59 protein-coding genes (2 of these 59 only partly in view) are annotated in these 56154 nt (G+C 69.3%); 23 read left to right on the top strand and 36 right to left on the bottom strand.

From position 1 onward, the window contains the following. The 3 genes in view from HRC28_RS08030 to HRC28_RS08020 are tightly spaced (at most 57 nt apart) and all read right to left on the bottom strand, a layout consistent with a single transcriptional unit that may run on beyond the window. Positions 1-1954, bottom strand: partial view of an ATP-dependent DNA helicase gene (locus tag HRC28_RS08030; protein ID WP_182379596.1) — the 5' portion only. The gene continues 68 nt to the left of window position 1, outside the view; 1954 of the gene's 2022 nt are visible here — the first part of the coding sequence; it begins with the start codon at positions 1952-1954; the stop codon falls past the left edge of the window. A 57-nt stretch (positions 1955-2011) separates the two neighbouring features. Beyond that, positions 2012-2836: an LLM class flavin-dependent oxidoreductase gene (locus tag HRC28_RS08025; protein ID WP_182379595.1), complete on the bottom strand. Its 825-nt coding sequence runs from the start codon at positions 2834-2836 to the stop codon at positions 2012-2014. Continuing rightward, complete coding sequence (locus tag HRC28_RS08020) at positions 2833-3648, bottom strand: alpha/beta hydrolase (RefSeq protein ID WP_182379594.1); 816 nt, start codon at positions 3646-3648, stop codon at positions 2833-2835. The genes HRC28_RS08025 and HRC28_RS08020 overlap by 4 nt, the downstream gene beginning before the upstream one ends. An 80-nt stretch (positions 3649-3728) precedes the next feature. On the opposite strand from HRC28_RS08020, the gene HRC28_RS08015 reads away from it, so the two are divergent. After that, complete coding sequence (locus HRC28_RS08015) at positions 3729-4619, top strand: LysR family transcriptional regulator (RefSeq protein ID WP_202033269.1); 891 nt, start codon at positions 3729-3731, stop codon at positions 4617-4619. Between the two features lies 1 nt (position 4620). Here HRC28_RS08015 and HRC28_RS08010 read toward each other — a convergent pair whose 3' ends face one another. Together HRC28_RS08010 and hflX are read right to left on the bottom strand one after the other, a co-directional pair. Then, the gene (locus HRC28_RS08010) at positions 4621-5310 is read right to left on the bottom strand and encodes an SGNH/GDSL hydrolase family protein (RefSeq protein ID WP_182379592.1); all 690 of its coding nucleotides are present in this window, start codon (positions 5308-5310) and stop codon (positions 4621-4623) included. 99 nt (positions 5311-5409) lie between these two features. Beyond that, on the bottom strand, positions 5410-6762 hold the full coding sequence (gene hflX, locus HRC28_RS08005; protein WP_237111839.1) for a GTPase HflX: 1353 nt from the start codon (positions 6760-6762) through the stop codon (positions 5410-5412). Between the two features lie 267 nt (positions 6763-7029). Here hflX and HRC28_RS08000 point away from each other — a divergent pair, with 267 nt between their 5' ends. Beyond that, positions 7030-7422: a hypothetical protein gene (locus HRC28_RS08000; protein ID WP_182379590.1), complete on the top strand. Its 393-nt coding sequence runs from the start codon at positions 7030-7032 to the stop codon at positions 7420-7422. 11 nt (positions 7423-7433) lie between these two features. Then, a complete protein-coding gene (locus tag HRC28_RS07995; RefSeq protein WP_182379589.1) occupies positions 7434-8087 on the top strand; it encodes a vWA domain-containing protein in 654 nt (217 codons plus the stop codon). On the opposite strand, the gene HRC28_RS07990 is transcribed toward HRC28_RS07995, so the two are convergent. Further along, the gene (locus HRC28_RS07990; protein ID WP_202033268.1) at positions 8051-9688 is read right to left on the bottom strand and encodes an alkaline phosphatase D family protein; all 1638 of its coding nucleotides are present in this window, start codon (positions 9686-9688) and stop codon (positions 8051-8053) included. The genes HRC28_RS07995 and HRC28_RS07990 overlap by 37 nt on opposite strands. Before the next feature lie 187 nt (positions 9689-9875). Between HRC28_RS07990 and HRC28_RS07985 the strand changes: the two genes are divergently transcribed. After that, on the top strand, positions 9876-10397 hold the full coding sequence (locus tag HRC28_RS07985; protein ID WP_182379588.1) for a hypothetical protein: 522 nt from the start codon (positions 9876-9878) through the stop codon (positions 10395-10397). Between the two features lie 33 nt (positions 10398-10430). On the opposite strand, the gene HRC28_RS07980 is transcribed toward HRC28_RS07985, so the two are convergent. The 7 genes from HRC28_RS07980 to miaA all read right to left on the bottom strand — a co-directional run bounded on the left by HRC28_RS07980 (position 10431) and on the right by miaA (position 17130). Continuing rightward, complete coding sequence (locus HRC28_RS07980) at positions 10431-11207, bottom strand: SDR family NAD(P)-dependent oxidoreductase (RefSeq protein WP_182379587.1); 777 nt, start codon at positions 11205-11207, stop codon at positions 10431-10433. Between the two features lie 67 nt (positions 11208-11274). Further along, positions 11275-12129: a diaminopimelate epimerase gene (gene dapF / locus HRC28_RS07975; protein WP_182379586.1), complete on the bottom strand. Its 855-nt coding sequence runs from the start codon at positions 12127-12129 to the stop codon at positions 11275-11277. After that, positions 12122-12757, bottom strand: coding sequence for a pyridoxamine 5'-phosphate oxidase family protein (locus HRC28_RS07970; protein WP_182379585.1), 636 nt, complete (start codon positions 12755-12757; stop codon positions 12122-12124). The genes dapF and HRC28_RS07970 overlap by 8 nt, the downstream gene beginning before the upstream one ends. Before the next feature lie 23 nt (positions 12758-12780). Further along, entirely contained in the window at positions 12781-14595 is a 1815-nt protein-coding gene (gene ggt / locus HRC28_RS07965) for a gamma-glutamyltransferase (RefSeq protein WP_182379584.1), read from the bottom strand. Positions 14596-14669: 74 nt separating this feature from the next. Then, complete coding sequence (locus HRC28_RS07960; protein ID WP_182379583.1) at positions 14670-15224, bottom strand: dihydrofolate reductase family protein; 555 nt, start codon at positions 15222-15224, stop codon at positions 14670-14672. Continuing rightward, the gene (locus HRC28_RS07955; protein ID WP_182379582.1) at positions 15221-16165 is read right to left on the bottom strand and encodes a helix-turn-helix domain-containing protein; all 945 of its coding nucleotides are present in this window, start codon (positions 16163-16165) and stop codon (positions 15221-15223) included. The genes HRC28_RS07960 and HRC28_RS07955 overlap by 4 nt, the downstream gene beginning before the upstream one ends. A gap of 20 nt (positions 16166-16185) precedes the next feature. After that, positions 16186-17130, bottom strand: coding sequence for a tRNA (adenosine(37)-N6)-dimethylallyltransferase MiaA (miaA, locus tag HRC28_RS07950; protein WP_182379581.1), 945 nt, complete (start codon positions 17128-17130; stop codon positions 16186-16188). An 84-nt stretch (positions 17131-17214) separates the two neighbouring features. Between miaA and HRC28_RS07945 the strand changes: the two genes are divergently transcribed. The 3 genes from HRC28_RS07945 (at position 17215) to HRC28_RS07935 (ending at position 18219) form a co-directional block, all read left to right on the top strand. Further along, positions 17215-17427 (top strand): antitoxin, encoded by a 213-nt coding sequence (locus HRC28_RS07945; protein ID WP_182379580.1) that lies wholly within the window; start codon positions 17215-17217, stop codon positions 17425-17427. Between the two features lie 61 nt (positions 17428-17488). Then, complete coding sequence (locus HRC28_RS07940; RefSeq protein ID WP_182379579.1) at positions 17489-17692, top strand: antitoxin; 204 nt, start codon at positions 17489-17491, stop codon at positions 17690-17692. Positions 17693-17730: 38 nt separating this feature from the next. Further along, positions 17731-18219, top strand: coding sequence for an NUDIX domain-containing protein (locus HRC28_RS07935; protein WP_237111747.1), 489 nt, complete (start codon positions 17731-17733; stop codon positions 18217-18219). Positions 18220-18224: 5 nt separating this feature from the next. Here HRC28_RS07935 and HRC28_RS07930 read toward each other — a convergent pair whose 3' ends face one another. Both HRC28_RS07930 and miaB read right to left on the bottom strand, forming a co-directional pair. Further along, the gene (locus tag HRC28_RS07930) at positions 18225-18956 is read right to left on the bottom strand and encodes a peptidase E (protein WP_182379578.1); all 732 of its coding nucleotides are present in this window, start codon (positions 18954-18956) and stop codon (positions 18225-18227) included. Between the two features lie 12 nt (positions 18957-18968). Next, complete coding sequence (miaB, locus tag HRC28_RS07925) at positions 18969-20477, bottom strand: tRNA (N6-isopentenyl adenosine(37)-C2)-methylthiotransferase MiaB (RefSeq protein WP_182379577.1); 1509 nt, start codon at positions 20475-20477, stop codon at positions 18969-18971. 69 nt (positions 20478-20546) lie between these two features. Here miaB and HRC28_RS07920 point away from each other — a divergent pair, with 69 nt between their 5' ends. From HRC28_RS07920 to HRC28_RS07900, 5 genes are all read left to right on the top strand, one after another. Further along, positions 20547-20942, top strand: coding sequence for a hypothetical protein (locus tag HRC28_RS07920; protein ID WP_182379576.1), 396 nt, complete (start codon positions 20547-20549; stop codon positions 20940-20942). A gap of 147 nt (positions 20943-21089) precedes the next feature. Beyond that, positions 21090-21818 carry an amino acid ABC transporter ATP-binding protein gene (locus tag HRC28_RS07915; protein ID WP_182380520.1) on the top strand — a complete coding sequence of 243 codons (729 nt, stop codon included), beginning with the start codon at positions 21090-21092 and terminating at the stop codon, positions 21816-21818. A 38-nt stretch (positions 21819-21856) separates the two neighbouring features. Next, entirely contained in the window at positions 21857-22750 is an 894-nt protein-coding gene (locus HRC28_RS07910) for a glutamate ABC transporter substrate-binding protein (protein WP_182379575.1), read from the top strand. A gap of 89 nt (positions 22751-22839) precedes the next feature. Continuing rightward, positions 22840-23523 carry an amino acid ABC transporter permease gene (locus HRC28_RS07905; protein WP_182379574.1) on the top strand — a complete coding sequence of 228 codons (684 nt, stop codon included), beginning with the start codon at positions 22840-22842 and terminating at the stop codon, positions 23521-23523. Further along, positions 23520-24383 (top strand): amino acid ABC transporter permease, encoded by an 864-nt coding sequence (locus HRC28_RS07900; RefSeq protein WP_182379573.1) that lies wholly within the window; start codon positions 23520-23522, stop codon positions 24381-24383. Before HRC28_RS07905 ends, HRC28_RS07900 begins: the two co-directional genes overlap by 4 nt. Position 24384: 1 nt before the next feature. On the opposite strand, the gene HRC28_RS07895 is transcribed toward HRC28_RS07900, so the two are convergent. Together HRC28_RS07895 and HRC28_RS07890 are read right to left on the bottom strand one after the other, a co-directional pair. Further along, positions 24385-24867: a hotdog fold domain-containing protein gene (locus HRC28_RS07895; RefSeq protein ID WP_182379572.1), complete on the bottom strand. Its 483-nt coding sequence runs from the start codon at positions 24865-24867 to the stop codon at positions 24385-24387. Between the two features lie 49 nt (positions 24868-24916). Continuing rightward, positions 24917-26557 (bottom strand): sigma-70 family RNA polymerase sigma factor, encoded by a 1641-nt coding sequence (locus HRC28_RS07890; protein ID WP_182379571.1) that lies wholly within the window; start codon positions 26555-26557, stop codon positions 24917-24919. A 226-nt stretch (positions 26558-26783) separates the two neighbouring features. Between HRC28_RS07890 and HRC28_RS07885 the strand changes: the two genes are divergently transcribed. Continuing rightward, positions 26784-27647: a hypothetical protein gene (locus HRC28_RS07885; RefSeq protein WP_182379570.1), complete on the top strand. Its 864-nt coding sequence runs from the start codon at positions 26784-26786 to the stop codon at positions 27645-27647. A gap of 135 nt (positions 27648-27782) precedes the next feature. Here HRC28_RS07885 and HRC28_RS07880 read toward each other — a convergent pair whose 3' ends face one another. Genes HRC28_RS07880 through HRC28_RS07870 form a run of 3 tightly spaced genes read right to left on the bottom strand, consistent with a single transcriptional unit; the run spans position 27783 to position 29794 of the window. Then, positions 27783-28022: a hypothetical protein gene (locus HRC28_RS07880; RefSeq protein ID WP_182379569.1), complete on the bottom strand. Its 240-nt coding sequence runs from the start codon at positions 28020-28022 to the stop codon at positions 27783-27785. Between the two features lie 42 nt (positions 28023-28064). Further along, positions 28065-28889, bottom strand: a complete 825-nt coding sequence (locus HRC28_RS07875) for a methyltransferase domain-containing protein (protein WP_182379568.1) — start codon at positions 28887-28889, stop codon at positions 28065-28067. After that, entirely contained in the window at positions 28886-29794 is a 909-nt protein-coding gene (locus HRC28_RS07870) for an alpha/beta hydrolase (protein ID WP_202033266.1), read from the bottom strand. Before HRC28_RS07870 ends, HRC28_RS07875 begins: the two co-directional genes overlap by 4 nt. Before the next feature lie 66 nt (positions 29795-29860). On the opposite strand from HRC28_RS07870, the gene HRC28_RS07865 reads away from it, so the two are divergent. Further along, positions 29861-30349: a MarR family transcriptional regulator gene (locus tag HRC28_RS07865; RefSeq protein ID WP_182379566.1), complete on the top strand. Its 489-nt coding sequence runs from the start codon at positions 29861-29863 to the stop codon at positions 30347-30349. Positions 30350-30358: 9 nt separating this feature from the next. Here HRC28_RS07865 and HRC28_RS07860 read toward each other — a convergent pair whose 3' ends face one another. The 4 genes from HRC28_RS07860 to HRC28_RS25595 are packed head-to-tail and all read right to left on the bottom strand — an operon-like array spanning position 30359 to position 35135. Further along, entirely contained in the window at positions 30359-32167 is a 1809-nt protein-coding gene (locus tag HRC28_RS07860; RefSeq protein ID WP_182379565.1) for an ABC-F family ATP-binding cassette domain-containing protein, read from the bottom strand. Next, positions 32160-33077 (bottom strand): 4-(cytidine 5'-diphospho)-2-C-methyl-D-erythritol kinase, encoded by a 918-nt coding sequence (locus HRC28_RS07855; RefSeq protein ID WP_237111746.1) that lies wholly within the window; start codon positions 33075-33077, stop codon positions 32160-32162. Before HRC28_RS07855 ends, HRC28_RS07860 begins: the two co-directional genes overlap by 8 nt. Then, a complete protein-coding gene (gene rsmA / locus HRC28_RS07850) occupies positions 33074-33955 on the bottom strand; it encodes a 16S rRNA (adenine(1518)-N(6)/adenine(1519)-N(6))-dimethyltransferase RsmA (RefSeq protein ID WP_182379564.1) in 882 nt (293 codons plus the stop codon). Before rsmA ends, HRC28_RS07855 begins: the two co-directional genes overlap by 4 nt. A 16-nt stretch (positions 33956-33971) precedes the next feature. Next, a complete protein-coding gene (locus tag HRC28_RS25595) occupies positions 33972-35135 on the bottom strand; it encodes a resuscitation-promoting factor (protein ID WP_272902670.1) in 1164 nt (387 codons plus the stop codon). Between the two features lie 284 nt (positions 35136-35419). On the opposite strand from HRC28_RS25595, the gene HRC28_RS07840 reads away from it, so the two are divergent. Further along, on the top strand, positions 35420-36382 hold the full coding sequence (locus HRC28_RS07840) for an MOSC domain-containing protein (protein ID WP_182379563.1): 963 nt from the start codon (positions 35420-35422) through the stop codon (positions 36380-36382). Positions 36383-36394: 12 nt separating this feature from the next. On the opposite strand, the gene HRC28_RS07835 is transcribed toward HRC28_RS07840, so the two are convergent. Together HRC28_RS07835 and rsmI are read right to left on the bottom strand one after the other, a co-directional pair. Next, a complete protein-coding gene (locus HRC28_RS07835; protein ID WP_182379562.1) occupies positions 36395-37243 on the bottom strand; it encodes a TatD family hydrolase in 849 nt (282 codons plus the stop codon). Next, the gene (rsmI, locus tag HRC28_RS07830; protein ID WP_182379561.1) at positions 37236-38072 is read right to left on the bottom strand and encodes a 16S rRNA (cytidine(1402)-2'-O)-methyltransferase; all 837 of its coding nucleotides are present in this window, start codon (positions 38070-38072) and stop codon (positions 37236-37238) included. Before rsmI ends, HRC28_RS07835 begins: the two co-directional genes overlap by 8 nt. Positions 38073-38160: 88 nt before the next feature. On the opposite strand from rsmI, the gene HRC28_RS07825 reads away from it, so the two are divergent. The 3 genes from HRC28_RS07825 (at position 38161) to HRC28_RS07815 (ending at position 41263) form a co-directional block, all read left to right on the top strand. Continuing rightward, positions 38161-39939 carry a phospholipid carrier-dependent glycosyltransferase gene (locus HRC28_RS07825; RefSeq protein ID WP_237111745.1) on the top strand — a complete coding sequence of 593 codons (1779 nt, stop codon included), beginning with the start codon at positions 38161-38163 and terminating at the stop codon, positions 39937-39939. Between the two features lie 106 nt (positions 39940-40045). After that, a complete protein-coding gene (locus HRC28_RS07820) occupies positions 40046-40405 on the top strand; it encodes a hypothetical protein (RefSeq protein WP_182379559.1) in 360 nt (119 codons plus the stop codon). Positions 40406-40528: 123 nt separating this feature from the next. Further along, positions 40529-41263, top strand: coding sequence for a response regulator transcription factor (locus tag HRC28_RS07815; RefSeq protein ID WP_237111744.1), 735 nt, complete (start codon positions 40529-40531; stop codon positions 41261-41263). A gap of 87 nt (positions 41264-41350) precedes the next feature. Here the strand turns inward: HRC28_RS07815 and HRC28_RS07810 are convergent, their stop codons facing one another. From HRC28_RS07810 to flgN, 8 genes are all read right to left on the bottom strand, one after another. Then, complete coding sequence (locus HRC28_RS07810) at positions 41351-43303, bottom strand: methyl-accepting chemotaxis protein (protein WP_237111743.1); 1953 nt, start codon at positions 43301-43303, stop codon at positions 41351-41353. Next, the gene (locus HRC28_RS07805) at positions 43300-43794 is read right to left on the bottom strand and encodes a chemotaxis protein CheW (RefSeq protein ID WP_182379558.1); all 495 of its coding nucleotides are present in this window, start codon (positions 43792-43794) and stop codon (positions 43300-43302) included. The genes HRC28_RS07810 and HRC28_RS07805 overlap by 4 nt, the downstream gene beginning before the upstream one ends. Continuing rightward, positions 43791-46013, bottom strand: a complete 2223-nt coding sequence (locus HRC28_RS07800; protein WP_182379557.1) for a chemotaxis protein CheA — start codon at positions 46011-46013, stop codon at positions 43791-43793. Before HRC28_RS07800 ends, HRC28_RS07805 begins: the two co-directional genes overlap by 4 nt. Before the next feature lie 97 nt (positions 46014-46110). Beyond that, entirely contained in the window at positions 46111-46356 is a 246-nt protein-coding gene (csrA, locus tag HRC28_RS07795) for a carbon storage regulator CsrA (RefSeq protein WP_182379556.1), read from the bottom strand. An 18-nt stretch (positions 46357-46374) separates the two neighbouring features. Then, positions 46375-46788 carry a flagellar assembly protein FliW gene (locus tag HRC28_RS07790; protein WP_182379555.1) on the bottom strand — a complete coding sequence of 138 codons (414 nt, stop codon included), beginning with the start codon at positions 46786-46788 and terminating at the stop codon, positions 46375-46377. An 8-nt stretch (positions 46789-46796) separates the two neighbouring features. Further along, positions 46797-47687 (bottom strand): flagellar hook-associated protein FlgL, encoded by an 891-nt coding sequence (flgL, locus tag HRC28_RS07785; RefSeq protein WP_182379554.1) that lies wholly within the window; start codon positions 47685-47687, stop codon positions 46797-46799. Continuing rightward, complete coding sequence (gene flgK / locus HRC28_RS07780; RefSeq protein WP_182379553.1) at positions 47687-49090, bottom strand: flagellar hook-associated protein FlgK; 1404 nt, start codon at positions 49088-49090, stop codon at positions 47687-47689. Before flgK ends, flgL begins: the two co-directional genes overlap by 1 nt. A gap of 1 nt (position 49091) precedes the next feature. Next, the gene (gene flgN / locus HRC28_RS07775) at positions 49092-49589 is read right to left on the bottom strand and encodes a flagellar export chaperone FlgN (protein WP_237111742.1); all 498 of its coding nucleotides are present in this window, start codon (positions 49587-49589) and stop codon (positions 49092-49094) included. A 219-nt stretch (positions 49590-49808) separates the two neighbouring features. Between flgN and HRC28_RS07770 the strand changes: the two genes are divergently transcribed. The 5 genes from HRC28_RS07770 (at position 49809) to HRC28_RS07750 (ending at position 53773) form a co-directional block, all read left to right on the top strand. Further along, positions 49809-50654: a sigma-70 family RNA polymerase sigma factor gene (locus tag HRC28_RS07770; RefSeq protein ID WP_237111741.1), complete on the top strand. Its 846-nt coding sequence runs from the start codon at positions 49809-49811 to the stop codon at positions 50652-50654. Between the two features lie 158 nt (positions 50655-50812). Further along, positions 50813-51613, top strand: a complete 801-nt coding sequence (locus HRC28_RS07765) for a flagellin (RefSeq protein ID WP_182379552.1) — start codon at positions 50813-50815, stop codon at positions 51611-51613. 111 nt (positions 51614-51724) lie between these two features. Continuing rightward, positions 51725-53059 (top strand): flagellar filament capping protein FliD, encoded by a 1335-nt coding sequence (gene fliD / locus HRC28_RS07760; RefSeq protein WP_182379551.1) that lies wholly within the window; start codon positions 51725-51727, stop codon positions 53057-53059. 10 nt (positions 53060-53069) lie between these two features. Beyond that, positions 53070-53450: a flagellar export chaperone FliS gene (fliS, locus tag HRC28_RS07755; RefSeq protein ID WP_182379550.1), complete on the top strand. Its 381-nt coding sequence runs from the start codon at positions 53070-53072 to the stop codon at positions 53448-53450. Continuing rightward, positions 53447-53773, top strand: coding sequence for a hypothetical protein (locus HRC28_RS07750; protein ID WP_182379549.1), 327 nt, complete (start codon positions 53447-53449; stop codon positions 53771-53773). Before fliS ends, HRC28_RS07750 begins: the two co-directional genes overlap by 4 nt. Before the next feature lie 63 nt (positions 53774-53836). Here HRC28_RS07750 and HRC28_RS07745 read toward each other — a convergent pair whose 3' ends face one another. Both HRC28_RS07745 and HRC28_RS07740 read right to left on the bottom strand, forming a co-directional pair. Then, the gene (locus tag HRC28_RS07745; protein WP_182379548.1) at positions 53837-55654 is read right to left on the bottom strand and encodes a hypothetical protein; all 1818 of its coding nucleotides are present in this window, start codon (positions 55652-55654) and stop codon (positions 53837-53839) included. A gap of 170 nt (positions 55655-55824) precedes the next feature. Then, positions 55825-56154, bottom strand: the end of a protein-coding gene (locus HRC28_RS07740; RefSeq protein ID WP_237111740.1) for a chemotaxis response regulator protein-glutamate methylesterase. Its footprint extends 753 nt past the window's final position; only the last 330 of its 1083 coding nucleotides appear in the window; its start codon lies beyond the right edge, outside the window; the stop codon is at positions 55825-55827.

The raw sequence follows: 56154 nt of genomic DNA, 5'->3' as shown, positions 1-56154 counted from the left end.
GCGGCAGGCTCGACTTCAGGAACGAGCCGTAGCGCGCCGTCGCGAGCCGTGGGTCGAGTACGGCGACCACGCCACGGTCGGACGTCGTACGGATCAAGCGACCCGAACCCTGCGCGAGCAGCAACGCCGCATGGGTGGCAGAGACCTGCATGAAACCGTTGCCGCCGGCCTTGTCGGCCGCCTTCGAACGGGCACTCATCAACGGGTCGTCGGGGCGCGGGAACGGGATCCGGTCGATGATGACCAGCTGGCAGGTGTCCCCCGGGACGTCGAGGCCCTGCCACAGTCCGAGGGTGCCGAACAGGCAGGTGTGCGGGTCCTCGACGAACTGGCGGGCCAGCTCCGGCAACTGGGCCTCGCCCTGGGCCAGCGTGGTCAGGTGCGGCAGCGCGGTGCGGACGTGCTCGGCCGCAGCCTCGGCCGCACGGCGGCTGGAGAACAGGCCCAGGGTGCGGCCCTCGGCGGCATCGACCAGTTCGGTGATCTCGTCGAGCTGCGCTTGACCGAGGCCGTCGCGTCCCGGCGGGGGCAGGTGCTTGGCGACGTAGAGGATGCCCTGGCGGGGGTAGTCGAACGGGCTGCCGACGTCGAGGCCGCGCCACGGTTGGGCGTCGGACGTCTCGATACGGTCGCTCGTTCCTCGCGACCTACTCGACGAACTTGCGAGCCTGCCGGCTGAGCGTTCGGAAGGCTTGAGGCCGACCGATGTGGCGATCGAGTCGAAGTCGCCGCCGAGCATCAGGGTGGCCGACGTCAGCACCACGGTGTTGTCGGTCAGGAGCTTGTCGCGCATCGGACCCCACACCTGCAGGGGCGCGACACACAGCGTCGGCGGGATCCGGTCGGTGCCCTCGGTGCGCCAGAGCACGTCGGCCTCCGAGCAGGCAGCCATCCGCTCGGCGGTCGCGAAGACCTCCTGCACCATGCCCTTGGCCTGTGTGAAGGCCGGGTCCGGCTCCTTGCCTGCCTCGGCCTTGGGGAAGGCGGACGCGCAGGCCCGGGCAGCGTCGCGGACCAGCACCAGGGCATCGGACAGTTCCTCGGGCAAGGTCTCGAACCGCCCCGCCGGCGCCTCGGAGACCGCGGAACGCAGGGCGTCAGCCGCGTCGGCCAGGTCATCGGCCTCGTTGCCCTCGACGTGGCGGATGCTGCGGCGGGCAGCCCGCTCGACCTCGGCCGCCCAGAGTTCGTCGGTCGCAGCCTGGGTCACCCGGGCGGCGAGTTCGTGCGCCTCGTCGATGACGACGGCGTCGTACTCGGGAATCATCGGGATGCCCTCGATCGCGTCGATCGCGAGCAGCGAGTGGTTGGTGATGATCAGGTGCGAACGCTGCGCCTTCTCCTTCGCACGCTCGGCGAAGCACTCCTCGCCGTACGCGCACTTGCTGGCACTGAGGCACTCGCGCGCGGAGACGCTGACCTGGCGCCACTCCTTCTCGGTGTGCCGCGGGGCCTCGTCACGCTCGCCGGTCGCCTTGTCCTTGGACGCCTTCTCGGCCCACTTGCGTAGTTCGAGGACCTTCGCGCCCATCGTCCCCTCGGGGATCTGGATCAGCTCGCCCTGCTCGTCGGGCGCCCCCTCGCGGATCCGGTGGAGACAGGCATAGTTCGAGCGGCCCTTGAGGACGGCGTACGTCGCGTCGAGACCCGGCGTCGTGCCGACCGCCTTGACCAGTCGGGGCAGGTCCCGCTCGACGAGCTGGTGCTGGAGGGCGAGGGTCGCCGTGGCGATCACCACGCGCCGGTCGTGGAGCAGCGCGGGAACGAGGTAGCCCAACGACTTCCCGGTGCCGGTGCCCGCCTGGATGAGCAGGTGCTCCTTGTCCGCGAACGCACCCGCCACGGCGTCGGCCATCGCGACCTGGCCGTCACGCTCCTGGCCGCCGAGTGCGGCCACCGCGGTCGCGAGCAACTCCCGGACGGGGTTGGTCTGCGATACGGCGTCAGTGGTCACCGGAGAACCCTAGATGGTCCGACCGACGACGGCGGACGCCCCTCCACAGGCGTCTCGCTACTCGACGAACTTGGCGGGCGAGTACGTGCCGCCACGGATGACGGACCGGACCTCGTCGACCGTGATGGAGTGCGGATCGAAGTCGGCGAGCCACCAGGTCGCCCCCGCGGCGCGGAACGCCGCCAGGTCCGCGTCCGCCGGCAACGTCACCGCGACGTCGTACGACGACGGGGGCTCACCCACGCGCAGGTCGGCGATCTTCGCGACAGCCTCGGCCAGCTGGTCCGGGTGCTCGAGGTTGACCGGCACGAAGCCGTCGTGGCGCGCCGCTCGATGCAGCGGGCGGATCCTGCCGGGGAATCCGGCGATCCAGACCGGCACCGTCGGCTGCACCGGACGCGGCAGGAACGCGACGTCGTCCACGGTGAAGTGTTCGCCGTGGTGCTGCACCGCATCACCCGTCCACGCCTGGCGGAGGATCGCCAGTGACTCGTCGAGCATCCCCGCGCGGGCCCGGTCGTCCTCCTCGTCGCCGAACCGCGAGAACTCACCACCGAACCGGTCGCTGCCGAGGCCGGCTCCGAGGGTCAACCGCCCGTTGCTCAGCCGATCCAGGGTGGCGGTGTGGCGAGCGACCACCTGGGGGCGGCGCCGCGGCAACGCGGTCACCATCGGGCCGAGGCGGATCGTCGACGTGGCTGCTGCCATCGCGGCCAGGGTGATCCACGGGTCCGCGGCCGCCTGCACGGGCTCACGCCAACGGACGTGGTCCCACACGAAGAACCCGTCCCAACCGGCTTCCTCGGCCTCGGCGGCGAGGCGCGCCACGACCAGCGGGTCGGCGAGCTCGTCGAACAGCGGGATCCAGATCGCCGACTTCATCGCGTGAACTCCACCAGTGCCCCGACGAACTGGTCCCACACCGGGCGCGGCACGTCGTGCCCGGCGCCGGGGAGCACCACCAGTTCGGCATCGGGGATCGCGTCGCGCAACGCTTCGCCGTGGGACACCGGGAAGACGGGGTCGAGCTCCCCGTGGACGACAAGGGTCGGCACGCGCAGGTCGGCAAACCCTCCGTTGCGCGGGCCGTCGAAGTCCATCGCGTAGTGGTTGCCGAGGGTGGCGGCGATGTCGCGGGTCCTCGCGATGTCCGTGACCGCGAGCTCCCGGACGGCTGCCTCGTCGAAGTGGGGCGAGGCGCCGGCGTACGCACGCAGGGCCGCGACGAGGTACTCCACGACGGCCGCGCCATCGGTCGGGTCGGGGTCCGGCGGTACGTCGAGCTCCCCCATCGGCAGGTCGCCGGGCGTGGTGGTCACCAGGGTGACCGAACGGGTTCGCTCCGGGTGGTCGAGGCCGAGGAAGAGCGCGATGCCCCCGGACATCGATCGGCCCACGACATGGGCGCTCTCGACGCCGAGGACGTCGAGGAGGCCGACCGCGTCGGTGGCGAGGTCACTCATCGCGTAGCCCGGCCGACCGACCGGGAAGCTGCTCGAGCGGCCGGTGTCCCGCTGGTCGTAGCGGATCACGAAGCGCCCGGCCGCGGCCAGACGCTCGCACAGTTCGGTCTCCCACCACACGAGGGACGCGCAGGCCCCGTGGATCAACAGCAGGGCTGGGTCGGTGGGCGAGCCGAAGGTCTGGGCGCAGAGGGTCACGCCGTTCACGTCGTAGCTGGTCTCTGGTGTCATGCGGTCGACGCTAGGCCCGCGCAGTGTTTCTGAAAAGCGATTACTTTCGATCAAGTCCATCGCTCTGTACGATGCTTCCTGTGTACGAGCTCCGCCACCTCCAGGCCCTCGACGCGGTCGCCGACGAAGGCACCTTCAGCCGCGCCGCCGCGCGGCTGGGCTACACGCAGTCGACCTTGAGTCAGCAGATCGCCGCCCTGGAGCGCGCGGTGGGCGGGGCAGTGTTCGACCGGCCCGGTGGACCACGACCCGTCCGCCTCACAGCACTCGGTCGACTCGTGCTGAACGGTGCCCGCTCCGTCCTGGACCGGTCGCGCTCACTGCGCGACGACGTCGCGCGGTTCCACGCCGGGGACGGGCGGATCGACGTCGGGACCTTCCAGACCGTCACCAACGTGCTGCTGCCGACGGTGGTCGGGCGACTCCGCGCCGAGCACCCTGACTGCGACATCCGGCTGTTCGAGGACGAGGACGACACACCCGATCCCGGCGACCTCGACGTGCTCTTCCTCGACGCGGCAGGCGGCGACGGCGTCGACAGCACCTTGATCCTCGAGGACCACCACGTGCTCGTCGCGCGCCGTGGCGAGTTCGCGGAAGGCGCGGTCGCGCTCAAGAAGCTCGACGGGATGCCGATGGTCGCGCTCCCGGCGATCTGCGACCAGGCCCGAGTGGAAGGGCACCTCGCCGAGCATGGAGTCGTCCCGGATGTCGTCTTCCGTACGGCGGACAACCAGGCCGTCGTCTCCGTGGTCCGCGCTGGACTCGGCTGCGCGATCATGCCGCTGCTGGCCATCACCGCACCGGACGCCGGCGACGACATCGTCCTGCACCCGCTGCGGGGCAACCTGCCGCCACGGCAGATCTACGCGCTCACCCGGGGCGCCCTGTCTCCACTCGCGCAGCGACTGGTGGCCGTCGCCCAGGAGCACGGCGCCGAACTGACCCGAGCCGGAGCCTGTCGGCTCTGACTCAGCCGAGCAGGTCCCGCACCCGGTCGGCCACCCGGTCACCGAAGACCCGGTGCCCAGCAGGGTCGGGATGCAGGTCGTCGTCGAGGTAGGTGAGGTCCACGTCGATCATCGACAGGTAGGCCGTCCCCTGGTCCGCCGCGAGCCGCGCGAGGGCGGCGTCCACCGCCTCGACATCCGTCCGCGGGCGTTCCGGCGCCGGCGGCGGGCCGACGATCAGCACCTGCCGCCCGTCGAGCACCTGCATCAGGCGCGCGAAGCCGGCTTCGAGGTCCTCGAGGGACTGGTCGTAGTCGTTGAGCCCGCCTTCGACGACGACCAGAGCGGTCGACGTGCGCAGCGAGCGGGCGGCACGCGTCGCGAAGGAGGCGTCGCCGCACTGGCTTGCCCCGACCGTGAACCCGCTGCCGGAGAAGCCGTCGACGCGGACCCGGCCAGGCAGCCGCACCGGCCACGAGTCGCGCGCCCGGACACCGGCGCCGACGGAGTAGGAGTCGCCGATCACGAGGACGTCGGCACCGGCCCCGGTCACGACTGCTGCCCGCTGCTCGGCGCGTTCGCCGACCAACCCGCAACGGTCGGTCCGGGCACCTGCGCGGCCCAGAACCGTCGTACTCACGGCGGCGACGAGGAGCACCGTGAGGACGGCCAGCAGCAGCCGAGGGCGGTGGTGGGTGAAGTGCCGAGTCACGCCGAAATCATCCGTCCTACCAACTGAATTTGCTGCCGAACGGCCCAGATCGCGACAAATCTGGTTGGTGCGTCGCACGCAGACGCAGGGGCGCGATGGTCAGACGGCGTACGTCGCGAGGTCGCCCGCGAGCGCTTCACTCGCGCGACCGGTGACGTGGCTGCCGTCGGCGGTGTGCTCGATGGTGGCGATCTCGCCGTCCTTGTGGATCCGGTCGATCAGGTCGCCGCGGGCGTAGGGCACCAGCGCGGAGAACTCGACCCGCGGTCGCGGCAGGTCGGCCTCGATCAGGGCGAGCGCCTCCTTGATGCCCTCACCCGTGTGGGCGGAGACAGCAATGGAGTGCGGCTCGCGGCGCAGCAGGCGGTCGATGACGAGCGGGTCCGCGGCGTCGATCTTGTTGATCACGACCAGTTCGGGGACGCCCCCGGCGTCGATGTCGGCGAGCACCGCACGGACCGCGGTCAACTGGCCTTCGGGGTCGGGGTGCGAACCGTCGACGACGTGGACGATCAGGTCGGCGTCGGCCACCTCTTCGAGGGTCGAGCGGAATGCCTCGACCAACTGGTGCGGCAGGTGCCGCACGAAGCCGACCGTGTCGCTCATCGTGAAGATCCGGCCGTCGCCGGTCGTGGTACGACGAGTGGTGGGATCGAGCGTCGCGAAGAGGGAGTCCTCGACGAGCACTCCCGCACCCGTCAGCCGGTTGAGCAGCGAGGACTTGCCGGCGTTGGTGTAGCCCGCGATGGCGACCGAGGGGATGTGGTTGCGACGGCGCTCCTGGCGCTTGGTGTCGCGGGTCCCCTTCATCACCTTCAACTCGCGGCGGAGCTTGGCGATCTTGTCGTTGATCCGGCGGCGGTCGGTCTCGATCTTGGTCTCACCGGGACCACGGCCACCGATACCGGCACCGTCGGCACCGACGCGGCCACCGGCCTGGCGCGACAGGCTGCCACCCCAACCACGCAGCCGCTGCTTCATGTAGCTGAGCTGGGCCAGCTCGACCTGCGCCTGGCCTTCGGCCGACTTCGCGTGTTGGGCGAAGATGTCGAGGATCAGGGCGGTCCGGTCGACGACCTTGACCTTGACCCGGTCCTCCAGGTTGCGGAGCTGGGAGGGGGCGAGCTCACCGTCGCAGATCACGGTGTCGGCGCCGCTGGCCTGGACGATCTCGGCCAGCCCCTCGACCTTGCCGCGGCCGATGTAGGTCGCCGGGTCGGGCGACTGGCGGCGCTGGTAGATCGCGTCGAGCACCTCGGAACCGGCGGTCTCGGCGAGCAGCGCGAGCTCGGCCATGGCGTTCTCGTGATCCTGGACGGTGCCCTCGGTCCACACCCCGACGAGCACGACGCGCTCGAGCCGGAGCTGGCGGTACTCGACCTCGGAGATGTCCTCGAGCTCGGTGCGCAGACCGGCGACGCGACGCAGTTCGTGGCGCGCGGCCAGGTCCATGTCGCCCGCGGTGGGCTCATCGGCGGAGGCGGGCGCGTACCCGGACTCGAAGGTGTCGTTGTCGGGGTCGTCCCAGCCCTCGGTGGCGCGCAGTGCGGAATCGAGGGAGAAGTCTTCAGCATGGTTCGTCATAGGCGTGTCCAGCGTAACGACGAACCGTCCCAAAGGCTTCCCGATTACCGGGGGCGGACGACGAACGGTCCCTCGCGCACCAACTGCGGTGCCGCACTCCTTGCGTTGCCGCAGTTTGTGCGGCACCATGGAGGTATGACCTCACCACTCCCAGGACCGCCGGCTGACGCGCTCGACGTCGTACGACGGGCGCTGGACGAAGCGGAAGCCCGCGATTCCGTCGGGGCCCTGCCCTACCTTCGAGAAGCCGCCGATCGCCTCACCGACATCCTCGACGAGGCCATGGCGGCCGCCGTGTTGACCGGCCAGGCGTCCCTGCGTGGGGCAGGGGCACAGGCCGGGCTCACGGAGAACGCCGTCGGCCCCCGACTGGCGCGCACCCGCAGCCTTGCGGCGTACGCCGACGACCGGGGACGGGTGACGGCCGCAGGGGTCGAACGAGCGAAGTACGACCTCGAAACCGGTCAACCGCGGCAGCCCGCCGCAGCCCCGGCGCCGATGCGGTTCAAGCCGCGCCGGCCCCAATGAATGGAGGAATCATGACCCGAGCCGATCTCACCCACCTGTACTTCCTGCTCGACCGCAGCGGATCGATGCAGTCCATCAAGGCCGACACCGAAGGCGGTTTTGCCGCCTTCATCGCCGAGCAGCGCGCCGTCCCGGGCGATTGCCGGGTCACCCTCGCCCAGTTCGACAACGAGTACGACGTCGTGTTCGCCAACGTCCCGATCGCGGACGTGCCGACACTCGACCTGCAGCCGCGCGGCTCGACCGCACTGCTCGACGCGATGGGTCGCCTGATCACCACCGCCGGCCAGGAGTTGGCCGCGCTGAAGGAGGACGAGCGCCCCGGCACCGTGATCGTCGCCGTGATGACCGACGGCCACGAGAACGCCAGCCAGGAGTGGACCCACCCCGCGATCAAGGCGCTCGTGGAGCAGCAGACCAGCAGCTTCGCGTGGCAGTTCCTCTACATGGGCGCCGACCAGGACGCCATCGAGGTCGGCGCGAGCCTCGGCGTCGCCGCCGGCGCCTCCGTCACCTACGGCCGCGGCAAGAGCCGCGACGTGATGGCCATGACCTCGCAGAAGCTGGGCAAGCTCCGCGGCGACCGGTTCGCGGCCCCCGTCGGCGCACCGGCTCCGATGATGGACGCCTACTCCGCCGAGGAACGCGAGGCCGTCGCCGACTGACCCGCCGGGTCCGGTTCGAGGGTCTTCTGCCACAGCACGGTCCCGACGGCGTCGTACAAGCGCACGGTCAGCTCGCCGGAAGGTGCGATGGCGAGCTGACCGATGTGCTGGTTGTCGGGGCGCGGCGCGATCTTCACCGGGAGGGGTTCGTCCTTGCCGTGGGTGAAGTGCACGAGCGGGCCGAAGGTGCGGTCGAGCTCGTCGGGGCGCGCCGTGAACGGCGAGCAGTGCAGCGGCCCCGAGATGAACTCCCAGAACGGGTCGAAGTCGGTGAACGTCGCCCGCTCCGGGGAGTAGTGATTGGCCGCCGTGTAGTGCACGTCGGCCGTGATCCAGACGACGTTCTTGACGCCGTACCGCTTGATGGCCGACAGGATGCGACCGATCTCGGGCTCGCGACCCATCGGGCGGCCGTGGTCGCCATTCGCGATGCCGTCCAGGTCATGGAGTTGGCGGACCGGCGCTGACAACGGTTGGTCGATGGAGATCACCTTCCACGTCGCCGTCGACCTGCGCAGGCTCGCGATCAACCAGTCCTCCTGCTCGCTGCCGAGCATGCCGCGCGGTGCCCGCGCGTCGCGCGGATCGGCCTCGGGGTTGGAGCCGCGGAAGCTGCGCATGTCGAGCAGGAACAGGTCGAGGTGCTGGCCGCGCGGGATCGTGCGATAGATCCGGGTCGGTGCGAAACCGTCACCGTCCGCCGACACCAGGCGCTCGACCGGCACCGGCTGGTACTCCTGCCACGCCCGCCGCCCGCGCAGCGCCAGGACGTCGGCGCGCCGCTCGGTGTAGCGCTCGTCGTCGATCGTCTCGCCGGGCCACCAGTTGTTGCACGTCTCGTGGTCGTCCCACTGCACGGCCGACGGTACGGCGGCGTAGAACTCGCGCACGTTGTCGTCACGCAGCGGGTAACGGTGCCGACCGCGGAAGTGGTCGAGCGTCTCGGCCACGACCATCACTTCTTCGGTCAGTTCGTTCTGCCAGGTGCTGCCGTTCTCGAGCAGGAGCTTGGAGGACTCCATCGGCTCGTCGGCGTAGATCGTGTCACCGACGTGGATGAACAGGTCCGGCCGCAGGTCGAGCATCGCGCGGTAGCCGGTCATCCCGCCGCGCGATCGGTCGATCCCCCAGCCCTGGCCGTTGGTGTCACCCGACCACACGATCGTCTGCGCTCCCCCGTGGATGGGTGCCGTGGCGAAGGAGGCGAACTGCGGCGCGCTCCGTTCCCCCTCGGGCGTCTCGAACCACACCTCGGCCTCGAACTCCCGTCCGGCGGCCAGGCCGGTGAGGTGCATCCGGGCCGTGAAGTCGGTGCGCGGATCGGCCCAGCGGCCGCGGATCGTCCGTCGCAACAGGCCGCCGCTGTACAGGCGCGCCATCATCCGGCTCGGCTCGACGGCCCGGGACCACAGGACGGCGGAGTTCGTGGTGACCTCACCACTGCGCACGCCCGTGGTCAGGTCTCTGCGTCGTTCGACGAAGTTCGGCCACCGGTCGGCCAGACCGAGGATCGAGGCGCCGGACAGACCGGCCACCACCGTCGTACGGCGGCCGACTCGCAACTCACCGAGGCGGGTCTGGTCGTCCCAGAGGAGCGTCACGTTCGGTAAGGCAACCGGTTCACAGCGACCGGGATGCGATCACCGGTGGACGACGGGGTGAACGTCACAGAACGGTTGACGCGGTCGGCCATAGCCACACGGCTCTGCGCGTCGTTGTACCGGCATGCGTGGTTCACCGGGGTCCGAGAAGAGGGTGTTTCTTGCCTGCGCCGCTGTCCTCATCCTGGTGACCGTCGGCATCATCATGATGCTCGGCCCCGGATCACCGGAGCGGGCCGTCGATGATGCGCGCCCCCGAACGGGCGACGACCTCACGACGCTCCCGACCGAACCGGCCGCGCCGACAAAGTCGAAGAAGGCGGTGCCGGCGGCGGACACGGATGCCCTGCCCCTCGCCCTGCAGAGCAACTTCCCGGGTCTCGGTGCTCCGCCCGGCATCAGCGGCGACAGCGACGTGTTCTCGCTCCCGAAGCACAAGCTCACGATCCGCTTGTCGGCCCCGAGTGCCCTCGGCCCCATCGCCTACGTCATCCCGACCAGCATGGAGCACTCGCAGGGAACGCTCGTGGAGAACGGCAGGACGTGGTCGCTCACCACCACGGTGTACGGCAACCCCGACTACGCGGTGGTCTTCGTCCAGGCAGGTCCGGGCGGGCAACCCGAGTCCTGCGTGATCACCGTGGACGGCAGGGTCACCGAACGGCGATCGACCGAGGGTCCGTACGGCGCCATGTGGTGCCAGGGCTGAACCAGCCCCGGCACCATCGCTGGCTACTTCGGGCTACTTCGGGGGCATCCGGATGCCGCCGTCGACCCGGACGACCTCACCGTTCATGTACGAGTTGGTGAGGCACTCGATGACCATGCTGGCGAGCTCGTCGGGCGTGCCGAGGCGCTTCGGGAACAGCACGTTCTGACCGAGGTTGGCCTTGAACGCGTCCGATGCCTCGCCCTCGCCGTAGATCGGGGTGTCGATCAGGCCGGGGGCGACCGTGTTGAGGCGGATGCCGGCGGCCGAGAGGTCGCGGGCGACGGGCAGGGTCATGCCGACCACGCCACCCTTGGAGGCGGAGTACGACGCCTGGCCGATCTGGCCGTCGAAGGCAGCCACGCTGGCCAGGTTCACGATCGCGCCGCGGCAACCATCGGCGTCGGGCTCGTTGAGGCTCATCGCGGTCGCCGCCTGGCGAACCATGTCGAACGTGCCGATCAGGTTGATGTGGACGACCTTGGTGAAGGCCTCCAGCGAGTGGGCCGACTCGAGCTGGCCGTCGCGACCGATGGTGCGCTGCGCCCAGCCGATGCCGGCCGAGTTGACCACGGCGCGCAGCGGCGCGATGTCGGATGCGGCCTTGACGGCAGCAGCGATCTGCTCGGTGTTCGTGACGTCGACCTGAGCGAAGACGCCGTTGATCTCGGCAGCAAGGGCCTCGCCCTTGTCGGCCTGCAGGTCGGCGACGACGACGGTCGCGCCCTTGGCAGCGAGCTGGCGAGCGGCCGCGGCACCAATGCCCGACGCGCCGCCCGTGACGATGGCGGAGGTTCCAGTGAGTTCCATGCGTCGGACTCTAGCGATCGGTGGAACAGGTTTCAGAGTGAGGCCGCCCGCGGCCGGCCTCAAAACCTCAGAGTGAGGTGCGGCCCTCGGCCAGGATCACCGCGGGGCCGGTCATCAGGATCCGGTCGTCGGTCGTCCAGGTGATCCGCAGCGTCCCGCCGGGGAGGTCGATCCGGTACTCGGTGTCGCGCTCGGCGCCATCGGCGAGAGCGGCGGCCACCATCACCGCGCAGGCGCCGGTCCCGCAGGAGCGAGTCTCGCCGGAGCCGCGTTCGTGGACCCGCATGGCCACGTGGCCCGGCCCTCGTCGTACGACGAACTCGACGTTGACGCCGTGGGGATAGACGGCGTCGTCATGGATGGGCGGCTCGAGGAGCGGGCCGATGTCGGCGAGGTCGGCGCCTGCGTCGAGGAAGGCCACGGCGTGGGGGTTACCCATGTCGACGTGGAGAGCCGGCCAGGACTGGTCGCCGATCGACACCTGGGTGTCCTCGAGGACCTTCGGCGTACCCATGTCGACGGTGATCTCGCCGTCGGCGGCACCGCCGGCAAAGGTCAGCACCTTCACGCCGTCGCGCGTCGCGACGGGCACGGGGGCGGAGGGATCGGCCAGGCCCTCGACCGCGAGGTGGCGCCCGAAGACCCGGATGCCGTTGCCGCACATCTCGGAGATCGAGCCGTCGGCGTTGCGGTAGTCCATGAACCACTCGGCATTCTGACCGGCGGCATCCGGGCTGACGACGGAGCGGATGACGCGCAGGACACCGTCACCACCGATGCCGGCACGGCGGTCACACAGCGCGCGCACCCGGGCCGGGTCGAGGTCGCCGTGGACCGTGCCGTCGTGGTCGGGGAGCAGCACGAAGTCGTTCTCGGTGCCGTGGCCCTTGAGGAAGGCGTAACTCTCGGGGAAATCAGCCATAGAGGCCGTCCTTGTAGGACTCGCCGTAGTAGGCGTCGAGCTCTTCGAGCGGGGTGTCGGGACGCTCCAGGCGGTGCGCGAGTACGGCGCGACGCGGGACCTTGCCGTCGGGGTTCCAGGACTCCGGCTGCCACAACTGCGAGCGCAGGAACGCCTTCGCGCAGTGGAAGAAGACGGTCTCGATCTCGACGACGACTGCCAACAGCGGCCGGTGGCCCTTGACCACCATCTCGTCGAAGAACGGGGCGTCGCTGACGAGCCGGGCGCGTCCGTTGATCCGCAACGTGTCGCCGCGACCGGGGATCAGGAAGTTCAGCCCGACGTGCGGATTGGCAAGGATGTTGCGGTACCCGTCTGCGCGACGGTTGCCGGGCCGCTCGGCGAGCGCGATCGTCTGGTCGTCGATGACGTGGACCAGTTGGCCGGCCGGGTCGCCCTTCGGCGACACGTCGCAGCGACCTTCGGCGTCAGCGGTGCCGAGCACGCAGAACGGCGTGGCCGCGAGCCAGTCGCGGTCGACCTCGGTCAGGGTGGAGCGTTCCTTGCCCCGGGCCGCTGCCGTCGGTTCCCCCAGCAACGCGCTCAGGGCGTCGTCGCTGGTGATCTCGGTCCAGGCGGGGGTACTCACCCCGCAATCGTAGGCGGTGGGGGTCAGTCCGGGTCGACGACCAGTGCCGAGCCCCCGCCCCGACGCGTGGGCTCGGCCACCGCGGTCAACTGACCCGCGGGCCCAACCTCGATCGCCGCCACGGCACCGATCTCCGATGCGCTGGTCCCGGGCGGGCCGGCGACGGACAGCGTGTGTCCGTAGTCGGCCAGCGCGGCGCCGTACGCATCGATGAAGGCCTGCTCCGCTGTGACCACCGGGCCGTTGCGCTGGGAGGCCCGTGGAGCAGCGACCGCGTCCGGCAACGACATGCCGAGATCGAGCCGGTTCAGCAACACCTGCAGGACCGTCGTGATGATGGTCGATCCACCCGGCGAACCGAGCGCGAGCACCGGCTCGCCGTCGCGGAGCACGATCGTCGGCGACATCGAGCTGCGCGGGCGCTTGCCCGGCTGGATCCGGTTGGGGTCCGTCTCGGCGTACACAGTGCTGAAGTCGGTCAACTCGTTGTTGAGGATGAAGCCGCGATCGGGCACCACGATCCCCGACCCGCCGGTCTGCTCAATCGTCAGCGTGTAGGCGACGACATTGCCCCAGCGATCGGCGGTCGTCAGGTGAGTGGTCGAGAGGTTCTCGGTGTCGGCGTCGGCAGCCGGTGCCGCCGCGCCCACTTCGCAGACCCCGTCGTACGACGTCACGTCGCCGGCGGGCACCGGCTTCGTCGCCGCGACGGCCGGGTCGATCAAACAGGCCCGCTCCTTGGCGAAGGTGTCGTCGAGCAACTGCGCGGTCGGTACGTCGACGTAGGCCGGGTCGCCGACGTACCTCCCGCGGTCGGCGAACGCGAGCGCGGTCGACTCGAGGTAGTGGTGGACGGCATCGACGGGGCCCATCGCGGCGAGGTCGAACTGCTCGAGGATGTTGAGGGACTCACCGACCGTCGTACCGCCGGAGGAGGACGGCGCCATGCCGTAGACGTCGTGACCGCGATAGGAGACGTGGGTCGGTTGCTGGACCAGGGCTTCGTAGCCGGCGAGGTCCCCTGTCGTCATGCTGCCGGGCGGTGCGGGCAGGTCGGTGTCGCCGCTCAACGGCGGATGCTGGACGTTCTCGGCGATCTCACCGGCCAATTGTCCGTCGTAGAACCAATCGGTGCCCCGGGCCCCCAGGAGTCGGTAGGTCCTGGCCAGGTCGGGGTTACGGAACAGGCTTCCGACGGCCGGCACGCCATCGGCGAGGTAGAGGTCAGCGGTGCTGGAGAAGGTGCGGAAGCGGTTGGCGTTCTCGGCGGTCTGCAGGTGGAAGGTCTCGTCGACGACGAAGCCACGCTGCGCCAGGGTGGCCGCGGGCTTCAGCGCGTCCTTGAGCGAGAGGCTGCCCCACCGGTCGAGGGCCTCCTGCCACGTGGCCGGCGTGCCCGGAACGCCGACCGAGACGCCACTGGTGACCAGGTCCGGGCTGAACGGGTACGGCGCCCCGGTCGCCGGATCGATGAAGGCGTCGGACGGCATGGCCGCAGGGGCGGTCTCGCGACCGTCGATGGTGGTGACCTCACCGGTGGCCGCGTCGTAGTGGACGAAGTAGCCGCCACCACCGATCCCGGCACTGTAGGGCTCGGTCACACCGAGCGCCGCCGCCGTCGCGACGGCCGCGTCGACCGCGTTGCCGCCGCGTTCGAGGACCTGTAGCCCGATCGCCGAGACATCGGGGTCCACGGAACTCACGGCGCCGCCATGCCCCACCGCCACCGGGGTCTTGGGCGGCGCGTCCGGGGCGGGCGGGTCGGCACTGGCCGGAGCGACCAGCGCAAGGGCGAGTGCAGTGACGGACGTGGTGACGAGGGCGGTGGTTCGGCGCACGGTTCCTCCCGAGAAGTGCAGAGCCGGTCCTTCACCATCCCCCCGGGGTCCCCCCTGCTGTCAAGGTGCGCGGTCTACGGGCGGTCCTCCTTGAGCACACCATCGACTTCGTAACGGGCGGTCACGAAGGCCCCGTTCTGAGCGGTCTCCACGAGCTTCAACTCCAGTCGGCGCGGGAGGATCGGCCGACCGGCACCGAGGGTGACCGGCGCGATCGAGACCACCACTTCGTCGAGAAGACCGGCGTCCGCGAACTGTCCGGCGAGGTCTCCCCCGCCCACCACCCAGACGCCGAGGTCACCGGCCGCCGCCCGGGCCGCGTCGATGATGTCGGTGACATCGCCCTGCGCGAACCGCACGTCGGCGCCGTCCGGGACCGGGAGTTCGCGGGACGTCATCACCCAGGACGGCTGCGGGTAGGACCACGCGTCGCCGGTCCTCTCGTTGTGGGCGAGCACCCATTCGTAGGTCGTCGAGCCCATCACGAGGGCGCCGATGTCCTTGATGAAGGCGCCGTAGTTCTGGGCGCCTGCCTCGTCCAGGTCCTGGCGCATCAACCAGTCCAGGGAGTCGTTCGGGTCGGCGATGAAGCCGTCGAGCGTGGTGGCGGTGTAGTAGGTGACGGTCATTTGTCTTCTCCCAGTTCGCGGCGCAACCACATGATCGGGTCGCCCTCATCGGTGGTGACTCCGGCGGCGCGCAGCATCACGCGGGCCAGTTGCCGCCGGTGGGCGGCGTAGGTCAGGACGTGCGCGAGCACGCTGCTCAGCACGAAGCTCTCCGGCGGGTCGCAGAGCGCGTCGACGAGCCGGTCGTTCCACGCACCGCGGCGGTCGATGTCGCGCACCGTCGCCAGCCAGCGTGGCGCCACGGCGTCGTGGCGTTCGAGCAGTTCGGCGGGGTCGGACGGGTTGGCGGACGGCGGGGTGTCGAGCCCTTCGATCGACGCCAGCCAGATCTCCTTCGAGAACACCTGCCGGTGCAGGACGGCGGCAATCGACTCCTCCGCGCCATCCCACGAAAGCACCGTGTGGCCGGGCATCCGCACCTCGTTCCATTCCGCTGCCGACAGACCCTTGGCCTGCACGATCAGGTCCCGGGTGTCGTCGAGGTCGTGGCGCACCTGTTGTTCGGTGACGGGGTTCATCGGCTGCTCCTCGGCGTGCACCCACAGATGCATGGGCGGGTGGAAGTGGATGCCGTTCGCGGCCGGCAGCCACGTGCTGGAGGTGCCGTCGCCAGCCCGGGCAACGGTCTCGCTCGGCGGATGACCGTAGGCGCGGGCGAACGCGCGGCTGAAGCCCTCCAGCGACTCGTATCCCGCCTCCCAAGCGGCGTCCGTGACCGTGGAGCCGTGCCGCAACTGCCACGCGGCCCGCTCGAGCATCACCCGGCGTCGCATCGCCACGGGCGCCTCGCCGACGTCCCGGGCCAGCACCCTGCTGAAGTGGTACGGCGACGCGTAGGCGCCGTCCGCCATCTGATCGAGCGTCCGGTTGTCCTCGTCGAGCACCGCGTCGAGGAGTTCGCGCAGGCGATCCCGTCCGGGGCGGGGCGGCGGCGTGGTCATGGGGTCCAGTGTGGTCCCGATCAGGACCCGGGCGCTTGACCGATCTTGCGCACTGCGGCCAGCGCCTTCGCGACCCGGTCCGGGTCGTCGTACTCGACCCAGGTGATGCGGGGATCGGCCTTCCACCAGGCCATCTGCTTGCGGGAAAACTTGCGCGTCGCGGTGAAGGTGCGTTCCTGCGCCTCCTCGAGGGACATCTCCCCCGCCAGCGCGGCCATCACCTGGCGGTAGCCGATCGCGACCCGCGCCGTGCGTCCGTCGGCCAGGCCTCGGTCCAGCAGCTCCTCGACCTCCGCGACGAAGCCCTCGTCGAACATCTCCTGGACCCGTTGCCGGATCCGTTCCTCGAGGATCGCCGGGTCGATGGAGACGCCGATCTGGACCGTGTGCGGGTCGGCGTACTCCTGCACGGGGAGCCGCGCGCTCCAGGGCTCGCCGGTCAACTCGATCACCTCGAGCGCCCGCACGATCCGGCGCCCGTTGTCCCCGATCCGGTCGGCGGCGACGGGATCGAGCACCCGCAGCCGGGCGTTCATGGCCACGGCACCCACCTGATCCAGCTCGGCCTCCAGCCGCTCCCGCACCACGACGTCGGTCCCGGGAAAGTCGAACTGGTCGAGGATCACCCGCGTGTAGAGGCCCGATCCGCCCACCAGGACTGGTGTCACCGCGCGTGCGCGCAGGTCCGCGATCGCCGCCCGTGCCCAGGCCTGGAAGTCCGACACCGTGGCCACGTCGCGGATCTCGAGGGTGTCGAGCAGGTGGTGCGGGATCCCGCGTCGTTCGGCGAGCGGCAGCTTCGCCGTACCGATGTCCATGCCGCGGTAGACCTGCATGGCATCGGTGTTGACGATTTCTCCGTGCAGCGCGGAAGCCAGATCGAGGGACAGCGCCGTCTTGCCGCTGGCGGTGGGCCCGACGAGCGCAACGATCGGAATCTCCGACGTGTTGAACGGCTGCGGCATGTGGTTAGTGTGGCAACAACCGGGCCACACCCCAGCACCGTGGGTGACAGGCCGACTCGGCGGTACTCACGAAGGAGCAACACGATGAGCCTCACGGACAAGTTCAAGGACGCCAAGGACAAGGCCACCGACGCGGTTGCCGAGCACGGCGACAAGATCGAAGCCGGCATCGACAAGGTCGCGGGCTTCGTCGACGACAAGACCGGCGGCAAGTTCAGCGACAAGATCGAGGGCGCCACCAGCAAGGCCAAGGATGCACTCGGCAAGGTCGAGGGCGACAAGGGCGAGCAAGCCTGACTAATGTTGCCGCGAGCGACCCAACGGTGGGTCGCAGACCATCAACGCTTGGGGGTTTCTCGTGGGCTTTCTGGATGACGCCAAGGACAAGGTGACCGACGCAGTTGACGGTCAGGGCGACAAGATCGGCGACGCTGTCGACAAGGCTGCGGACTTCGTGTCCGACAAGACCGGCGGCAAGTTCGACGACAAGATCGACCTGGGCGCCGACAAGGCCAAGGACGCCCTCGACGGCCTCGATGGCAAGAACGACGACATCAACTGATTGACGTCTCGCTACGCCGACCTTGGAAGGGCACCTCGGTGACTGTGCAGGACCCCGCGACCGGTAAGACGCGGTTCGTGGTGGTACCCGCCTCGTACGTCTTCCTCCTCCGGGAGGCAGCGAACGGATCAGCCACCGAGGTGCTCCTTCAATTGCGCCAGGGCACCGGCTACATGGATGACCACTGGGCGGCTGCGGCCGCCGGTCACGTGGAGCGCGGCGAGACCGCGGAGACGGCAGCCCGGCGCGAGGCGCTCGAGGAGATCGAGGTCAGCGACCTCGACCTCACCTTCGCGACCGCGATGCAACGCACCGCGCACGACCTCCCCATCGACGAACGCGTCGACTTCTTCTTCACCGCGCGCTCCTGGTCAGGCGAGCCGCGCATCGTCGAGCCGACCAAGTGCGCCGACCTGCGCTGGTTCCCGCTCGACGCGCTGCCGGACCCGGTGGTCCCCCACGAGCGCGTCGTCCTCGACGGCCTGCGCCGCGGCGACCTGCCGGCCCTGAGCCAGCACGGTTTCTAGAACCGTCAGCGCAGGAGGCGGGTGTCGAGCTGCGTCTCGATGGCCGTGCCGTCGGGACCGGGCTCGACGAAGTAGGCCGCGGACCCGTCGCGCTCGGTGAGCGCCTCGACGAACTCGGTGCCGCGGTAGAGCACGCCGACCCCGTCGTCGGTCGCATAGCCGGCCGGCAGTTCGCCGGACGCGATCAACGACTGGAACAGCGGACGTCGCTGTTCCTCGGAGTCGTAGTGCACGCCGTTGGAGTACGGCACCAGGCCCAGCCCGTTGGTGATCGGACGCAGATCGGGGCCGAACGAATCCGTCGTACCGCCGCGGTGCCAGCAGATCGAGCCGGCCGACACTCCCGTGAGGACGACGCCCGCCTCCCACGCTTCGCGCATCAGGTCACCGACGCCGTGCAGGTCCCACATCGCCAGCAGGCCGGCGACGCTGCCGCCCCAGACCCAGATGACGTCCTGGGACAGCAGGTGCTCGCGCATGTCGTCGACATTGGGCATCGGGAACAACTCGAGATGGTTTCCGTGGAACCCCGACTCCTGCGCCATGTCGTAGAAGTCGGCGATCAGCGACGGCTGGTCGCCGCACGCGGTGGCGAGGAAGCACACCCGCGGTGCGCGGCCGGTCACCCCCGCGAGGTCGACGGCGTAGTTGGTCAGCGGTCCGACGGACCACTTGTTCCGGTCACTCGGAACCACCCCGCCGGACGTGGCGAGGATGGTCGGAGCGTCGGCGGGCATGGGTGATCCGCCTCAGCCGCAGACCGGGCCGGCGGGCAACGGAGCGGGGACGCCGATGGCCGGCATCCCGAGGCCGACACCCGAAGGTGCCTGGACCCCGCTGGTTGAGCCTGTCGAAATCCGGTCCCACGCGTCTCCGGAGCGAGTACGACGAAGCGCCCGCACCGGGCCGTCGGCGATCAGGTGGTGCGGGGCACCGTGCGTGATCACGACGGTGACGATGTCGCCGGGTCGCGGTGCACCCTCGACCAGCGAGAAGTCCGCCTCGAAGTGCACGAGCCGGTTGTCGGGCCCGCGTCCGGAGAGGCGGTGCGTCTCGGCGTCCTTGCGACCCTCGCCCTCGGAGACCATCAGTTCGACCTCACGGCCGACGAGCAGCTTGTTCTCTTCCCAGGCGATCTGGGCGACGAGTTCCGCGAGCCGCAGGTACCGCTCCTGGACGACCTCCGGGGAGACCTGGCCCTCGAGGGTGGCGGCAGGGGTGCCGGGTCGCTTGGAGTACTTGAACGTGAAGGCACCGGCGAACCTGGCCTGCCGGACGACCTCGAGGGTCTGCTCGAAGTCCTCGTCGGTCTCGCCGGGGAAGCCCACGATGATGTCGGTGGTGATCGCCGCGTCGGGCATCGCGGCGCGGACCCGCTCGATGATGCCGAGGTACTTCGCCTGCCGGTAGGACCGACGCATGTCCTTGAGCACCTTGTCGGAGCCGGACTGCAGCGGCATGTGCAGCTGGGGCATCACGTTCGGCGTCTCGGCCATCGCCTCGATGACGTCGTCGGTGAACTCCGCCGGGTGGGGGCTGGTGAACCGCACCCGGTCCAGGCCCTCGATCGAGCCGCACGCCCGCAACAGCTTCGAGAACGCCTGGCGATCACCGAACTCCACGCCGTACGCGTTGACGTTCTGGCCCAGCAGGGTGATCTCGGAGACGCCTTCTGCGACCAGCGCCTCGATCTCGGCGAGGATCTCGCCGGGCCGGCGGTCCTGCTCCTTGCCGCGCAGCGCCGGGACGATGCAGAACGTGCAGGTGTTGTTGCAGCCGACCGACACCGACACCCAGGCGGCGTACGCCGAGTCGCGCTTGGTCGGGAGCGTCGAGGGGAAGACCGACAGGGACTCGAGGATCTCGACCTGCGCCTCCTCCATGATCCGGGCGCGCTCCAGCAGCACCGGCAGCGAGCCGATGTTGTGGGTGCCGAAGACGACGTCGACGTACGGCGCCTTCTCGGTGATCGTGGCGCGGTCCTTCTGCGCGAGGCACCCACCGACGGCGATCTGCATGCCCGGGTTCGCGGCCTTGACCGGCACGAGTTGGGACAGGTTGCCGTAGAGCTTGTTGTCGGCGTTCTCGCGCACGGCGCAGGTGTTGAACACGACCACATCGGCCTGGTCGCCGGCACTGACGGCGAGATAGCCGGCGTCCTCGAGCAGCCCGGAGAGTCGCTCGGAGTCGTGCACGTTCATCTGGCACCCGTGGGTGCGGACTTCGTACGTTCGGGGCGGACTCTGCGTGGTGCTCATGACCGGTCAAGGGTACGGCGGCACGGCCTCCGCACCCGAATCGCTCACCTGCTGGGTAGTCTCGAGGGCATGGCTGAGACAGTTCCCGCCGGCTTCGTGGCGCGCAACAACGAGTGGATCGGCAGCGTCCTGAGCGTCGCGGCGCTGGTTGTGTCGGTGCTGCTCGGCGCCGGGTTGATGTTCGGGACCGACACCCGCGGAGTGTCTGCGATCCTCACCGTCCTCACCATCGCCGGCGGCACGTTCACCGTGCTGCTGTACCTGATCGGCGCCACGCTGGAGGCGCTCACGCCGACGGCGCTGTGGAAGAGCGAGGACGCCGAATGGCGGGTCGGGATGGGCTTGCCGGCCGCAACCGACGCGGAGGCCGCGACCTCGGAGAAGGCCCAGCGCAAGGCCCTCGCGTTCGCCGTCCTCGCGATCTTCGTCGGGCTGGCGCTCAGCGTCATACCCGCTGTCCTCTGATTTCGGCGGCATGACCCCGGCGTCACGAATCGGTCTCGGTGGCGTGGCGGTCTAGCCGCTGGCACCCTCGCGGGACTAACGTCCCCAAGCATGACCGTCACCGACGACGCTGCGGTCAGCAGCGGAGCGACCCGTGCCAACGACCCGTTGGTCGAGCTCGTTGATGTCCAGAAGTGGTACGGCGAACTGCACGTACTCCAGGACATCAACCTGACTGTCGCGCGCGGCGAGGTGGTCGTGGTGATCGGGCCCTCGGGCTCGGGCAAGTCCACGTTGTGTCGCACGATCAACCGGCTCGAGACCGTCGACACGGGCACGATCAACGTCGACGGTGCCCCCCTCCCCCAGGAGGGCAAGGCGCTGGCCCGCCACCGTGCGGACGTCGGCATGGTGTTCCAGAGCTTCAACCTCTTCGCCCACAAGACGATCCTCGAGAACGTCACGCTCGGGCCGATCAAGGTGCGCAAGACGCCCAAGGCCGAGGCCGACGCCCGCGCCAGGGAACTGCTCGACCGGGTCGGCGTCGGCCACCAGGCCGACAAGTACCCCGCTCAGTTGTCCGGTGGCCAGCAGCAGCGCGTGGCGATCGCCCGCGCCCTGGCCATGGAGCCGAAGGTGATGCTCTTCGACGAGCCCACCTCGGCGCTGGACCCCGAGATGATCAAGGAAGTCCTCGACGTCATGGTCGATCTCGCCGAGCGCGGCATGACGATGATCGTGGTCACCCACGAGATGGGCTTCGCCCGCACCGCCGCCAACCGTGTCGTGTTCATGGCGGACGGCCGCATGGTCGAGACCGCCGACCCGGAGACGTTCTTCACCAACCCCCAGAGCGATCGCGCCAAGGACTTCCTCGGCAAGATCCTCAAACACTGATCGCTCGGCACCTCGGGCCTAGATAAAAGGAGCAGTACATGCGACTCAGGAAAGCATTCGCGGCGACGGCGGTCAGCCTCATCGCTGCCACCGGCCTCGTGGCCTGCGGCGACGCCGGTGACGACGCCGAAGACGGCGTGAAGGTCGAAGCCAAGGACGACTGCGACGACAAGTTCGAGGCCGGCTCGCGGATGGCCGAGCTCGCCGACGCCGGCAAGATCAACGTCGGCCACAAGGACGACCAGCCGGGCCTGGGCTTCGAGGGCGCCACCGACGACCGTCCCAGCGGCTTCGACATCGAGGTGGCGAAGCTCCTCATCGCCGACCTCTGCATCGACCCGGAGAGCGACAGCGTCAACTGGGAGGTGACCATCTCCGACAACCGGGAGCCCTTCCTGGAGCAGGGCAAGGTCGACCTGGTCCTCGCGTCGTACTCCATCACTGACGACCGTCGCCTGAAGGTCGGCCAGGCCGGCCCCTACCTGGTCACCGGCCAGCAGCTGCTGGTGAAGGCCGACAGCGACGTCGACAGCATCGATGACCTCAAGGGCAAGGAGGTCTGTTCGGTGACCGGGTCGACCTCGATCGAGCGGATCGACGAGAAGGGCGCCAAGGGCGTCGGCTTCGACAGCTACTCCGAGTGCGTGGCCAAGGTCCTCGACGGCACCGTTGAGGGCATGTCCACCGACGGCACGATCCTCGCCGGGTTCGCGGCCGAGAACGAGGGCCAGCTCAAGGTCGTCGGCGACACGTTCTCCACGGAGAACATCGGCGTCGGCTACAGCAAGGCCGAGCCGGAGATGTGCGCGTGGATCAACGACGTGTTGACCGCCTCGTTCGAGGACGGCGGCTGGGCCAAGGCGTTCGAGATCACCCTCGGGCCCTCGGGTGTCGAGGTGCCGGACCCGCCGGCACTGGACCCCTGCGCCTGATCTGAGCAGCACCGGCTGATGCGGGTCCCGGACAGGGACCCGCATCAGCACTCACCACGCACGTTCAACGAGCCGGAAGGAGGTACGACGTGGAAGCGATCAGCGACAACTGGGACCTCTACTTCCGCAGCTTCGGCTACACCGTGGCGCTGTTCGTCATTGCCTCAGTGCTGTCCATGATCTTCGGGACGATCCTCTGCGCCCTCCGCGTGGGGCCGGTCAAGATCATGCGGGCAGCGGCCACGACGTACGTGACGCTGGTCCGCAACACTCCCCTGGTCATCGTCTTCGCCTTCTTCACCTTCGCTTCGCCGATGTTCGGCCTCACCTTCAACTTCCTCGACGTCCACATCGGCAAGTTCGACTTCACCGAGGCGTTCGGCGCCGCCGTCGTGAGCCTGACGCTCTACACCTCGACCTTCGTCTGCGAGGCGTTGAGGTCCGGCATCAACTCCGTCCCGCTCGGACAGGCAGAAGCAGCTCGCGCGGTCGGGCTGACCTTCGGCGGCACGATGACCCAGGTCGTCCTGCCGCAGGCCATCCGGGCCTCGGTCCCCCCGCTGGCCAGCGTGCAGATCGCGATGCTCAAGAACACGTCGGTGGCAGCCGCCTTCGGGATCCTCGAGGCGGTCGCGCAGATGCGTCGCTTCACCAACAACTTCAGCTCGCAGCGCACCGAGATCTTCATCTTCTTCGCGCTCGGCTACATCCTGCTCGTCCTCCTCCTCTCGTTCGCCGCGAGCCGACTCGAGAAGAGGTGGCAGGTCGCATGAGCAACAGCGTGCTCTTCGATGCCCCCGGACCGAAGACGGTCCTCCGCCACCGGGCCTATGCCGTCGCGACCGGCCTGGCCCTGCTCGGCATCGCCTGGTACATCTTCGACGGCTTCAACGACGCCGGTCAGTTCGACTACGAGAAGAAGTGGGAAGTCTTCACGACGCCCGACTTCATCCGGGCGCTGCTGGTCGACGGGCTGTTCAAGACCCTCCAGATGGCCTTCGGCGCAATCCTCGGCGCCATCGTCTTCGGCGTGGTGTTCGGTATCGGCAAGTTGTCCGAGCACCGCTGGATCCGCTGGCCCTCGGCGGTGATCGTGGAGTTCTTCCGTGCCGTCCCGGTCCTGCTCCTGATGGTCTTCATCTGGTTCAGCCTCGGCATCAAGGAGGAGAGCAGTTCCTTCTGGGCCGTCGTCTTCGCGCTCACTCTCTACAACGGCGCGGTGCTGGCCGAGGTCCTGCGCGCGGGCATCAACGCCGTACCGAAGGGTCAGGGCGAGGCGGCGTACGCCATCGGCATGCGCAAGACGCAGGTGATGGCGAACATCCTGCTGCCGCAGGGAGTCAAGATCATGCTGCCGTCCCTGGTCAGCCAGTGCATCGTGGCGCTCAAGGACACCGCCCTCGGCACGCTCGTGCTGGCCCCCGGCCTCACCAAGGTGGGCACGCAGATCTACCTCGAGTTCAACAACCGGGTGCCGACGATGTTCGTCGTCGCCACGCTGTACATCTCGGTCAACTTCCTGCTCATGCTCCTGGCGAACTGGCTGCAGAAGCGGTACGTCGGCGAGAAGAAGCTCCAAGTCGCACTCCCCGGAACGGTCGACACCGGCGCGGGTGGCGCCGGCGGCATGTGACCTACTTCTTCTTCGAGGTCACCCAGAGGTTGATGACGCCCTCGATGACGACGGTGCCGTCCTCGAGCTGGCCGCGGACGCGGACCGGGAGGTCACCCTCGGCGGTGTCCCACTGCTCCTGGTCGGTCTCGGCGATGCAGGTGATGTCGCCGGTTGCCTTCGCGGTGTAGCTGATCGACATGCCCTTGGGGATCCAGCGCTTGGTGTCCGGGATGGTCGACTCGGCGAGCGCACCCATCGCCATCTCCAGGCCGTTGCACAGCGCGATCGCGTGCACGGTGCCGATGTGGTTCTGCACGCTGCGGCGCTTCGCGAAGCGGATCTCGGCGTAGTTGGGACGCATGTCGACGACGCGCGGGTGGATCGTCGCGAAGTACGGCGCCTTCTGGGCGAACGCGAGGGAGAACACCCGCTTGCCGATCGAGCCACCGACGACCGGCACGCCGGTCGTGGTCTTCCAGAGGTTGTGCACCGGAGTCGTCATGGCGTTGACATTACTCGCGGGTAACAACCGCGGCAAGGTGCCGTCCGTCTCACCCCGGGAAGCGCTGGGTCGCGACCTGCTCACCGGCGGACACCAGGGTGACGCTGCCCGCGGGGGTCGGGGGCGCGAGCAGCGGGTTGGCGGTCAGCGTCAGTGGCGGCGGCTCCGCGGCGTCGTACGCGAAGGAACAGGTGACCGGGGTGAGCTGGCCGATGACGAGGTACGGCGCCCCGGCTCCGACCTCGAGACCCCCGCCAACCGGGTCGAGCACCGTGCAGGTCCAGCCGGCGCCAGACCGACCACCGGCAGGAACGGTCACCGCGCCGTCGAACACGAAGACCAGCTCGATCGTCCGCGCGGGTCCACCGAACACATCGACCGTCGCGCTGACCTGCGACGGGGCCGGTCCCGGTCCAGCCGTGGTCCCGACGTCGGCCAGGCGGACACAGGGGTCGTCGGTGACGCACGGATCGGCCGGCTCGACGGGCACGACGGGCACGACGACCGGAACGGGCGACACCGCGGTGCTGGGACGCGGTCGCCGGGCAGCCGGGACGACCGACGGACCGCTCACCACATCGGCCTCGGCCTCGGGTTCGACGGGCGCCGGCGTGCGCAGGACGGGTCGATCAGTCGACGGAGCGGGCTTCGGGGCGGTCTCGACAGGCTCGACCACCGGAACGGGTGCGACGTCGGCAGGCGCCGCCCCGTCCCCTGGATGCGGGTCGCTCTCACCCGAGAGGGCAAGGGCTCCGGCCGCGATCGCCCCGATCGCGACCGCAGCGGCGACGCCCACAGCCACGGGCCCACCGACGGCCGAGCCACCCGAGGACGCAGCCCCGGAGGTCGCCCCGCCGGAGGCGGCCACGCCACCGGTGGCAGCCACGCCACCGCCGGCACCGACGAGCCAGAGCAGGCCCTTGCCGCCGCCCGGCAGCACGGCCAGCAACACGATCGGGAGCACGTACGCGGCGAGCTTCTGGTTGACGCGGTCCACCACGACGAACGCCTGGTTGCAGTTCGGGCAGGAGTCGATGTGCTCGCCGAACTTCAGTTCGGCGCGGGGGCTGAGGTCGCCGCGGGCGTACTGGCTCATCCGGGCGTGCGCCCACTGGCACTTCTCCTGCTCCGGGGCAGGACCGGCGTGGAGGTCGAGATAGGCACGCTTCAGGCCCTCGCGGGCACGGTGCGCCAGCGAGGACACCGCGCGCGGCTGCAGGTCCATGATCGTGGCGACCTCGGCCGGTTTCCGACCCTCGACCTCGACGTGCCACAGGACGCGCTGCCAACTCTCGGGCAGGCTCGAGAGGGCGTCCACCGCGACCGTCTCGTCGAGCCCGGCGACCATCTCCTCAGCGGGAACCTGGGCGTCGTCGAACAGCCACGGCTGGTCGGACACCGGCGCCTCGCGCGGTGCCCGCAGGCCGTCGCGATAGCCGTTGCGGATCGTGACGTGCAGGTAGGCGCGGAAGTTGTCGGTCGGTCCGCCGCCGGCGCGCAGCGCCGCGAGCACGCGGGCAAAGGACTCCGCAACGAGCTCGTCGGCATGGTCGGTGCCGACCAGGATGCGCGCCAGATGACGAGCACCGTCGATGTGTGCGCGGTAGAGGTCCTCGTAGGCGAGACCGTCGCCCGCGCGGACGCGGTCGAGCAGTTGCTCGTCCAGCTCGCGGCGCGCGTCGTCCGCCATCAGGTCCCCCCGGATCCTGGTCGTGTGCGGCCCGAGATGGGCTGCGCATTGTCGGGCCCGCTTCATTGCGAGGTCGTCGTGGATGCGCATCGCATCATGCCATCTGCAGGAAACTTGCAAACTTCCGGGAAAACCGCGTGATGTTTGCGGGCGCCCTCCGTCTGGTTGAGGACAGGCCGGAGAACCCGGCCTCCCCACCCACCCTGAACCGCGGACGGAGGCACCGATGAGCGCCATGCACGACGTCGGCACCGCCACGTCCGGGGTGGTCCAGCTCCGACCCCGCGCGGTCGCTCGCCGGACCGCGGCGCTCCGCGACCGTCTGCTCGAACGCCGCCGCGGAGTCGGGCCGTACCGTCACCGGCTGCTCGGGATCACCGGCAACGTGCTCGGCCGGGTCGGCCGGGTGGCGACGAACGACCTCGACTCCTGGGAGCGCCTCCTGCTGGTGCTCGAGGAGCACGAGGAGAACACCTTCGCTTCGCCCGCCGACGCTGCCGCGGCCAACCTGGTCGCCCTGGCGCTCTTCGGTGACGCCACCGACCATGCAGCGCTCGCGGACCTCGCCGAACAACTCGGTCACGAGCGGCTCGCACGGCTCCAGCACCGCCACGGCAGCCGCCTCGAGCCGCACACGGGGCTGCCGCTGGCCAGCGAGGCTGTCCGCCGCCTCGTCGCCAGTGGCCTGCGCGAGCAACTCGTCGCAGACCCGGCGACATCAGAACGCGCCGAAGCGGTGGCCGATGCGGGCTTGCGGGCCGCACACGCCCTGCTCAGTCAGGGTGTCGACCGCGCGTGGACCGTCCCGGTGCTGGACTCGGTCGAGGAACTCCTCGACATCGCCGAGCGAGGAACGATCGTCGAGTGGCGCCACCACCTGGCAATGGTCATCGCCCAGCCGTGGTCGCCGTACACCGGCCGCATCGTCGAACTCGCCCAGGATGCCGGGAAGTCCCACACCGCCGCCGTGATCGCAGCACTCGTCGACCTCTGTCGCGAACAGGCGACCTCGGCTGGACGCCGGGAGTTCCAGCGCGAGATCGACACACTGGTGGCGCTGGGTGCCGGACGCCGCAGGAGCGGCCCCTAGATCGTCGGAGTGCCTGCGGGCGCCAGTTCCGGGGGCCTGGGGGGGCTACGGAGCGGCAGGAACCTGATCTCCATCTCGGGAGAGTTCATTCCACCCGCAGGTACTCCGGCTTCACTTCCTCGCGCCGACCCGAGGTCAGCTGCTGGCCGGGCGGTCGGACTTCTCGAGGTGTGGCCGCATGCCCGAAGCGAGGGCGTAGACCCGGTCATCCAGCCGATTGATGTCGGCCTTCAGATCGACGCGAAGGTCGGCCATCTCGCCGCGGAGTCCGGAGATCTCGGCATGCAACTCCCGCCGCAACGCGACATAGAAGCCAGTCAGCGCCGTCACCAGCACCGCCAGCGAGATCCAGGTGTCGAGGTCCCAGCCGATCACGTCCTCAAGTGTGCGCCAGAAGTTGCCCTTGAGCCAGCGACGCTACGACGCGGCGCCCACACACGTCACCCGAGGCGGACCGGCCTGTGGACAACTCGCCACGACGAAGATCCGGCGGAACGGCATCACGACGCCCGCGCCACCGTCGGGGTAGGCGACGGCCAGGCGGGCCTTGAGCTCGGTTTCGAACCCGGGGCGCAGGTCCTCGGGCAGGGACTGGATCGTCGGGCGGGCGCCGGTGCCGGAGATCCAGGTGAAGACGGGGTCGGGTCCGGGGAGGAGGTGCAGGTAGGTCGTCTCCCAGGCGTCGACCTCGCAGCCCAGGGCCCGGAGCGCCCGCAGGTAGGTGGCGGCGTCATGGGCGGCGACGGTGGCTGCCCCGGCCGTGTGGGCGTCGTACGGCGGCTCGGCTGCCAGTTCCTCACGGATCGTCGTGGTGGGCTGGTCGGCGTTGCCGGGCACCTGGAACGCGAGCCAGCCACCGGGCGCGAGCGCGGCGACCAGGGCAGGCATCAGGTCGAGGTGGCCGGGGAGCCACTGCAGGGTGGCGTTCGAGACGAGGACGTCAACGCTGCCGGGCGTCACGTCCGCCAGCCAGTCGCGCAGGTCGGCCCTGTGGAAAGAGACGTGCTCGGCGGCCGGACTGTCGGTGGCCGCGCGCACCATGTCCGCACTGGAATCGATTCCGGCAATCGACGCTGACGGCCAGCGGTCAGCGAGGAGGGAGGTGAGATTGCCCGGACCACAACCGAGGTCGACCACGACCTTCGGATCGGTCGCATCGATGCGGGTGGTCAGGTCCACGAACGGACGACCGCGCTCGTCGGCGTACGTCAGGTAGCGCTGCGGATCCCAGGCGTGGGTCATCGCGCGACCTCCCGCTCCGCCAGGAACTCGAGGATCCGCGCGTTCACGACCTCCGGTTGCTCCACCTGGAGGAAGTGCCCGGCGCCCTCGATGACGGCGACCCGGCTGCCCTCCGGCAACTGGTCACCGATCAGCGCTGCCCAACGGGCATCGAGGCAGCCGTCGTCGGCGCCCTGCAGGTAGAGGATCGCCATCCTCGGTCCGGAGATCCAGTCGCGGGCAAACGATCGGTAGCGCTCGGGGAGCTTCCAGACGCGCGGCTGCGCGCGGTAGTAGCCGAGCACCGCACTCTTGCGCGCCTCATCCGGTACGGCGGCCGCGAGATGCATCAGGTCTTCGGTGGCATCGAAGCCCGGGGACCAGCGCTCCCACAGGTGGGCGACCAGGCGATCGAACGAACGCTCGGGCAGCCGCGGGAGCTGGTTGAACACGGTGTACCAGCTCAGCCCCGCCTGCCGCGGCACGACCCGGAGCCAGCGGCCGAGATCGCCCCGTCGCGGGTTCATCACCGTGAAGGGCGGGACCGCCATCGACACCACGACGCCGAACGGGTTCGCGGTCGACGCGGCAATCCCGTTGGCGGTGATCGCGCCCCAGTCGTGCCCGACGAGCAGCGCGCGGTCGTCGCCGCCGTACTCCCGATGGAGGGCGAGGACGTCGTCCATCAACGCGGGCACGTGATAACTCCCGTCGGTCGGGATCGAGCTCGGCGCGTAGCCGCGGGTGAACGGCGCGACCACCCGCCAGCCCGCATCGACCAGCACCGGAGCCAGATGGCGCCAGGTGTGTGCGGTGTCCGGGAACCCGTGCAGGAGTACGGCGAGCGGCCGGTCGTGGTCGTCGATGTCACCCCACACGAGACTGGTGAGGGTGACCCGGTCGAGGACTGTCGAGCGATGGTTCACGGGACCGACCCTACGTCCCATTTATCTCGACATCAAGATTCTCGACCGGACCGCTACGATGCCGTCATGCGGGATGAGGTCGATGAGCTGATCGAGGCGTGGGCGCGCGAGCGCAGTGACCTCGACCTCGGACCCGTCGCCGTCTTCAGCCGGATCTCCCGTCTGGCGCACCACGTCGACAAGGCACGCCGCCAGGCGTTCACGGCCCACGACATCGAACCGTGGGAGTTCGACGTCCTCGCCGCGCTGCGGCGGGCCGGGGCGCCGTATGAACTCTCGCCGGGGCGGCTGCTGCGCGAGACGCTGGTGACCAGCGGAACGATGACCAACCGGGTCGACCGACTCACCACGCGCGGGCTCGTCGAGCGCCACCCCGACCCGTCGGACCGCCGCGGCGTGCTCGTCCGGCTCACCCCGGAGGGCAAGGAGGCCGTCGACGGCGCGTTCACCGCACTGCTCGACGCCGAGCGCGACCTGCTCACCGGACTGAGCGACAAGGACCGGCAACTGCTGGCCGACCTGTTGCGTCGCCTGCTGCTGCCGTTCGCCGACTGACCGTTCCTGCTACTCCAGGAGGGCGGCGGCCTCGAGCCACTCGAGCTCGGCGTTCGCCTTGTCCTCGTGCAGCGTCGTGAGCTCGCTGGCGATCTCGGTGAGCTTCTTCGGGTCGCTGGCGTTGTCGAGCAGGGCCGCGGTCAGTTCGCCCTCGCGCACACCCATCCGGGCCAGCACCTTGTCGAGCCGGGCAACGGTCTTGCGGGCGGTGCGTTCCTCGGCCGAGCCGGCGCGGGCCTTGTTGGATTTCGATCCGCCGCCTCGTTCCTCGGCGGCTGCTCGATCAGCTTGCTTCGCGGGCGCGGTGGTGTTCTCGGCACCGCCGGCCTTGCGGCGCTCGAGGTACTCGTCCACCCCGCGCGGCAGCATCGAGATCTTGCCGTCGCCGAGCAGTGCCCAGACCGAGTCGGTGACCCGCTCCAGGAAGTACCGGTCGTGGGAGACGACGACGAGGGTGCCCGGCCAGCCGTCGAGGAAGTCCTCGAGGACGTTGAGGGTCTCGATGTCGAGGTCGTTGGTGGGCTCGTCGAGGAGCAGCACGTTCGGCTCGGTCAGCAGCAGGCGCAGCAGCTGGAAGCGGCGTCGCTCGCCACCGGACAGGTCGCCGACGCGCGCCGTGAGGCGGTCACCGGTGAAGCCGAAGCGCTCCAGCATCGAGGTGGCCGTGATCTCGCCGTCGACCGTCTTGGTGACTCGACGGATCGACTCGACCGTCGCCAGCACCCGGGACTCGGGGTCGTCGAACTCGACGTCCTGCGTCAGGTGCTTCAGCGCGACCGTGCGGCCCTGCTTGACCTTGCCGACGGTCGGCTGGGCCGTGCCCGCCAGGAGGGAGAGGACCGAGGTCTTGCCGGCACCGTTGACGCCGACGAGGCCGACCCGGTCGCCGGGCCCGAGCCGCCAGGTGGCGTTCTCGAGCAGCACCCGTTCGCCACGCTGGAAGTCGACGTCCTCGACGTCGACGACGTCCTTGCCGAGCCGCTGCGTCGCGAACTTCTGGAGCTCGAGCCGGTCCCGCGGCGGCGGCACGTCCTCGATCAGGGCGTTCGCGGCGTCGATGCGGAACTTCGGCTTCGACGTCCGGGCCGGCGCACCGCGGCGCAGCCAGGCCAGTTCCTTCTTGACGAGGTTCTGGCGACGCTGCTCGGAGACACCGGCCTGGCGCTGGCGCTCGGCCTTGGCCAGCACGAACGCGGCGTAGCCGCCGTCGTACAGGTCGACGACACCGTCGTGGACCTCCCAGGTCTGCTGGCAGACCGCGTCGAGGAACCAGCGGTCGTGGGTCACGACGACCAGCGCGGAGGACCGGCCAGCCATGTGAGCGGCCAGCCATGCGACGGCTTCGACGTCGAGGTGGTTGGTCGGCTCGTCGAGGATGATCAGGTCGTGGTCGCCGAGCAGCAGGCTGGCCAGCGCGCAGCGACGGCGCTCCCCACCGGACAGTCCGGCGATCACGCGGTCCAGTTCGACGCCCGCGAGCAGGACTTCGACGATCTCGCGGGAACGGCCGTCGGCCGCCCACTCGTGGTCGGCCATGCCGCCGAGCACGACCTCGCGGACCGTGTGGTCGTCCTCGAAGTCGTCACGCTGCGTGAGCACCCCGACGAGCAAGCCGCGCTGGCGCGACACCCGTCCAGAGTCGGGCTCCTCGGTTCCGGTCATCAGACGCAGCAGCGTCGTCTTCCCGTCGCCGTTGCGGCCGACGACGCCGATGCGCTCACCGGCTCCGATGCCGAGGGACACCTCGGTCAGCAGGGGTCGGACCCCGAAGGACTTCGAGACCTTCTCGAGGTTGAGGAGGCTGGTCGGTTCAGGCATAAGTCACCACGTGGGCACCAGCGACAGGGCCGGGCGCGAGGGTGCACCGGAACCCGCGCTCGGTGAGGTCAGCAGCCGTGGCACGCGCGTCGTCGACGTCGTCGTGCAGCACGAGCAGAGTCGGGCCAGAGCCCGACAGGAGTACGCCGGCGGGCGAGAGGCTGCGCAGTTGCACCTCGACGTCCACCAGATCAGGCCGGAGGTCACGCGCCGCAGGCCACAGGTCGTTGGCGAGCAGGTCCCCCACCTCGTCGACGTCGCCACCGGCGAGCGCCTCGATCAGGGCTTCCGGGACGGGCGGTTCGGCGGGTGCATCCGGCGAGAGTTCGTCGAAGTGGCGGTAGGCCGCCGGGGTCGACAGTCCCTCGTCCGACAGTACGACGACCCACCACACCGACGTGCGGTCCATGACCGGCTCCACCAGTTGGCCGTGGCCCGTGCCGAGCGCCGTACCGCCGAGCAGCGCGAAGGGCACGTCGCTGCCGAGCGCACCGGCGATCCGGAGCAGGTCGTCGTCCGGCGTCTGGAGGTCCCAGAGCCGGTCGAGCGCGAGCAGGGTGGCGGCGGCATCGGCCGAACCGCCGGCCATGCCGCCCATGACCGGGATGCCCTTGGCGATGGAGATGTGCGCGGCGAGGTCGACACCGTGGTGCGCCACCAGCGCGCGGCCGGCCCGGATCGCGATGTTGGTGTCGTCGAGCGGTACCCCGTCCACGTGCTCGGTCAGCTCGACCGACCAGGCGGGAGCGTCGAAGACCGTCACGTCGTCGTACAGGCCGACGGCCTGGTAGACGGTCGCGAGCGGGTGCAGGCCATCGGGGCGCGGGGCGCCGACGCCGAGGTGGAGATTGATCTTGGCCGGCGCGCGCACGGTGACGGGCGGCAGGCTGTCGATGCGTTGCTGGCTCACTGGTCGCCTCCCGACTGGGCGTCGAGGGCGATCGTGATCGCGACGAACTCGTCGATCCCGAGCGACTCACCGCGGGTGAGCGGGTCGATGCCGATCGAGAGCAGCGCGGCTTCGGCGGCTTCGGCACTGCCCGCGATCCCGCGGAGCACGCCGCGCAGGACCTTGCGGCGTTGCGCGAACGCGGCGTCGATGACGGCGAACACCTGCTCGCGGGTGACCTGGTCGGTCGGGGGCGGGCGGTGCGTCCAGGCCACCAGCCCGGAGTCGACGTTCGGCGCCGGCCAGAAGACGTTGCGGCCGATCGCGCCGGCACGCCGCACGTCGGCATACCAGGCGGCCTTGGCCGACGGGACGCCGTACGTCTTGGAACCGGGGGGCGCAGCCAACCGGTCGGCGACCTCGGCCTGCACCATCACCAGGCCGTGCTGGAGCGAGGGCAGCAACTCCATCAGGTGCAGCAGCACCGGCACCGAGATGTTGTAGGGCAGGTTGGCCACGAGCGCCGTGGGCGCCGGCCCCGGGATCTCCGTGACGGCGAGGGCGTCGGCGAGCACTACCCGGAACCGGTCCGTGTGGTCGGGCGCGAACGCCGCGATCGTCGCGGGCAACTCGTCGGCGAGTGTCTTGTCGACCTCGATCGCCGTCACGTCGGCGCCGGCGTCGAGCAGCGCCAGCGTCAGCGACCCGAGCCCGGGACCGACCTCGAGGACGACCTCGCCCTCGGCGACACCCGACTCACGCACGATCCGGCGGACCGTGTTCGCGTCGATGACGAAGTTCTGCCCGCGTTGCTTGGTGGGGCGAAGGTCCAGGCGTGCCGCGAGTTCCCGAACCTCCACCGGACCCAACAAGCGGGGTGGAGCTACGGAGTCGGACACGGCATCAGGCTATCGGTCAGCGAGGCAGACCCAGCTTCGAGGCGCAGCCCGGCCAGGCGCCGTACCCACCCGAGGCGTCGCGGACCTTGGTCGCGATGGCGATCTGGGTCTCGCGGGAAGCCTGGTGCGGGTAGCCCGTGCCACCGTTGGCCTGCCAGGTGCCGAGGTTGAACTGCAGGCCGCCGTAGTAGCCGTTGCCGGTGTTGATGGCCCAGTTGCCGCCGGCCTCGCACTGCGCCAGGCGGTCCCAGACGCTGCTGCCGCCGGCGAAGTTCGCGGTCACGACTTCCTTGGTGCCGATCCGCACGACCTCGGCCGTCGGCTTCTTGCTGACGTCCTGGGTCACGATGGCGCGGCGCACGACCTTGCCGTTGCGGAACACGATCTTGTAGGTCACGTCGCGGACGCCGGAGACGCCCTCGGTGATGACCTTGCGCTCGCCCTTGAACATCGAGTCGTCCTCGATCTCCTCGACGGGCGCGTTGAACACCTCGTCGTCGACGCTGCGGGTCTTCACGTTGATGTCGGTGTAGACGATCTTGTCGCCGTCCTTGACCTCGCTGCCGCGCTTGGGGCTGACCTTGTCGCGCTTGTCGAGCTCGACGCCGACCTCGGCCAGGGCCTCTTCGACGGTCAGGGCCACGACATCGCGCTTGACGGCCTTCTTGCCGGCGAGCTTGAAGGTCAGCTTCTTCTCCGTGACGACGTCGATCTCGGCGCCACCGCGGCTCAGGTTCATGCTGCGGCTGGTCGAGAGACGGCTGTCGGCGTACAGGGTGCCGATCTGCGAGAGCGCGCCCTGGACATCGGTTGCGGTCACCCAGTGGGTGCTGGTGTCACCGTCAACGGTCAGCTCGATCGGCTTGCTGTACCGGACGGAGATCTTGTCGCCGCCCTCGATCTTCTCGTCCTTGTCGGGCGAGACCAGGTCGCGGTCGGCGAGCTTGATGTCGGCGGCCGCGAGAACGTCCTCAACCGTGTCACCGAGCGTGGAGACAGTGCGCTCCTTGCCGTCGACAGAAAGCGTGACCTCAGTGGTCAACGACGAGTAGCCGTAGGTCACCGCGGAAACCGCGATCAACACCGCAACGATGGTTGCGACGAGGGCGACCCGGCTGTGGGTCAGCTTCTGGACAAGCGCCTTGGAGCGCAGGGCAAGGGTGGGGTGCGCAAGCTGCACGACTCTCCGATGTTTGATCTCCCCGGGCCTCGGCCAACCAGTCCGATCGGGTCTCCCGCACAGTGGTGCGGTACGGCCTGATCCCGTGAGAACTGGTCGAGATGGTGCTTCCGATCCCGGCCTTCTGACATCAACGAGAACAGGAGTTAGCACCCGGATGCAAACCCTCGCGGCCCGGTTCGCGCTCGCGGAGTGACCTGTTTCACCCCGATTTGGCCCCTTTGGCCCCACGCGCCACACGATCTTGCTAACTCCAGTTAGCACTTGGGGTGCTACCTTCGGCCATGAACGTCGGCACGATCGCAGCCCTGTGGCGCTACCCGGTGAAGTCGATGGGTGGAGAGACGGTGACGTCGTCGTACGTCGACGAACGGGCCGTGCACGCCGACCGGATGTGGGCGGTCCGCGACCTCGAACTCAAGGCCGTCACGACCGCACGACGGCTCCCCGTCCTGCTCGGTTGTACGGCGCGGTACGTCGACGAGCCACCCGCAGGTGTGGGACCGGGCGACGTGGTCGACGTGGTCGTCACGTTCCCGGACGGCACCGAGATCGCGAGCACCGACCCCGACGCCATGAACGCTCGCCTGAGTGAACTGACGGGCAAACGCGTCGCGCTCGTCCCGCTCCCGGCACTGCACGACAAGGCGGCGTACCGCGGCGTCCTGGCCAGCAAGAAGGACATCCGCCAGCAGTTCGGTCTCGCGGACGACGAACCGTTGCCGGACTACTCGATGTTCTCGCTGAAGATGCTGGCCGAGCTCGCGATCTACGCAACGCCGGTCGGGATCTTCGCGGATGCCTACCCGTTGCACGTCGTCACCACCTCGAGCCTGCGCACGATGGCCGCCCACGGCGGCGACTTCGACGTCCGGCGGTTCCGTCCGAACGTCGTCATCGACAGTCCGCTGGAGGGGTTGGCCGAACAGGAATGGATCGGCGGCACGCTCCGGGCCGGCGAGGTGAGGATTCGGGTCGAGGTCCCCACGATTCGCTGCACGGTGCCGTTGCGGGAACAGCCCGGCGTGCCAGCCGACCCGGCAGTGATGCGGTCGGTGTCGACGTACGGCGAGCGCTGGCTCGGCGTCTACGCCGACGTCGCCGCGACCGGCACGGTGCGCGTCGGCGACACGGTCGACCTGGAGCCGCCGCCCAGCCACGGCGCGGTCGCAGCGACCTTCGGCCGGATGGCTGAGAGGGTCAAGCGCAACACCGTCAAGACGGGCAACCGGCTCCTGCCGCGTTGAGGCGCGCGCCCGTCACCAGGTCCCGCCGAACGCCCTCTCGGTGTTCGCGTCGATCGCGGCACAGAGCTCCCCGAGGTCCTCGCCACGCTCGGCCGCCATCACGCGCAGCGTCACCGGGATGAGGTACGACGCGTTCGTCTGTCCGCGGTACGGCGTCGGGGTCAGGAACGGCGCATCGGTCTCGACCAGCACGCGGTCGATGGGGGCCAGGCGCAGCGCCTCGCGCAGCGGTGCGGCGTTCTTGAACGTCACGGTGCCGGCGAAGGACAGGTGCGCCCCGCGGTCCAGGCAGGCACGGGCGAAGTCGGCGTCACCGGAGAAGCAGTGCATCACCCAGCGGTCGGGCGCGCCCTCGCTGTCGAGGACCTCCACGACGTCGTCATGGGTGTCGCGGTCGTGGATGACCAGCGTCTTGTCGAGCCGTTTGGCGAGGTCGATGTGGCGTCGGAACGACTCCACCTGGACCGCGCGGCCGTCATCGCCGGTCCGGAACGCGTCGAGGCCGGTCTCCCCCACCGCACGGACCTTGTCGTGGGCACCCGCCAGTTCCTCGATCTCGGCCCAGGCCGCTTCGAGTGCGGCGCGGCCGCCCGCTTCGAAGATCCGGGGCGCTTCGTTGGGGTGCAGGGCGACACCGGCGATGAGTGCCGGGTGCTCCTCGGCCGCGGCGACCGCCCAACGGGCGCCCGGCAGGTCGCAGCCGATCTGCACGATCCGGGTGACACCGACGGTCGCAGCCGCCGCGATCGCCTCGGCCGTGTCCCACGGCTCGCCGTTGCGGCCGATGTCGAGGTGACAGTGGTTGTCGACGACCGGATGCGGGAGCGCATCGGGGACCGGAGGACGCTCGAGATCACTCATCGACGTGCACCACCTGGTAGACCTCGCGCTTCGGCAGTCCCGCTTGTACGGCGACGGCTGCGATCGCGTCCTTGCGTCGCATCCCCGTTTCCTCGAGATCAGCGACGGCTGCGCGCAGGCTGTCGGGGTCGCTGGCCACGCTGGTCCCTGCCACGACGCCGGCAACAACGATGGTGATCTCGCCGCGGATCCCCTCGTTCGCCCACTCGACGAGTTCGGCGAGCGGCCCTCGTCGTACCTCTTCATAGGTCTTGGTGAGTTCACGGCACACGGCCGCCGGGCGGTCGGGCCCGAACGCGTCGCGCATCGCTTCCAGCGCGGCGACCGTGCGGTGCGGCGCTTCGAAGTAGACGAGGGTGCGCTGCTCGGCGGCGACCTCGGCCAGGCGACGAGCGCGCTCCCCGGCCTTGCGCGGCAGGAAGCCCTCGAAGCAGAACCGGTCAACGGGCAGCCCCGAAACGGCAAGAGCGGTCAGCACGGCGGAGGGACCGGGCACCGCAGTCACCTTGATTCCGGCCTCGACCGCCGCAGCGACCAGCCGGTAGCCGGGGTCGGACACGCTGGGCATGCCCGCGTCGGTCACCAGCACCACGCGCTCGCCGGCCAGCAGTGCCTCGACGAGCGTCGGCGTACGAGCCGCCTCATTGCCCTCGAAGTAGGACACGACCCGACCGGTCAGTTCGATGCCGAGATCGGAGACCAGGCGACGCAGCCGGCGGGTGTCCTCGGCGGCGATGACGTCGGCGCCCGCCAGTTCCGTTGCGAGTCGCGGGGGTGCGTCGCCGACCTGCCCGATCGGGGTGCCTGCCAGCACGAGGACTCCAGTCACGGGACGATCATGTCAGCAGGGGGTTTCGAGGCTCGCTGGCGCTCGCACCTCAACCACCGGCTGTGGCCGTCGCCTAGGCTTCCGGACCGTGACCGCTGTCGACGAGAAGGCCCGGAGGCGTGAGCGCCTCGTCAGCCTCTCGACCTCGGCGACCGGCACCCGTGTGCCTCGCGCCGTCGAGCGGGCAATCAACCCGCTGCGCCGCCTGGCCCTCAAGGAGAAGCTGGTCGGCTGGCTGGCTCCGATCGGCCTGACCCTCCTCGCCTTCGGCCTGCGCCTGGTCGGGCTGGGCAACCCGGACCGCTTCGCCTTCGACGAGACGTACTACGCCAAGGACGCCTGGTCGCTGCTCAACAACGGCTACATCCAGACGTACCTGACCGACGTCGACGGCAACACCAAGAACGAGCTCAACGACGACATCCTCGCCGGGCACACGAGCAACCTCTGGACCGGCGATCCGTCGCTGGCCGTCCACCCCGACGTCGGGAAGTGGCTGATCGCGCTCGGCGAGAAGGCGTTCGGGATGGACCCGTTCGGCTGGCGGATCGCGTCCGCCGTCGCGGGTGCGCTGATGGTCCTCGTGATGTGTCGTCTCGTACGACGAATGACGGGCTCCACGCTGCTGGGTTGCATCGCCGGGTTGCTGTTGATGCTCGACGGACTGCACTTCGTCCTGTCCCGGCTGGCCCTGCTCGACATCTTCCTCGCGCTCTTCCTGCTGTGCGCCGTGTCGTGCCTGGTCGCCGATCGCGACTGGCACCGCGCCCGCCTGGCCCGAGGTCTCGACAGGCTCGAACACCGCCCCCCGTCGTACCCCGGAAGGTCCTGGGGGCCGCGGATCCTGTTCCGGCCGTGGCTGCTCGCGGCCGGCGTCTGCTTCGGACTGGCGATCGGCACGAAGTGGACGGCGCTCTACCCGCTCGCGGCCTTCGGCGTCCTGTGCTGGATCTGGAGCGCGGGTGCGCGCCGGTCCCTCGGGATCCGGTGGCCGATCGCGAAGGGCGCGATCGCGGACGGCGTACCGGCGTTCCTGCACCTGGTCGTCGTTGGAGCGCTCGTCTACATCGCCACCTGGGGCGGCTGGCTGGTGCACGCGAACGAGTACGAGGAGAAGCTCAGCGCGACGCAGTACCGCCAGTACACCGGGCAGGGCCACTGCGCCGATGACGACGACTCGTACGTCGCCACCGACCTCGACAAGTCGAAGGAATGGCCGACCGCGGACGAGAAGGACGCCAAGGGTGTGGGTGAGGCGTGGCAGTCGCTGCGCTCGCTCTGGTACTACCACCAGGACGTCTACACGTTCCACACCCACTTCCTGAACTGCTCCGACCACTTCTACGAGTCGAAGCCGTCCAGTTGGCTGCTGATCAACCGACCCGTCGGGGTGGCCGTCACCAACGACATCGCTCCCAGCGCGCCCGGCTGCGACGCCCCCGCCAACAGTGACTGCATCAAGCAGGTGCTGCTCATCCCCACACCGGTGCTGTGGTGGGGCGGCCTGCTGGCCCTGCTGTTCTCGGTCGTGATGTGGATCGGCGCGCGCGACTGGAGGTACGGCGTCGCCGTGGTCGGTGCACTGTCGACCTGGCTCCCCTGGCTCCAGTACGACGACCGACCGATCTTCCTGTTCTACGCGATCGCGATCCTCCCGTTCACGGTGATCGCGCTGACGTTGAGCATCGGGACCCTGATCGGGCCCTCCCGGCTGCCGTCGGCCCGCCGTACGACCGGAGTCATCGTCGGCGGGGCCTTCGTGATCCTCACCCTGGTGAACTTCGCGTGGTTCTGGCCCATCTGGACGAACCAGATGCTGACCCACAGCGAGTGGCTGGACCGGGTGTGGTTCTCCCGATGGGTGTGACCGGACTAGTCACCATTGACTAGTCGCAACAGGACCCGATGAGCCATAACGCTCCTGCCGTTCGCCGGTTGATCTCCATGACAGGCCAGCAACCCAGGAGGACATCGTGGAGCAGATCAACGTGGCACTGAGCCCGTTCACGCGGCGCAGCCGCTCGCTCGCGGTCAGCCACGTGGGCCACGACCTGAGCCGCGGCCTCGAGCCCGGCGAGCACGTCCTGATCCACGACCCGGTCGCCGACGAGCACTTCAACGCCGTCGTCGCCGACATCCACTTCGACCTCGACGACACCCAGTACCGGCTCACCGTCGGTGGCCGGATCACTCCCGCCGAGGCGACCGAGTGGATGGAGCCTGCGGGCGACGACGAGACGCTGACGACGCGCGACATCGTCGACCTGCTGGCCGAACTGCGCCGGGGCGAGCGGGACATTTCCGCGGCCCTCGCTGGCATTCGGGCCCGCTGACCGCGCCGCTTCCTTCGTTCGATCAGGCGGTCTAGTCATTCTGGACCAGGCGCCTCACAACGTCCGTCCACTACTGTCCCGTAGACCTGTCGGGACAGGATCCCGGGGAGCACACTCGGTGACGTGCCCGAAGAAAAGATCATCCGTGTCTACCTCGTCGACGACCATGAAGTGGTCCGCCGGGGTGTAGCCAGCCTGCTGGCGACCGACCCGTCGATCGACGTCGTCGGCGAGTCCGGCAGCGCCACCGTTGCGTTGCGGGAGATCCTCGCGCTCCGCCCCGATGTCGCCATCCTCGACGCGAACCTGGCCGACGGCACGGGCGTCGACATCTGCCGCGAGATGCGCTCGGTCGACCCGAACATCAAGGGCCTCATCCTCACGTCGTACGACGACCCGGACGCCATCTCGTCGGCGATCCTCGCGGGCGCGTCCGGCTACGTCCTCAAGCGCATCGAGGGCAACTCGCTGATCAGCGGCATCAAGCTCGTCGCCGGCGGCCACTCGTTGATCGACCCCACCGTCGCGAGTCGCGTCGTCGAGCAGATGGAACTGCAGCGCAGGTCCCTCGACGTCATCTGCGAGCTCACCCCGCAGCAGCGCAAGATCTTCTTCCTCATCGCCGAGGGCATGACCAACCGGCAGATCGCCGAGAAGCTGTACCTGGCGGAGAAGACCGTGAAGAACCACGTCACCGGCCTGCTCTCCCGCCTCGGCCTGCAGCACCGCACGCAGGCCGCCCTGCTCGCCGTCCGGCTGCACGGCTCCGAGGCGACCACGCCCGCGCCGGCCGCCGTACACACGACCACGGTCATGCCGGGACCGGCGCTGCCGGGCCTCGCGCGACGCGTGGGCTGACTTCACCAGCTGCGTTTTCGCCGACGCAAACAAGAACCTCCGACCGGATCCCGGTCGGAGGTTCTTGGCTTCTTCCTGCACCCTGACTCAGAGCGTGAAGCGGGCCACCAGCTCCCGCAGCTCCGCAGCCACGCCGGTCAGATCGGTGGCGGAGGCGAGCGTGTTCTCGGCACCTTCCCGGGTCTCGGCGGCGGCGGTGGCGACCTGGGTGACGTCACCGGCGATGCCGTTGGCGCCGGCAGCGGCCTCGGTCACCGAACGAGCGATCTCGTTGGTGGTCGCGGTCTGCTCCTCGACGGCGGAGGCGATGGTCGACTGGATGTCGTTGATCCGGGCGATCACGTCGGCGATCCGGCTGATCGCGGAGACGGCACCCTGGGTGTCGCTCTGGATCGCCTCGATCTTCTTGCCGATCTCCTCGGTGGCCTTCGCGGTCTCCTTGGCGAGTTCCTTGACCTCGTTGGCGACGACCGCGAAGCCCTTGCCGGCGTCGCCGGCCCGAGCGGCTTCGATGGTGGCGTTGAGGGCGAGCAGGTTGGTCTGCTGGGCGATCGAGGTGATCACCTTGATGACCTGCCCGATCTCGGCGCTGGACTCGCCCAGCGACGCGACCGTGCCCTGTGCCTCGGAGGCGACGGTGACCGCGTCGGTGGCAACGGTGGCCGCCTCGGTGGCGTTCTTCGCGATCTCGCGGATGGAGGCGGTCATCTCCTCGGCCGCCGTGGCGACGGTCTGGATGGACGCCGACACCTGGACCGACGCGCTCGACGCGGACGCCGCCCGGTCGGACGTCATCGTCGCGCCCTCGCCCATGCCCTCGGCCAGCGAGGTGAGCTGGCCGGCAGCTGCGGCGAGTGTTTCCGCCGTACCCCCGATGTTGCTCATGCTGGTGCGCAGCGTGGAGAGGAGCGAACGCAGGCCTTCGGCCACCCGACCGACGGCGTCGTCGCCCTCGATCTCGAGCTCGCGGGTGAGGTCCCCGGCCGCAGCAGCGGACACGACATCGAGGATCTGCGCGACCTTGGTAGCCATGCTGGCTGCGGCCTCACGCTCTTCGACCTCGCGGTTGATCCGCGAGAGCGCCTGGGAGACCAGGCGACCGACGTTGCGCAACGCCTCGAGGCGTTGCGGGCTCGGGTCGAGGGTCTCGGTCGCGAAGAAGTCCATCGTGCCGACGACTTCGCCGTCGATCATGACGGGGAAGCAGACACCCGACTTCACACCGACCTGCTGGGCGACCGGGGCCCGCACGCAGTCGGTCATCTCGCCGATGTCGCGGGTGAAGAACAGGTCGCGCTGCGCCCAGGCCCGACCGGACAGGCCGACCCCTTCGGCGAACGACGCCTGCAGGGTGACGCGGCGGAACTCGGCACCGGCGTCGCCGGACTCGCGGTCGAACTTCAGGGTGCGGTCGGCCGGGTCGACCTTCCAGTACGACCCGTAGGCCCAGCCGAACTCGTTGCGCACGGTGTCGAGTGCCGTCTGTACGGCGGCCTCGACCTCGGTGGCGGCCGACAACGTCGAAAGCACCTTGTTCACGGCCGTCGTCGACGACTCAGCCTCGACGCGCAGGTTCTCGTTGCGCAGGCGCTCGGTGATGACCTCCCACGTCGCCATCGCACCGATGTAGTTGCCCTCGGCGTCGGTGATCGCGCTGACCAGCAGGTCGAGGGTCTCGTCGCCGACCTTGATGTCGGCGCGGCGCGGCAGGTGCTCGGCGGTGGCGAGCAGGCCACGCTGGTAGGCGGGGTTCTTGTGGAAGATGTCGAGGCTCGAACCGACGACCTCGTCGGCGCGCACCGGCAGCACGTGCTCGAGACCGCGCAGCGTCCGCAGCGAGGCCGGGTTCATGTAGCGGATGACGAAGTCCAGGTCCGCGAACATCATGTTCGTCGGACTGTTCTCCATCATCGACAGCGCGAATCCGGACGCCCCCGTGACCGACTCGGTCTTGGACGGGCTCGCCTTCGGCGAAGCGGTCTTCGAAGCCTTCTCGGCAGGGAGCGTGCCATTCACCAGCACGTCAAGGATCTCGGTCACGGGGTTCCTCCGGGGTTGTCGGGTGTGGTCGAGACGTCGACCGCACGGTCTGCGTCGAGGACGAGCAGGATGGCGTCGGCCAGCGGGAGGACCCCACGGTCCTTGCACACGAGGTCCTGCACCTTCCTGGGCATGTTTGCTGGCGCCGGCTGGCCGTCCACGCCTGCGGTGTCGATCACGTCCCCGATGTCGTCGACGAGGAGGCTGACCACCTCGCCGCGGGTACGGACGATCACGTTCATGGGGAGCTGGTCGGCCTCGCGGGGCGGCAACCCAAGGCGGACCCGCAGGTCGACGGCGATGACGATCTGGCCGCGCAGGTTGATCAGCCCCGTCACGGCCGCGTCGGCCCGGGGTACGGGCGTCATCGGCTGGTGCCGCAGCACTTCCTGCACTTCCTCGACGGCGACGCCGAAGAACAGGTCGGCGACCCAGAAGGTGCAGTACTGCTCGACAGTCCGCACGGGGGGTGTGACAGCGACGGTGGTCATGCCGGCACCCCCGAGCGGGCGACGACAGCCGCCAGGTCGACCAGGTCGGTGACCCGGTCCTGGACGACCGCGCTGCCGGTCACACCGTCGCGGCGGCCGACGTGGCTGGAGACGATGACGACGTCGACGACGTCGAGCACCCGGTCGATCACGATCCCGACCAATCCGCCTGCGGCGGTCGCATTCTCGTGGACGACAACACTGATCTGGTCCTCCCGGTCGCTCGTGTCCGCAAGGCCGATCGCGGTGGCGAGCCGCACCAGCGGCAGGATCCCGTCGCGGTACTGCACGACCTCGGTCACACCGCTGCGTTCGATCCGGTCCCGGGCGAACTCCTCCAGGCGCGAGACCGCCGCCAGCGGCAGCGCCGCACGGCGTCCGTCCGAGACCTCGAGCACCAGCAGCGCCGTACGGTCATCGGCCGCAACGGCGCGGTTGTCGTTCATGTCCTGCTGCGCGACGCCGACACCGGCGGTGACCGCCGTACCGGCGACGTCGAGGATCAGTGCGACCCGTCCGTCGCCCATGATCGTGGCGCCGGCGTACATCGCGAGGCCCTTCAACTGGCGACCAATCGGCTTGACCACGATCTCCTGGGTGTCGAACACCGTGGAGACGCAGAGTCCGAAGCGCACGTCGTCGGACTGGAGTACGACGACCGTGAGTGCCTGACCGTCCATGGGCGGCCCGCCGAGGATCTCGGCGAGCGAGACCAGCGGCAGCAGGTTCCCGCGGAGCCGGAGCACGGGGGCGCCGGCGAGGTCCTCGACCTGGCGACGCAGGTCGTCACCCTCGATCCGGACCAGCTCGACCAGGTTGGCCTGCGGGATGGCGTACCGCTCCTCACCCTCCCCCACGACCAGCGCGGGGATGATGGCCAGGGTCAGCGGGATCCGCACGCGGGTGGTGGTGCCACGTCCGACCTCGGAGGTGACGTCGACGCTGCCACCGATACGTTCGATGTTGGTACGCACGACGTCCATCCCGACGCCGCGGCCGGAGATGTTGGAGACCGCGGCTGCGGTCGAGAACCCGGGCCGGAAGATCAGGCCGAGCACTTCGCGGGCGTCCATCCGGGACAACTGGTCGCGGGTGACGACGCCACGTTCGAGCGCCACAGCGGCGATCCGCTCAGGGTCGATGCCCTTGCCGTCGTCGGTGATCTCGACGACCACCTGGCCGGACTCGTGGTAGGCGCGCAGGCTCAAGGTGCCCTTGGCGGGCTTGCCAGCAGCGAGTCGGTCCTCGGGCCGTTCGATGCCGTGGTCGAGGGAGTTGCGGACCAGATGCGTGAGCGGGTCCTTCACTGCCTCGAGCAGGCTGCGGTCCAGCTCGGTCTCGTGGCCGTCCATGACCAGTTCGACCTCGCGGCCGAGCTGGTGGGACAGGTCGCGGACGACGCGGGGCAGCTTCGACCAGACCTGGCCGATGGGCTGCATGCGGGTCTTCATGACCGATTCCTGCAGTTCGCTCGCGACGAGGTCGAGGCGCTGGCTGGCGCGCACCAGTTCGACATCCGCCGAAGCAAGGCTGCGCTGGAGCAGCTGGTTGCGGGTGAGCACGAGCTCGCCAACCAGGTCGACGAGGTCGTCGAGCAGGTCGATGTCGACCCGCACCGATGCGTCGACGGCCGAACGACGATCGGTGCCGTCCCACGAGCTCTCGGGTGCCGCCACCTCTTCGGTGACCAGTCCCTCCGGCGGAGCTGCGATGAAGGCCGCCGGGGACACGTCCGGCTCCACCACAGCTCCGCCGATTTCGGACACCTCGTCGACGGGGGAGAGTTCGTCGACGACAGGTGTCGCACTGGAGGCGGTGGTTGGGAGACCGACCTCCAGCAGTCCTTCGATGACCGCGACCAGCGGGAGGACATCGACCGCGGGGTCGGTGTCCTTGCTGGTGCGCTCAATGACGTCCAGGAGGGCGCGGACGGTGTCCACCATGGACAGCAACGCCTCGGTGACCTGCGGGGTCATCACGGCGTCGCCGTCGCGCAGCCGCGACAGCAGGGTCTCCCCCACGTGCGTCAACTGCTCGAGGCGGTTGAACGCCAGGAAGCCGCTCGTCCCCTTGATCGTGTGGATCGTGCGGAAGATGCTCGAGAGCCGGTCCCGTGAATCGGGCTGCTGCTCGAGCTCGACCAGGTCGCGGTCGAGCTGATCGAGATTCTCGTGAGACTCCACGAGGAACTCCGCAATGATCTCTGCGTCGTCGTCCATATGTCCCTCCCTTCACGCGGCCCATCGGCCGCGCGGGAGGGGGGATGAGGGGCGATTCGCGAGTAGGGACCTAGTCCCTGCAGGCCCGACCAGTTGGTCAGTGGCGGGTGCGCAAGGCCTCGGTCAGCGAGGCGACCGAGGTCTCCGAAGGAGACGCTGCTTCGGTGTTCGCGTCAGCCACTTCGGCCAGGAGTTCGGCGCGGTGGATCGCGACGGAGCGCGGGGCGTCGATGCCCAGGCGGATGACGTCACCGCGGACCTCGAGCACGGTGATGGTCACCGCTTCGGGAGACCCCGCGCCGATGACGACGCTTTCACCGACGCGACGAGAGAGAACCAGCACGCGTGTGAGGCTACCGGTTCACGCGACGAGCGGTGCGGTGATCGACAGGTCGGCGTCATCGAGGACGACCTGGCTCGCACGGCGCGTGGCGGTGTTGATGACCAGCGGAGCGCGCAGGTTGACCGTGGTCTCGGCCAGGGTGGCGCCGGCACGCACGACGAGCAGGACGATCACGTCGCCGGCGTTCCCGTCGGACAGACCGAGTTCGCCAGCGACGTCGTCGGCGAGCTCGGGCGCGTAGTCCGGGAAGAACGGGGCGGGCGGGATGACCACGAACTGCAGGCCGTCGCTGTCGAGCGAGCGGAAGCCGTGCAGCATCCCGTCGTCGTCGAGTTGCACGAGCGCGAAGCGGCCGTCGTCCGGGAAGCCCGGCATCGGATGGACCAGCTCGATCACCGGGATGTCGCCCTCGGCCGCAGGCCTCTGTGTCATGGCGCCCATCATCGCAGGAAGTCGAGCAGGCTCGGTTGCATCACGCGGGACGTCGCCGCGAGAGAGGCCTGGTAGGCCACCTCCTGCAGCTTCAGGTCCACCGTTGTCGCGGCCAGGTCGGCGTTCTCGATCACGCTCAGCTGGTTCTCGAGCGACATCCCGGCGTCGGACGCCGTCAGGTCAGCCTGTTCGATTCGCTGGAAGCGGGCACCTGCCGCCGTACGCGCACTGGTGATCGTGTCGAGACGGGTGTTGAGCGTGTTGATGGAAGCGCTGATGCCGGCCTGGTCACCTGCGCGCAGGGCGACTGAGAGGGCCTCGAGTTCGGCGAACGCCGATGTGGCGCCGTTGCCGAAGACGTCGGGGCCGTTCGCGTCGACCTTGACCTGGACCCCGTTGGCGACCCGGCGGTTCACGTCACCGAGCGTTCCGACGTAGGTGCCCGTGGCGTCGTACGCCGTGGTGCCGGCGGTGACGCCACCGAAGACCGGGCTGTCCAGGTAGGTCGTGTTGGCCTCGGAGAGCAGGCTCTGCCGCAGGCCGTCGACCTCGATGGCGAGCGCTTCACGGGACACGGGCCCGGAAGCGGCGGCGTTCGCGCCCTGCAGCGCGAGGTCCCGGGCGCGGCGGACCGTGGAGGTGGCGGAGTCCAGCGCGGTGTCGATCTGGGTCAGCCAGCCGATGCCGTCCTGGGCGTTGCGGGTGTACTGCGCCTGGTCGGCCATGGAGCTGCGCAGCCGCATCGCGGCCGTCGTACCCGTCGGGTTGTCGGAGGGGCGGTTGATGACCCGCCCGGTCGAGAGCTGCTCCTGCACGCGGGCCAGTCGCCCGAGGCCCTGCTGGAGGTTGCTCAGCGAACCCTCGGTCAGCATCCGCTGGGTCACACGTCCGATGCTCATCAGCGTCCCACCAGTCCCGTGCGGTTGATCAGGGTGTCGAGGACCTCGTCGAGGGTCGTCAGCAAACGGGCCGCGGCCTCGTAGGCGCGTTGGGCGGTCACCATGTTCACCGTCTCCTCGTCGAGGTTGACGCCGGCCTGCTGCTCCCAGGAGTTGTCGAGGGAGCCGGCCAGCGCGGTCTGGTTGGCGGTCTGTCGCTGCAGCGCCGCCACCTGGGTGCCGAAGCCGTTGACGAGGCGCTGATAGGCGCCCGTGTTGTCGCCGGCATTGCTCAGCGCGTCAGCGTTGTTGCCATCGCGGCCACCGCCGGTGATCGAGGACGCCGCCACCAGGGCGGGATCGGTGATCGCGACCTGCAGGCTGGCCGCACCGACGAGCGGGTCGTAGGAGAAGAACGCACCTCCGGCGGCGCCCGCGGCGTCGTACCCCAGCGCGTGCTGGGCGTTGACGCCCGCAGCCAGATCGGCCGCGATCGCGTCCAGTCCGGCGCGGTACGACGGCAGGGTGGTCGTGAGGATGTCGGTCACCGCGCCCAGCTCTCCGCCGGGCCCGGCCGCACCGGTCGGGAGCGTGGTGCTCCCCCAGCTGGCATCGATGCGGAACGTGATGGGCAGGCCGTCGGCTGCGCCGGTCGGGGTGACCCCCGACGCGACGACGAAGGTACCGGCCTCGCGGCCCGACACGAGGGTCTCGCCACCGATGCTGACGTCGAACTGCCCGTCCGGGCGGACCGTGGTGACGGCGCCGCCGAGTTCGGCAAGCCGCAGCGCGAGCTGGTCACGGCGGTCGCGCAGGGTGCCCGCGTCGGTGCCGTTCTGCTCGGTCACGAGGATCGCCTGGTTGAGGTCGGCGAGACCTGCAGCAGCGGTGTTGATCTCGCTGACGACGTTGTTGAGGTGGACCCGCTGGTCGGCTTCCTCGCCGGTGATGTTGCTGACCTGGATCCGCAGCGCCTGCGCCAGCGTCTCCGCGCGGCCCAGCACCTGCTGGCGGGCGGCGTCCCCGCCGGGGTTCAGGGCGAGGTCCTGCCAACCGTTGCGGAAGTCGAGCATCGCGGCGTACACGCCGTTGGTGCCGGGTTCGCCGATGCCTTCCTCGACCCGGGCCAGGACGGCCTGGCTGGACTCGAGGTAGGACAGCGCGGCGTGCTCACGACGGACGCGGGTGTCGAGCAGCGGGTCCACCAGGCGGCGTACCTCGCCGACCGCGACACCCTCGCCGTGGCCGTCGTAGCGCGACCAGAGCGCTGGGGCGGCGCTGCTGACCGACTCGCCGACGACCCGACGTCGTACGAAGCCATCGGTGGAGGCGTTCGAGATGTTGTTGCCGGCGACGTCGAGCGCCACCTGGTTGTAGCGCAGCGCCGACAGTGCCGTGCTGATGGAACCGAAGGAGCCGACCATGTCACAGGCTCCTGTCCAGCAACCTGCTTCGACGGGTCTCCACGACCGCGGTGCCATTCGGGCTGTAGCTCTCCGTGCCCGTGCCACCGATCGCGAGGAGCGTCTCGCGCGCCGACCGGTAGCCGGCGGTGATCAGGCCGCGGGCCTCCTCGGAGGTCTCCGAGATCTCGCGCGCCAGGTTGATCATCGTGTCGCGGTGGTCCATCAGGATGCCGCGCCACGGGTCGTCGCAGGCATCGGCCAGCGCGGCCAGCGCCGGATTGGGAGCCATGCCGACCGACTCGGCGGCCTCGTCGGCGGCGGTCGCCCGCAGCACCTCGGTGGCGCGGAGGTCCTCGAGGACTTCCTCGATCTCGCGGGTCACGTTGACCAGCCAGCGGGTGCGGCCCGTGGCCAGCACCATCCGCTCGATGTCGAGCTTGTACGCCAGGGTCTCCAGCAGCTCACGCTCGCGCCACAGGACCTGCGACAACCTGTCCATGCCGATCATGTCGACCATTTCCCGACCCTTTCCGTCCCGCCCCGAGATGCCGGTGCTGTTGATCCATCCCATCGCCCGGGTCCCGCAGAACCTGAGCGGTTGGACCGGCCGGGTCCTTGCGCGGTGTCACTAGTGACCACGCCAACCCGGGACCCTTGTCCTGTATTGGTCGGCCAATAGGTCACTCGGGACCGAAATTGCTGCGCCACGCCGTACGGACCCCGGAATGTCATCTTTGTGAACGACAACGAGGGCACCGTCGCCAACGAGACGGACGAACTGATCACCAGCCACATGGCTCTGGTCGGCCACATCGTGCGCGAGACGATGGGCCGCGTGCCGTCGCACGTGAACCGTGATGACCTCACCTCGGCCGGTCTCACTGCTCTCGTCCTCGCCGGGCGGGCCTTCGACCCCGCCCGCGGCGTTCCCTTCGACCGGTACGCCGCCACCCGGATCCGCGGTGCACTGCTCGACGAGCTCCGCTCGGTCGACTGGGCCTCCCGCTCGGTCCGCCGCCGGGCCCGCGACCTCACCGAGACCCGCAGCCGCCTGGCCGGCCTGTTCGGTCGCACGCCGACCGCCGCTGAGGTCGCCCAGTCCACGGGCATGACCGTCGACGAGGTCGCCGCCAACGACGACGACGTCGCCCGCGCGCAGGTGCTGTCCCTCCAGGGATCGACCACCACCCCGATCGAGGAACTGTTGCCGACCCGCGCCCCGTCGCCGGAGGACTTGCTCGAGCACGCCGAGAAGCTGACCTACCTGCGGGAAGCGATCGCCGAACTCCCCGAGCGCCTGCGCGTCGTGGTCGAGGACTACTTCTTCGCCGAGCGCCCCATGGCCGACATCGCCGCCGAGCTCGGCGTCACCGACTCCCGCATCTCCCAGATGCGCGCCGAGGCACTCACCCTGCTCCGCGACGCCCTCAACCACGCGCTCGAGCCCACGCTCGTGAAGACGCCCGGCAAGAACGGTGGCGTCGCCCAGCGACGCCGCGAGTCCTACTTCGCCGCGGTGGCGTCCCGCCACGCCGACAGCGGTCGGCGCGGGGTCACCATCCCGCTCGACGCCGTGGGCTGACCAGCTCCGTCTGACGGCCCGCGTGCCGTCGTACCGAAGTTTTCGGAAGTTCTTCCGGAAAACCCTTCGGTACGACGGCAGGTTGGCCGATCACCAACTCGAAGGGCGACCACGGATGGTCTCCCGGAACATCTGACCTAATCCAGGAGGGAACCATCATGGGTCTTCGCATCAACCAGAACATCGAGGCGACCAACGCTTACCGCAACCTGTCGGTGACGCAGGGACAGCTCTCGAAGTCGATGGAAAAGTTGTCGTCCGGCTTCCGCATCAACCGCGCCGCTGACGACGCCGCCGGTCTCGCCATCTCCGAGGGCCTGCGCTCGCAGGTCGGCGGACTCAAGGTCGCGGTCCGCAACGCCCAGGACGGCGTCTCTGTCGCCCAGACGGCGGAAGGTGCACTCACCGAGGTCCACTCCATGCTGCAGCGCATGAACGACCTCTCGGTGCAGTACAACAACGGCACGCAGAACGTCGACTCGCAGGCAGCCCTGCAGGGCGAGTTCGACGCGCTGAGCACGGAGATCACCCGGATCAAGGACAACACCAAGTTCAACGGTGTCGACCTCTTCGGTGGTGCCGCACTCACCTTCCAGGTCGGCTTCGACAACGCGGACACCATCGACGTCTCCGCGACGGCTCTCGCCGACTTCACCGCTGGCGCCGCTGTGGCCGCCATCGACATCACCGACAGCAACACCCTGCAGGCGGCCATCACCGAGGTCTCCACGCAGCGTGCCGAGCTCGGTGCTGTGCAGAACCGGTTCGAGCACACCATCAACAACGTCAACGTCGCGATCGAGAACCTCTCGGCCTCCGAGTCCCGGATCCGCGACACCGACATGGCGCAGGAAATGATGAGCCTCACCCGCTCGCAGATCCTGTCCCAGGCCGGCACCGCCATGCTCGCCCAGGCCAACTCGGCCCCCAACGGCGTGCTGCAGCTGCTGCGCGGCTGATCTGCCTGAACCGTCGGGAGTTCGCTCCTGACACACAGCACCAACCGCGTGCCGGTGGGGCCACCGGCCTCACCGGCACGCGGGCTTTTCCAAGGACTTCGGAGGATCACCATGGCAGCGACCAGCAGCATCGGCGGACTCGCCAGCGGCCTGGACACCGCGAGCATCATCAGCCAGTTGATGGCGCTCGAGGCGTTGCCGCAGACCAAACTCAAGACGCAGGTCACCACCGAGCAGAGCAAGGTCACCGCGCTGCAGAAGTTGAACACCGCACTCCAGGCGCTGGGGACCTCCGCCGAAGGCATGCGCACCGCCACCACCAGCCCCTGGACCACCCTGGCGGCCACGTCCACCAACACCGGGGTCCGCGTCGCCGCCACGACATCCGCGACGGCGGGCGCCTTCACCGTGAGCGTCGGCCAGACCGCACTGAGCCACCAGGTCGCCTTCACCGACGCCCACGCGAAGACAGACGTCGTCACCGGCGCCACGACCAGCGTGCTCCTGAAGCGGGCCGGCGAGGCCGACCTCCAGATCGACACGGCCGGAGGGACACTCGAACAGCTCGCCGCGGCCATCAACGGCGCAGACGCCGGCGTCCGCGCGACCCTGGTCCGTACCGGCACCTCCGGCGGCACCGACCAGTACCGCCTGCTCGTCGAGTCATCGACCACCGGCGGCGACCAGTCCTTCGACCTGACCGACTCCACCGGCGCCGCACTTCTCGGTGGCGCGACCGTCCGTACGGGTCGCGACGCCAGCATCGACATCGGCGGGATCACCGCCACCTCGAGCACCAACACGTTCGCCGACGTCGTGCCCGGTGTCACGATCACGCTCGCCTCCAACGCGACCGGCACCGCCGACGTCGAGGTCAGCCGCGACGCCGCCGGCGCCGCGGCCTCCATGAAGTCGTTCGTCGAGGGCATCAACGCTGTCCTCGGCCAGATCTCCGCCATCACCTCGACCAGCACCACCGCGAAGGGCGTCCTCGCCGGCGACAGTGCCCTGCGTCGCGTTGCTGGAGCCCTGCAGGACGCGATGTACCCGGCCGACGGCACGTCGATGGCGAAGTACGGCATCCAGGTGGACCGCTACGGCAAGCTCACCTTCGACGCCGACAAGTTCACGACGTCGTACAAGGACGACCCGATCGCCGCTGCCGCCGCCTTCACCGGACCCACAGGATTCACGGCCCGGATCGAGGCAGCGGCCAAGACCGCGAGCGACAAGTACGACGGCAGCGTCACCCACGCGATCACCAGCCACGGCACGGCGATCACCCGACTGAACGAGAACATCGCCCGCTGGGACGACCGTCTCGAACTGCGCCGCACGTCGCTGGAACGGCAGTACACGGCGCTCGAGACCGCGCTCTCCCAGATGCAGGCCCAATCCAGCTGGCTCTCGAGCCAGCTGGCGTCCCTGACCGGCTCGAGCGAGTGAGGAATCACCCATGAACGCCCTGACCGCCCATGCGGCCTATCAGTCCAACTCCGTCGCGACCGCGTCGCCCGCACGCCTTCTGGTGATGCTGCTCGAACGGCTGGTCCTCGACGTCGAGCGTGGACACGGAGCGCAGCAGCAAGGCGACTGGGAGAGTGCGCACCGGAATCTGGTCCATGCCCAGGACATCGTGCTGGAACTGGAATCCAGCCTCCAGGTCGACAAGATGCAGGGTGGCACGGAACTGGCCGCCCTCTACGCGTACCTGCGCAACCAGTTGGTGCTGGCGAACATCCGGCGCGACGCCCCGAAGTCGGCCGAGGCGCTCGAGCTCGCCCGTCAGTTGTGCGAGACGTGGCGTGAAGCCGCGATGGCAGCGGCGCTCCAATGAGCACGCCACCGAACGGCCCCCGTCGCCTGGTCACGTGGCGTGAGGCGCTCGACCGCCTCGAGGCACACGCCGATCACGCGGAGCGGATGCTCCAGGGCCGCCGCGCCCCCGACCAGCCGGCGTGGCAGCCACCCACGGACCTCGGTCCGATCCCCGACGAGTTCCTGCCCCGCGCACGGGTGCTGCTCGAACGCCAGCAGCGCCTGATGTCCGCCATCCCGGCGATGCTGTCCGACACCCGGCAGCAGCAGCGACTGACCGACCGCGTCAGTGACGCGACCGCCACCCGGTCCGTACCCGTGTATCTCGACATCACGGCGTGAGCGCGTGATCGGGGTACGAGAAGGAGACACGGACCGGGGTGACGGTCGCTGCAGTGGGGTGTTCTAGGGCGCGAAGACCGCGTTGTTGTTGATCGCGTCGAACGCGTCCTTGGCGTCGGCCTGCACCGGCTTGGACGTTCCGTACCAACTGCTGGCGCTGACGTACTGACTGGCTGCGAAGGTCAGCATCTGGCTCACCGTGAGGCTGTCTGCCCCACCGAAGGCGGCGCCGACGTCACGGCCCTTGATCATCGTCAGGTCGATCTCGATGTCGCCGAGATTGGTGTTCGGAATGTACTTCTGCGTCGCCAGGGTGCTGTTTGCGTCGGCCGTGAAGTAGACCGACAACGCCGTGGCGAGCATCTGTGCCTTGAGCATCGGAATCATCGACGACGCCGTTGCCTTGCCGATCACCGTGGAGACGTACTTGGCCACGGCCGCGCAGTTGGCGGTTGCGGACAGGTCCTGGAACGGTGCGAAGGTCCGCAGGTAGGTCCCGGAGTTGCAGGTCGTGCCGGTCGACGTGCCGTTGGTGATGAGACCCTGGCCGTTCTTGTTCGTCCAGCCCCCGATGGTGTGGGCGCCGGTGTTCAGCGGGGTCTTGCAGACCTCGACGTCCTGGCTGTCCTCGCCCACGACCGCGTTGTCGTTGGTGACGAACGACGCGGTGTTCGGGTAGACGACGCAGCCCGGGTCGACGAGGTCGAAGTCCCGGGTGTACTGGATGGTCACGGGGGCTTCGCCGGCACAGTAGGTACCGAGATCGCCGGCGTAGGTGTCGGTGAGGTCCGCGCACTCATCGATCGCATTCTCCGTGATCACGATCGGGTCGGTCGTGTCCGTGGCCGAACCCGCGTCGAGGACTGCCTCGCCGAGCAGTTGGACGTCCCACTCCACGGTGACCGTGTTGGTGAGGCCGTCCGCTGGGACGGCGTCCGCGGCGACATCACAGCTGAACGGGAGGACCGTGTCGCCCGGGGCGACCTCGATGTCGTCACCCGCACCAGTCAGCGTGCACACGATCCCGGGTTCCGAGAAGGTGTCGGTGATGTCGGCGACGGCCGCGACGGGGTTCGGGTTCGTGACAGTGACCGAGCCGGTGATCGCAGCCCCGGAGATGTCGCCACCGTCGTGGCTCAGGTTGATGGTGTAGTAGGCGGTGACCGAGCCGGACACACCGCTCAGGGTGCTGTCGTCGACCGACTTCTCGACCAGCCAGGTGTACTTGTTGTCGTAGGAGCCCTCGGCGGTCTTCGTGACGGTCAGCGGGTCCGCGACCGGTGGCGGGTCGTCCTGGAGCACCTTGAACGAGTCATGGGTGCAGTCGTCGCCGCTGACGGGCGCAGTCGGGTCAGGAGACGGCAGTTCGCAGACGCTGGCGTTGTAGACGCCACCACCGTTGGTGGTGTCGTCGAACGGCGCCATCTGGATCCGGAAGTCGTCGAAGGAGACCGGGTGGGGACCAGCGGTCGTGATCGTGCCGTCGGCCGCGACGTGGAAGGTCCGGTCCGCACGGGAGTCCGACGACAGCAGGCCCGGGTCCCCGTCGTTCGGCGTGGACTGGGTGCCCGGAACGTTGACGGCGAAGAAGTAGTCGCCCTCTCCCAGGGTGTGCGGGAGGTTGCTCAACCACACGTCCGTCTTCAGGGCGTAGGCGTTGCAGTTGGTCGGGTCGTCCGTGTCACCCGTGCCGTCCGGGTTGACGCAGAATCCGCTCCCGTCCGTGATGTTGGTCGTGGTCGAGATGGACTGGGCGGCCGCATGGGCGATCGGCGGAGCCGACGTCGTGGCAATGACAGCAGCGCCGGCGACGAGGAGCGCGCCGGAACCGATCTGAGCGATGACGCGACGAGCGCGTCGGTGAGCGCGATGCTGGGACATGTGGTGACTCCCCCATGAAGTCGAGTGGGCTGTGCCCGCACAGCGTCACCACGAGACCTATGGCCGCCGGACCTTCCCCCATCGTGTGCTCCTCGGCGGGGCGTCACCAGTGTCGAATGTGAGGACACCTTCCCAAAACCCTCACCGGCAAGCGGAGCGTTGCCCGGCCGTCAGGCCGCGCGGGAACGCCGCACGGTCGCGGCAATCCGGTCACCCAGCTGTTCCAGCGGGAGTACGTCGTCGGCGAGTCCCGCGCCCGCAACGGCACCGGGCATCCCCCACACGACCGAGCTCTCCTCGTCCTGGACGAGAATCCGGGCCCCAGCGGCTGCCAGCTGCCGGGCCCCGGCGAGACCGTCCTGTCCCATGCCGGTCAGCACCGTCGCGAGCGCGCCGCCGCCGTAGATGTCGAGCGCCGAGCGGAACAGCACGTCGACCGCAGGGCGACAGAAGTTCTCCTGATCGCCCTGGTCGAGTGCGACCCGCACCGGGCCGATCCG

Origin of the sequence: Nocardioides sp. WS12 (assembly GCF_014108865.1) — a bacterium.
Lineage (GTDB): Bacteria > Actinomycetota > Actinomycetes > Propionibacteriales > Nocardioidaceae > Nocardioides.
The sequence above is the reverse complement of the archived record's forward strand: the minus strand, read 5'-3'. Positions and strand labels throughout refer to the sequence as shown.

Coding starts and splice junctions, on each gene's coding strand:
- HRC28_RS08025 (WP_182379595.1), bottom strand. CDS start 2,836: ATGAAGTCGGCGATCTGGATCCCGCTGTTCGACGAGCTCGCCGACCCG.
- HRC28_RS08020 (WP_182379594.1), bottom strand. CDS start 3,648: ATGACACCAGAGACCAGCTACGACGTGAACGGCGTGACCCTCTGCGCC.
- hflX (WP_237111839.1), bottom strand. CDS start 6,762: ATGGACCTGGCCGCGCGCCACGAACTGCGTCGCGTCGCCGGTCTGCGC.
- HRC28_RS08000 (WP_182379590.1), top strand. CDS start 7,030: ATGACCTCACCACTCCCAGGACCGCCGGCTGACGCGCTCGACGTCGTA.
- HRC28_RS07995 (WP_182379589.1), top strand. CDS start 7,434: ATGACCCGAGCCGATCTCACCCACCTGTACTTCCTGCTCGACCGCAGC.
- HRC28_RS07980 (WP_182379587.1), bottom strand. CDS start 11,207: ATGGAACTCACTGGAACCTCCGCCATCGTCACGGGCGGCGCGTCGGGC.
- dapF (WP_182379586.1), bottom strand. CDS start 12,129: ATGGCTGATTTCCCCGAGAGTTACGCCTTCCTCAAGGGCCACGGCACC.
- HRC28_RS07960 (WP_182379583.1), bottom strand. CDS start 15,224: ATGACCGTCACCTACTACACCGCCACCACGCTCGACGGCTTCATCGCC.
- HRC28_RS07955 (WP_182379582.1), bottom strand. CDS start 16,165: ATGACCACGCCGCCGCCCCGCCCCGGACGGGATCGCCTGCGCGAACTC.
- miaA (WP_182379581.1), bottom strand. CDS start 17,130: ATGCCGCAGCCGTTCAACACGTCGGAGATTCCGATCGTTGCGCTCGTC.
- HRC28_RS07945 (WP_182379580.1), top strand. CDS start 17,215: ATGAGCCTCACGGACAAGTTCAAGGACGCCAAGGACAAGGCCACCGAC.
- HRC28_RS07930 (WP_182379578.1), bottom strand. CDS start 18,956: ATGCCCGCCGACGCTCCGACCATCCTCGCCACGTCCGGCGGGGTGGTT.
- miaB (WP_182379577.1), bottom strand. CDS start 20,477: ATGAGCACCACGCAGAGTCCGCCCCGAACGTACGAAGTCCGCACCCAC.
- HRC28_RS07920 (WP_182379576.1), top strand. CDS start 20,547: ATGGCTGAGACAGTTCCCGCCGGCTTCGTGGCGCGCAACAACGAGTGG.
- HRC28_RS07910 (WP_182379575.1), top strand. CDS start 21,857: ATGCGACTCAGGAAAGCATTCGCGGCGACGGCGGTCAGCCTCATCGCT.
- HRC28_RS07900 (WP_182379573.1), top strand. CDS start 23,520: ATGAGCAACAGCGTGCTCTTCGATGCCCCCGGACCGAAGACGGTCCTC.
- HRC28_RS07895 (WP_182379572.1), bottom strand. CDS start 24,867: ATGACGACTCCGGTGCACAACCTCTGGAAGACCACGACCGGCGTGCCG.
- HRC28_RS07890 (WP_182379571.1), bottom strand. CDS start 26,557: ATGGCGGACGACGCGCGCCGCGAGCTGGACGAGCAACTGCTCGACCGC.
- HRC28_RS07885 (WP_182379570.1), top strand. CDS start 26,784: ATGAGCGCCATGCACGACGTCGGCACCGCCACGTCCGGGGTGGTCCAG.
- HRC28_RS07875 (WP_182379568.1), bottom strand. CDS start 28,889: ATGACCCACGCCTGGGATCCGCAGCGCTACCTGACGTACGCCGACGAG.
- HRC28_RS07865 (WP_182379566.1), top strand. CDS start 29,861: ATGCGGGATGAGGTCGATGAGCTGATCGAGGCGTGGGCGCGCGAGCGC.
- HRC28_RS07860 (WP_182379565.1), bottom strand. CDS start 32,167: ATGCCTGAACCGACCAGCCTCCTCAACCTCGAGAAGGTCTCGAAGTCC.
- HRC28_RS07840 (WP_182379563.1), top strand. CDS start 35,420: ATGAACGTCGGCACGATCGCAGCCCTGTGGCGCTACCCGGTGAAGTCG.
- HRC28_RS07835 (WP_182379562.1), bottom strand. CDS start 37,243: ATGAGTGATCTCGAGCGTCCTCCGGTCCCCGATGCGCTCCCGCATCCG.
- HRC28_RS07805 (WP_182379558.1), bottom strand. CDS start 43,794: ATGACCACCGTCGCTGTCACACCCCCCGTGCGGACTGTCGAGCAGTAC.
- HRC28_RS07800 (WP_182379557.1), bottom strand. CDS start 46,013: ATGGACGACGACGCAGAGATCATTGCGGAGTTCCTCGTGGAGTCTCAC.
- HRC28_RS07790 (WP_182379555.1), bottom strand. CDS start 46,788: ATGACACAGAGGCCTGCGGCCGAGGGCGACATCCCGGTGATCGAGCTG.
- flgL (WP_182379554.1), bottom strand. CDS start 47,687: ATGAGCATCGGACGTGTGACCCAGCGGATGCTGACCGAGGGTTCGCTG.
- flgK (WP_182379553.1), bottom strand. CDS start 49,090: ATGGTCGGCTCCTTCGGTTCCATCAGCACGGCACTGTCGGCGCTGCGC.
- flgN (WP_237111742.1), bottom strand. CDS start 49,589: ATGGTCGACATGATCGGCATGGACAGGTTGTCGCAGGTCCTGTGGCGC.
- HRC28_RS07765 (WP_182379552.1), top strand. CDS start 50,813: ATGGGTCTTCGCATCAACCAGAACATCGAGGCGACCAACGCTTACCGC.
- fliD (WP_182379551.1), top strand. CDS start 51,725: ATGGCAGCGACCAGCAGCATCGGCGGACTCGCCAGCGGCCTGGACACC.
- fliS (WP_182379550.1), top strand. CDS start 53,070: ATGAACGCCCTGACCGCCCATGCGGCCTATCAGTCCAACTCCGTCGCG.
- HRC28_RS07750 (WP_182379549.1), top strand. CDS start 53,447: ATGAGCACGCCACCGAACGGCCCCCGTCGCCTGGTCACGTGGCGTGAG.
- HRC28_RS07745 (WP_182379548.1), bottom strand. CDS start 55,654: ATGTCCCAGCATCGCGCTCACCGACGCGCTCGTCGCGTCATCGCTCAG.